Source organism: Methylocystis sp. (assembly GCF_051062815.1).
Classification (GTDB): domain Bacteria; phylum Pseudomonadota; class Alphaproteobacteria; order Rhizobiales; family Beijerinckiaceae; genus Methylocystis.
Genome location: NZ_JBPFDU010000029.1, coordinates 55,466 through 111,857, shown reverse-complemented (window position 1 = coordinate 111,857; position 56,392 = coordinate 55,466). Strand labels below are relative to the sequence as shown.

Below are 56,392 nucleotides of genomic sequence, written 5' to 3'. Positions count from 1 at the left end.
ATGAACGCCGCGCAGGATCAACTCGAAGCCCGCAAGGACGCCGCGCGCGCATGGTTTGAATCGTTGCAGCTGCGCATCATCGCCGCCTTCGAAGCGCTGGAGGACGAAGCGACGGGTCCGTTCGCCCCCGATGCCGAAGCGCCAGGGCGCTTCGTTCTCACGCCCTGGAGCCGGACGGACCACGGCGGCGCGACTTTAGGAAGCGACGCGCGAAACATCGGCGGCGCGACTTTAGGAAGCGCCGCTCCAAACATCGGCGGCGCGCCGGGGGGCGGCGGCCGCATGGGGATGATCAGGGGCCGCGTGTTCGAAAAGGCCGGCGTGCATTGCTCAACGGTCTTTGGAACCTTCGCGCCTGAATTCGCCAAGCAGATTCCCGGCGCGGCGGAAGACCCGCGGTTTTTCGCGACCGGCATCTCGCTGATCGCGCATCCCTGGAACCCAAATGTTCCCGCCGTGCATATGAACACGCGCTTCGTCGTGACGAGCAAAGCCTGGTTTGGCGGCGGCGCCGACCTCACGCCGGTGCTCGACGCGCGCCGCACGCAGGACGATCCCGACACGATCGCATTTCACGCCGCGATGCGCGGCGCCTGCGAGCGTCATAAAGTCGCCGACTATGCGCGTTTCAAGCAATGGTGCGACGACTATTTCTTTCTCGCCCATCGCAACGAGCCGCGCGGAATCGGCGGGATTTTTTACGACTATTTCAACAGCGCCGGAGACGCGCAGAATTCCGCCTGGGATGAGGATTTCGCCTTCACCCGCGACGTCGGCGAAAGCTTTGTCGAGATCTATCCCGAGCTGGTGCGGCGCAACTTCGCCAAGCCCTGGAGCGAGGCGCAGCGCGACGAACAGCTCGTGCGGCGCGGCCGCTATGTCGAATATAATCTGCTCTACGACCGCGGCACGATCTTCGGATTGAAGACTGGCGGCAATGTCGACTCGATCCTCTCGTCCATGCCGCCGCTGGTGAAGTGGCCGTAATTTCTTTCGTGCATTATTAGAGCAGCGTCATGCCCGCGCTTGTCGCGGGCATCCACGCGGCGCCGCTGCGGCCTCCTTGCAGCATTCATGGCATGTCACAACGTGGATGGCCGGGACAAGCCCGGCCATGACGGCCAGAAAGCGCTTCACCCAAATGTCCATCGCCGGTTGAGCGCGAAGGTGACGAACATCGCCAGCACGGTCGTGACCATCTGCGCCGGGAGATAAGGCGCGCCCCAGCGATCGACGAAGAGGCTCATCAACGCATAGGTGACGCAAAAGCCGACGAAGGCGACCAGCGCAAAGCGCCACGTCGCCTCGGCATGCGGCCGGTCGCTTGCAAAGGTGTGGCGCCGGTTCAAGAGATAGGCGATGAGCCCGCCGACCACATAGCCGCATAGCGTCGCCGGCACCGCGTGCCAGCCCGCGCCTTCGACCAAGGCGATGAGAATGGCGTAATGCGCAAGCGTCGCGCCGACGCCGACCGACGCGTAAGTCGCAAGCTGGCGCGCCGTCGACATGCTCAGCGCGGCATCGCGGCGTAATGGCGCGCGATGTCGCGCATCTCGGCTTCCGACATTTGGCGGCTCATGTAGCGCATCTCCTTATGCGCCCGCCTGCCGGTTTTGAACGCCTTGATCTGGTTGAGGAGATAGAGTTCGTGCTGGCCGGCAAGATGCGGAACGTCGGCGCTTTTGGCGATCCCGTCCGCGCCATGACACGCCGCGCATTGCGTCAGAACGTCGGAAAGCTCGCCGGCCTGGGCGCGCCCGGCGCCGGCGATGAAAAGCAATATCGGAAAAAGCAATGAGGTCGTAATCCGCATGGGCGCCATTTCGAAGGAACGAGGAACGGGAATGATAGCGCAATTCGCCGGCCTGCGGCGCGATCCCGCCGCTCCGTGGCCCCTATCCCGCCACCGCCGCCCCTTCACATAACCGTCAATCTCGTCTAGACAGTCGGCGACTTTCGAGCCGGGCGCGCCCCGCTCGCCGCCCGCATCGCCGGTTCGCCGACAGAATGACGGGCAAGTTCGGGACGCGTTCCGGTCCAGGGGCCGGAAACGCGGCCCTTTTTTATGCGCGCTCGCCTCCCGCGCGGCGTGCGCCGGGCAATAGACGAAAGGTTTCCTCATTCTGAGGAGGCGGCGCAGCCGCCGTCTCGAAGGACGAGGAAACCGCTGGACACATCTCGCCCTCCTGCTTCGAGACGCGCCTTACGGCGCTCCTCGGCATGAGGGCGAAAGAGCGCTGACGAGCGGATGACAACTGAGGCGGCATGCCGAAAAGAACCGACATTTCCACGATCATGATCATCGGCGCCGGCCCCATCGTCATCGGCCAGGCGTGCGAATTCGACTATTCAGGCACCCAGGCCTGCAAGGCGCTCAAGGCGGAAGGCTATCGGATCGTTCTCGTCAATTCCAATCCGGCGACGATCATGACCGACCCGGACATGGCGGACCGCACCTATATCGAGCCGATAACGCCCGAAATCGTCGCCAAGATCATTGAGAAGGAGCGCTACGCGGCGCCCGGCGGCTTCGCGCTGCTGCCGACGATGGGCGGACAGACGGCGCTCAATTGTGCGCTCAGCCTCGAAAAAATGGGCGTGCTGAAAACATTCGACGTCGAGATGATTGGCGCGACCGCCCATGCGATCGACAAGGCCGAGGATCGCGAACTGTTTCGCGAGGCGATGACGAAAATCGGCCTCGACACGCCGCGCTCGCATCACGTCAAGACATTGGCGGCCGCGCTCGAGGCGCTCGACGATATCAGCCTGCCGGCGATCATCCGGCCGTCCTTTACGCTCGGCGGCACCGGCGGCGGCATCGCCTACAATAAGGTGGAGTTCATCGAGATCGTCGAGCGCGGCATCGACGCCTCACCGACCAATGAAGTGCTGGTCGAAGAAAGCGTTCTCGGCTGGAAGGAATATGAGATGGAGGTCGTCCGCGACAAAGCGGACAATTGCATCATCATCTGCTCCATCGAGAACATCGATCCGATGGGCGTGCACACGGGCGACAGCATCACCGTCGCGCCGGCGTTGACGCTGACCGACAAAGAATACCAGATCATGCGGGACGCCTCGATCGCGGTGTTGCGCGAGATCGGCGTCGAAACCGGCGGCTCGAACGTGCAATTCGCGGTCGATCCCTCAAACGGCCGCATGATCGTCATCGAGATGAACCCGCGCGTGTCGCGTTCGTCGGCGCTGGCGTCGAAAGCCACTGGCTTTCCGATCGCCAAGGTCGCGGCGCGACTGGCGGTCGGCTACACGCTGGACGAGATCGCCAATGACATCACCGGCGGCGCGACGCCTGCGTCCTTCGAGCCGACGATCGATTATATCGTCACCAAAATTCCGCGCTTCGCCTTCGAGAAATTTCCAGGCTCCGAACCGATATTGACCACGGCCATGAAGTCGGTCGGCGAAGCGATGGCGATCGGACGCAATTTCGCCGAGTCGCTGCAAAAGGCGTTGCGCTCGCTGGAGACCGGCCTTTGCGGGCTCGATGACATCGAGATCGAAGGCTTCGGAAAAGGCGACGACATGAATGTGCTGCGCGGCGCGCTCGGCACGCCGACGCCGGACCGGCTGCTCGTCGTCGGCCAGGCGCTGCGGCTTGGCATGACCGCTGACGCCATTCACGAGGCGAGCAAGATCGACATCTGGTTCATCGAGCGCATCGCGGAAATCGTCGCGCTCGAAAACAAGATCAAGACATATGGCCTGCCAGAGGACGCCGAGAATCTTCGCAAGCTCAAATTCGCGGGCTTCTCCGATTCGCGCCTCGCGACGCTTACGGGCCTGGAAGAAGAAGACGTGCGCGACATGCGCCACCGTCTCGACGTGCGGCCCGTCTACAAGCGCATCGATACATGCGCGGCCGAATTCGCCTCGCCCACAGCCTATATGTATTCGACCTATGAGACGCCGTTCATAGGGAGTCCCGCGAATGAGGCGCATCCCTCGGAAAAGAACAAGATCGTCATTCTGGGCGGCGGCCCGAACCGTATCGGGCAAGGCATCGAATTCGACTATTGCTGCTGTCACGCCTGCTTCGCGCTCGCCGACGCCGGTTTCGAGACGATCATGATCAATTGCAATCCGGAGACGGTTTCGACGGATTACGACACGTCCGACCGGCTGTATTTCGAACCGCTGACGAATGAAGACGTCGCCGAAATTCTCGATGTCGAGAAGTCCAATGGCGTGCTTGTGGGCGTCATCGTGCAATATGGCGGGCAAACGCCACTGAAGCTTGCGCACGGCCTCGAGCAGGCGGGCGCGCCTATTCTGGGCACGCCGGTCGATTCGATCGACCTCGCCGAGGACCGCGATCGCTTCAAGCGGCTTCTCGACAAGCTGGGGCTGAAACAACCCAAAAACGGCATCGCCTATTCCGTGGAGCAGTCGCGGATCGTCGTGCAGGAGCTTGGGCTGCCGCTCGTCGTGCGCCCAAGCTATGTGCTGGGCGGCCGCGCCATGGCGATCATCCGCGATCAAAGCGATCTCGACGATTATCTTCTCGGCACGTTGCCAAGCCTTGTGCCGTCCGAGATCAAGGCGCGCTACCCGAATGACAAGACCGGGCAGATCAACACGGTGCTCGGCAAGAATCCGCTGCTCTTCGATCGCTATCTGACCGACGCCATCGAAATCGACGTGGATTGTCTCGCCGACGGCGACGAGGCCGTCATCGCCGGCGTGATGGAACATATCGAAGAGGCGGGCATTCATTCAGGCGATTCGGCCTGTTCGCTGCCGCCGCGCTCGCTCGCGCCCGAGACGATCGCCGCGCTCGAGGCGCAGACGGAAAGCCTCGCCATGGCGCTTGGAGTCGTCGGCTTGATGAATGTGCAGTTCGCGCTCAAGGACGGCGAGATCTACGTGCTCGAGGTGAACCCGCGCGCCTCGCGCACCGTGCCGTTTGTCGCCAAGGTGATCGGCAGCCCCATCGCCAAGATCGCGGCTCGGGTGATGGCCGGCGCGAAGCTCGTCGACTTCGATCCGCTCGACACGAAGCCGGCGCATGTCGGCGTGAAGGAGGCCGTTTTCCCCTTCGCGCGGTTTCCAGGCGTCGATACCGTCCTTGGCCCCGAAATGCGCTCAACGGGCGAAGTCATGGGTCTCGACACCTCGTTTGACGCCGCCTTCGTCAAAAGCCAGCTCGGCGGCGGCACCAAGGCCCCGCGCGAGGGCGTCGTTTTCGTCTCGGTCAGGGACGCGGACAAAGGCCGAATCATTCCGGCGGTCCGCCTGCTGAAGGAGGTCGGCTTCTCCATCGTCGCCACGGGCGGCACGGCGCGCTACCTCGTCGAGCGGGGAATTCCCGCCCAGAAATTGAACAAGGTGTCGGAGGGACGGCCGCATATCGTCGACGCCATCAAGAACGGCTCGATCGCGCTCGTCTTCAACACGACCGAAGGGGCGCAGGCGCTTGCGGACTCGCGCTCCTTGCGCCGCGCGGCGCTTCTGCATAAGGTTCCCTATTATACGACCCTGGCGGGGGCGGTCGCGGCGGCCCAGGGAATACGCGCCTATGTGTCTGGAGACCTGAGGGTCCGGGCGCTGCAGGACTATTTTCCGCCCAACGCGACCAAGTGAATTTGGGAGTTCTGCGACGCAAGCGGCGGTGCGGTAACATTTGACCACCACTTGGCGGCCTACGCTTTAGCGCATGGCCGCAGTTCGGCGGGCGCAACCTCCGCCGATGCGCCGCGTGATTGGCGAAACTCAAGAAAAGACTAGAAAGCGAAAGCAATGGTGGACAAGGTACCCATGACCGCCGGCGGCTACGCCGCGCTCACCGAAGAATTGCGCCGCCGACAGCAGGAGGACCGTCCGCGAATCATTCAGCAGATCTCTGAAGCGCGCGCGCACGGCGATCTTTCGGAAAACGCCGAATATCACGCGGCGAAAGAGGCGCAGTCGCTGAATGAAGGCCGCATCGCCGAACTCGAGGACAAGCTTTCGCGCGCCGAAGTCATCGACGTATCGAAGCTCAAGGGCTCGACCATCAAATTCGGCGCGACGGTCACGATCGTCGACGAGGACACCGAAGAGGAGAAAGCCTATCAGATCGTCGGCGAGACCGAGGCCGATGTGAAGAGCGGCCGGGTCTCGATCACGAGCCCCATCGCTCGCGCCCTGATCGGCAAGACCGTCGGCGACACCGTGGAAGTGACGACTCCGGGCGGCGGCAAGAGCTACGAGATCCTCAAGGTCGCGTTTGGGTGAGGCGCGGGGCGGCACCCCCTCCCTGTCCCTCCCCCGCTAAAGCGGGAGAGGGAACCCTAACCGCAAAGGTTGCGCGGCTTGTGCCACTGGCCCAGATCTGACCCCCTCTCCCGCGAAGCGGGGGAGGGTTGGGGAGGGGGCGCTTCGAGCATCCCGGGCCTCCCGCTGCATACGACAATCCGCATTCTCTCCGACGGCCGGGCCGGGCATGAGGCGCAGACGCTCGGCGTCGCCGAAGCGCTGGGCGTGGCGCCCGACATTCGCTGCGTCGCGCCGCGCGCTATTTACGCAGCGCTCGCGCCGTTTGCCCCAGCCGATCCGCGGGACGCCTTGGCACTCGCCCCGCCCTACCCGGATATCGCGATCGCCGCGGGACGGCGAACGATCCCAGCGCTCCAGCGGCTGAAGAACGGCTCCGACGGGCGAACATTCACGGTTTATCTGAACAAGCCCGCGAACGGGCCCAGCGCCGCCGATCTCATCGTCGCGCCGCGCCACGATTGCCTTCGCGCAGCCAATGTCTTCTCGCCGCTGACGCCCGCCAACCGCATCACCCCCGAGCGGCTCGCCGCCGCGCGCGCTGCGCCCGATCCGCGCATCGCCGTCCTGCGCCGCCCGCGCATTGCGCTCATCGTCGGCGGCGACAGCCGGCATGGCGCCTATCGCGCGGCGCACATCGCCGAACTGGAGCACATCGCCGTTTCGTTGCTCGCGAGCGGGCGCGGCGTGATGGCCACCGCGTCGCGACGCACGCCCACAGCCCTGCGCGAGAGGCTGCGGCGCGTTCTTGCCGCCCCGAGCGGCTTCTTCTGGCATGGAGAGGGAGAGAACCCCTATCTCTCGATGCTGGCGAACGCCGATGCGATCATCGTCACTGGCGACAGCGTCAATATGGTGGGAGAGGCGATCGCGACCGCCGCGCCGGTCTATGTCATCCCGCCGCCCGGCCGCCGAGGCAAGATCGACGCCTATCTCGGCGCTTTGCGCGACGCCGGCGCGATCCGTATCTGGAGCGGCGCGCTCGCGGATTGGCGCCGCACGCCAGTCAATGCGACGCCCGATATCGCAAGCGCCGTCGCACAGGCCTATTTAGCCTTTACCGCGCCGCGTCGTTAATTCTGAGCTCCCAGCCCGAATTGTTATCGGCCCTGCCCTGGCAAGGCGCGAGGCTGCTTGAAAAACCCGCCGCGCGCCGATAAGAGTGACCCGCCGCGCGCCTTAGGGCGTCCGCCAATCGCCGCTTTAGCTCAGCTGGTAGAGCACCTCATTCGTAATGAGGGGGTCGGGGGTTCGAATCCCTCAAGCGGCACCAATGAAATCAAATAGTTGTAAAAAATACCAGATTAAAGATACCGAACCCAAGCGGACTCCGTTCAATGAAATGCCCACACTGCTCGATCGCCTTCCATGACAATTGGATAGATGGGCTTATTACTTCGAAGAAGAAACCCACCAATGGATGGACCACCCATTGGTGGGTTTGGAAATTGTGCTGCGAAATCAGGACGAAATCCTGAGCTTCTTGGTGCTGATGTAGGGGTATGCGGGTGTTTCGACTTATTTTTCCAGTAGCTTTATTGTTGATGGCGGCGACAGCCTGCGGAAGCACAAGCGAAAACGCAACCGCCGCCGATGCCGCTTCCAGTCAGATGGCTGAGCAGGCAGCACAGGAAAATGCAACGACCGTGCAGCCCATCGATTACCTCAGCTTCGCGCAAGGGGCGGTTCCGGTGCGGATCGGCGGCGCGGCAGAAGCGCTTAATGTAGGAATGGAGCAGGCGCTTCAAATCATCGATGGAGACGAGGGGGGCTTTTCCGCAACACCAAAACCGGGAGCTGGCGACAGCGCGATTTGGTTCATCTACCGCCTTCCCGCAGCCACCACATTTACCCGCTTTGCCGTTCCCAACATCCTTGAAACGCCGAGCCCGTCGCAAACTTTTTTCCGTGAAATCCAGGTCTTTGGGGGCAATGATGGGCCTGATGGCGAATTCATGCCAATTGGCGCCGCAACGCTCGCAACCCATGATAGCCGGGGCAAACGCACGTTCTTTGCGGCTGATAAGGAGCGAGCCGTAACATGGGTCAAGGTGCAACTGGCCGGCGGCATCAACGTGGAACGGGATCGGACTTTCTTCGAGTTCAGCGAATTGATCGGCGAAGGCCGGCAGGAACCGGTTGCGCTCTCCACCGCATTCGATGGGAAATGGCGCGGGCGCGGCGTGGTGCTGGAGCTTGCGCAGGAAGGATCGCTCGTTTCCGGCTGCTATGACCGGGTAGGCGATCTGGAGGGCGCTGTTAACGGCAATATCTTGCGCGCCACCGGGACGAACCGGACCAGCGGCGTACGCAGCACCTTTGTCCTCTCCGTTGTCGATGGCAACATCACGGGCGTGCGGTCAACCAACGGGGGGCCGTTCCGGCTTTACGAGGGCGACGCCGACGCCGATCTCGTGACCGGATGCGGTTCCGCCAAGGTAGAACCGCCGGGCTGCGGCGATACGCTATACGGCATTCAGTTCGACTATGATTCGGCGGTTATTCGCCCGAAATCCTTTGATACGATCGATGCGCTCCGCAGCGGGCTGGAAGGGTCTACCGAATCAGCCGTAACCATCGTTGGCCACACGTCGAGCGAAGGCAGCGATGCCTATAATCTCGATCTCTCGCAGCGCCGGGCCGAGGCGGTCGTTGCGGCCTTACAGGAACGTGGGTTGAAGAATGCGAAGATCTCCGCCCGGGGCGCCGGCGAAGCGGAACCCATTGCCGACAACGGCAGCGAGACCGGCCGTTCCCTGAACCGCCGGGTGGAAATCAGGTGTCAATAAGGCGATAGGCGTTCAGCGACGGCCGGTCCTTCCGGCCTGGTTCGTCATGCGCTGGTGGAGGGGGAGGAAGTGATTTCTCACTCCCCGCCAAGCCAAGCATAAACCAACAAGCCCGCCAGGAAAATCGCCAGCAGCGAAAAGAAACCGCCGCTCAACCAAAGCGGAATGCGAGAGAGCCAATAGGTCAGTCCGGCATCCTTGCCGGCCGGGCGGAAGGCATCAGCCACGCCGGCAGCGAGCAGTGCCGCAAATTGCCAGCCGAGAAAGGCGGAAATCCGGTTGGAGCCGCGCGTGAAACCACTCCCTGAGGGTTCGAGCGTCGCATAAGCTGCGAACCCCCAGGCCACCAGAATCACCCAGATCGCTGCAATCAATGGAATTAGCCAGCGAGACACCCCACTCATCGCCTCAGTCCCCCTGCCATTCGGAGGAAAATTCCTCCCCGGTCCAGATAATATCGACCGAGGATGAATCGTCCTTGCCGATTGTTAAGCTCTGGCCAGGCAAAACCGGCGGTACGGCGTCCCCGTTCTCCAGGCTGACTGGAGGATTGACCCGCCACCAGTCAATGGATTCAAAATAGGCCGGGACAAGCTCCTCGCCGATCCGGTCAGTCAGCCAGAGCAAATGCAGCCATGCGCCGGCGCGGCAGATTGCTTTGCCGCGCTTGCCATCTCGCAACCGTGTGACCGGCGCCGCATTGTCCAGCGATCCGTCATTGTCGAAGCGCGCCGCCACTCGTTAAGCTTCTGTCCGGGCGAAGTCTTCTGCCATTGCCGCTCTTCGGATGACCTTCCACGGCAGCACTGGCTCCACCATTTTTTCCCCGCGTGGCCCTTTAGCTCAGCAGAAGCTTGTGAATAATTATTGTGCAGCATGACTATTCAGTAGGCTCACATTGATCACGGAAGTGGCAGGCTTCCATTGATGCAGGGGAATAAAATGGACAAAAGCGGTATCCTTCGGCCAGCAACCCTGGCCTTTGCAATTGTCGCCGTCCTGAGCGCCTCGATTGCGCCGGCTGCGGCCGCAAGCCGGGCGGCGCGAGCGCAAGCCCGCTATACTGATTATTACGCCCTGGCGCCCTCAGAGATGGACGCAGGCGCCGCCATCCACCACGTCGGCAACTGCTTCCACACCAATAGCGCAGTCGAAGCCGCGCGCGGCATCCGCCATTGGACAGGCGCTTGCGCTGGAGGCCATTGATCACTGCCGGACCTCGCGGCATGCTTGGATGGCCTTTCGATCAACTCAACCAAGTCTGCGACCCGTTGCGGCCAAAGCCGCTCACTGCCCCATCTCCTGCAGCGCCGTCAGCGACTCAGGCAACACCTGCCCGCCATCGATCACCAGCGTTTGGCCGGTGATATAGGCGGCTTCGTCGCTCGCAAAAAACAGCGCGGCGTAGGCGATATCCTCGACGCTCCCGAGCCGGCGTTGGGGGATCGAGGCCGTCATCTGCGCCAAATAGTCTTCACCGAGCGCGTCGAGTCCTTCGGTGCGCACATTGCCGGGCAGAACGGCGTTGATGGTGATTCCGTAAGGCGTCAGTTCCAGCGCCGCCGTGCGCATGAAGCCGAGTTGTCCCGCCTTGCTCGCCGCGTAATGCGTCCAGCCGGGATAGCCGGTGATCGGACCCGTGATCGACGAGGTGAGCACGATCCGCCCCCGACCGCTGCGCGCCAGCGCGGGCACGCAGGCCCGCACGCTCAGAAAGGCGCCGGCAAGATTGGTCGACAACACCTCGTTCCATTGCTCCAGCGTCATCTCCATCATACGGGCAGCCGGAAAGACGCCGGCGTTGGCGCAGAGAATGTCGACGCCGCCGTGCCGCTCGAGCGCCGCGGCCGCCATCCGCTCGACATCGCCCGGAGCGCCGACATCGGCGGCGAAACCGCTGGCGCGTCCCCCTTCCGCCCGAATCGCCGCCGCCGTCGCCTCGGCCTGCGCGAGGTCACGGCCAACCACCAGCACCTGCGCGCCCTTGGCTGCAAAAACACGCGCGACGCCACGGCCGATGCCCCGGCTGCCGCCGGTGACGATGACCGACCGACCGGCGATGGAGGTGAGCATATGATGGGACCTCTCTTCTGGCGTCCCCTTCGGGCGAATCAATATTTCGCGACGACGGGCGCGGCGCCCCAGTTGAAGTGGTAGTTCAGACCGACGCGGACGACATGACCGTCAAAGCGCGTGCGCGCCTGAGTAGCGTTGGCGAACAACAGGTTCGTGAGCTGCCAATCGGTGGTGATCGCGACGGGATAGGCGGCGGCGCCGAGATCGTAAAAGAGATATTCGATCTTGGCGCTCCATTGCGGCCAAAACATCCATTCCAGTCCGCCGCCGGCCGTCCAACCGACCCGCGTTTGCGAAAATCGTCCCTGACTGGCGCCGATCAACAAAAAGCCGGAGAAATCATTCGGCACGTGTTGGAAAAAACTCGTGGTGGACGTCGCCTGGCCGTAAGCCAGTCCGCCCGTCGCATAAGCAAGCAATGTCGGCGTTATGAGATAGCCGAGCCGACCACGCACCGTGCCGAGAAAATCAAGCGACTTGCCGCTCGCAACGCTCGTCAGCAGGTTGAGCCCCGGCGCCGGCGTGGGCGCGAGCGTCACGACGGCGGCGGCGCCGTTCGAGCCGGCGACGCCCTGAATGTCAGTTTCTATTCCAGCGAGAAACGCGCCGTTGAATTGCAAATCATAGCCGAGTTGGCCGCCGCCAATGAAACCGGCGCCATTCGTCGAGACGCCGCCCGTCCCTGTGATGGCTGCAGCCGCCGCCCACGGGACATTGTCGGCGCCATTGATGAGAAAGGGCGCCGAAGCGAAATTGGTCCCCGTGCTTGCGTTCCATGCGCCGCCCGCATTCAAACCGGCATGGAAGCCGGTCCACGCCGGCGGCGGGGGCGGAAGATAGGCCGGCGGCGCCTTGCGGGAGGGCAAATCCGCGGCGATCGCCGATCCCGTTGCGAACGCCAGCGCCATAACAGCGCCTGTCAAGAATTTATGGACCATCATTGTCCTCGCCGTGAAGAACTCCAGAAAGACGGCAAATGAGCAAGGCGAGAGGCGTTTCGCAATTCGAACCTTTCGCTTCGACCGCGCGTTTACGTCGTTTCGCGACGGATGTGCCTTTTCTGCAACAGCAATTTCTTTTGGAATTGGACAGGGCGATTCCATTTGCTCCTGCCGCAGCGACCGCCGCGCGCCGCGTCGCAATCACTTGGCCGCAGCATCACCTGGCCGCGGCCGTCAATCCTGCCGTTTCAATCGTGTGGCGCGCAATCATCGCTTCCTCGTCGGTCGGCGTCACGAACACGGGGATGCGCGATTGGGGCGCCGAAATCACCGGGTCGTTGCGCGAATTGGCCGCCGTGTCGAGCGTCAGCCCCAGCCAGCCGAGGCCCTCGACCACGCCGGCGCGCACGCGCGGCGAATTCTCTCCAATTCCGGCCGTAAATACCAGCGCGTCGAAACCGCCGATCGCCGCCGCGAGCGCCGCGATCTCCATTTTGATGCGATGAATGAAATAGGCGATCGCGGCTAGGGCGCGGGGTTCTTGGGACGCCTCGAGCGTGCGCATGTCATGCGAGACGCCGGAGAGGCCGAGTAGGCCCGAGCGTTCATAAAGGAGATGCGACAGCTCCTCGGACGTCATGCCCTCGCTCTGGAGCAGATAAAGCAGCAGTCCGGGATCGATCTGTCCGCAGCGGGTGCCCATGGGCAGGCCTTCCAGCGCCGAGAAGCCCATGCTGGTGGCGATCGAACGCCCGCCTTTCATCGCGCAAAGCGACGCGCCATTGCCAAGATGCGCGACGATGACGCCGCCTTCGGCGTGAACCGGATCGATCGTGCGGAGGCGCCGGGAGATATATTCATACGACAACCCGTGGAAGCCGAAGCGGCGCAAGCCATGCTCGTAATAGGAATAGGGAAGCGCATAGGCGTCGTCGACGAAGGCGTGTCCACGATGGAAAGCCGTATCGAAACACGCGACCTGCGGCACATGCGGAAAGGCTTCCCTGGCGCCTTCGATTCCGGCAAGGTTGTGCGGCTGATGCAGCGGCGCCAGCGGGATCAATTCGCGCAGTTCCGCGATGGCTTCCGCATCGACGATGATTGGCGCGGCGAAGCTCAGCCCGCCATGCACGACTCGGTGCCCGATCGCGCTTACCGCCGCCGCCGGGTAAGCGTCTTCGATCCATTCGAAGATCGTTGCAATCGCCTGCTTGTGAGTGAGCTTGGCGGCGAGCCGCCTGTCGCTTGCGTCTCCATCGACAATGGCCGCGCGAAAGCGCGGCTTCGCGCCGAGCCCTTCGACCGCGCCCGAAACGATCAGCCGCGGCCAGTCGGCGTCCGCCGCGAACAGGGCGAATTTCACCGAGGAAGACCCGGCGTTAAGCGTAACGACGCGATCGGCCATGTCCCCTCAGCCTCCAGGCCGCTACCAAACGCGGCGACGCTTCTCCGCTTCGAACGTCTTTCCAAGGTAGACGACGCGCTCCAGCCGCAGGTCGCCCTTGGGATGGAAGGCGTCCGGGCGCGGCTGCAACTCGCCGTTTTCGAATTCCAGGCCAAGCAGCGCATATGCGGCCGACAACATGCGGGCCGCCGCGCCGGTGTACCAGCTCCACCCGCCTCGCCCTTCGTAGCCCTCGCCATTATAGACGTCGGCCGGCTGCTGATGCGGCGGCAGCCCGTAGATGTCGGCGGCGGCGGGCGTCGCGAGCTTGGAGATCGGCGAGATCGCAATCCATGTCTCGAAGGCCCTGCGAAACAGTTCGTCGGCGGCGCGCGAGTCGCCGTCCTGTTGCGCCTGCGCGGCGAGCTTGGCCAGCGCGTCGACGAACCAGGAAACGCCATGCGAATACTGGCCGCCGTTCTCCCGCACGCCCGGCGGATATTCGGCGCTGCGCCCGGGATAAGGCTGCGAGTGTTCGTCGAATGGCGGATGGACGAGCAATACGCGATCGCCAAGACCGAGAACGGCCAAGGCGTTCTCGATCGCCTCGCGCCCACGCGCGGCGTCGACGGCGCGCGCCAGAGTCGGCCATGAGGACGTCATCGCGCTCATCGGCGCGACTTCCTCGCCATCATCGGCGTAGGCGCGGATGTAGCGGTCGCCGCGCCAACAATTCTCGAGCGCGGTCCGAAGCTTCGCGGCGCGTTCGCGATAGCGCTCGGCGCGGTCGGCGTCGCCCTTCGCCTCGAACAACGGCGCGATGTCGAGCAGGATCCCGTGCAGGAAGAAGCCAAGCCAAACGCTCTCGCCGCGGCCTTCCTCGCCGACGAGATTCATGCCGTCGTCCCAGTCGCCCGATCCCATCAGCGGCAGGCCATGCGCGCCGAAACGGTCGAGCGTCCAGTCGATGCCGCGCGCGCAGTGGCCGAGCAGCGTATCCTTGTCGCGCGACGTCAGCGGCACGGTGGCTTCGCCCTCCTGATCTTTCGGGACAGGACTTGCCTCGAGGAAGGTCTCGACTTCGTCGAGGATGGCGTAGTCTCCACTCCCGCGGACATAGCGAACCGTCACATACGGCAACCACAAGTGCGGATCCGACGAATGCGTGCGGTCCGCGAGGCCCGTGCCGCCGTTGGGCGCGCGATGCCACCATTTGCAGGCGTCGCCCTCGATATATTGATGCGCGGCGTGCAGCAGAATTTGAGCCCGGGCGCGCTCGGGCGCGAGATGGATGAGGGGTATGACGTCCTGCAGCTGGTCGCGATAGCCGGTGGCGCCGGAGCGCTGTGAAGGACCCGTGCGTCCCCACAGGCGCGCGGCGAGCAATTGGTAGGGCAGCCAGTCGTTGACGAGGCGGTCGAACTCGGGACGATTGGTCTTGATGCGCAATACGGACAATTGATCGTCCCATGCGCGCGCATTCGCCGCGAGCTCGGCATAGGCGTGCTGGGGATCGCGCGCATAATCGGCCAGCCGCTTGGCTTCTTCGATCGTCGTCGTCTGTCCGAGCGCCACGACGACGACCGCCTCTTCTCCCGCCGGCACGTCGATCGCGCCGCTGAACGCGGCGACTTTCCGTTCATGCGCGGGCGCGCCCGCGTCCGGATGGCCGTGCTCGACCATGTAAGGCAGGTAGGGGTCGCGGCTCTCATGCCCCAAGAAGCGGCGACGCGACGTCTCGGCGAATTCCGCCGGTATCGATGTCGTCACAAAGGCCCAGCCCTGCACGAAATTATTGCGCGGGTTGCGGAAGTAGATCGAATGCACATTTTCGTCGATGATCGATTCCAGCACGCCGAGACTTTCGTTCGGCGTTTCCGCCAGTACGATTTCCATTGACGGCGTGATCTGCAGCAGACGCTCATGGTCGGTCTTGTTGCGGATCTTTAGAATCTTGAATTCGATCGGCTGCGTGGGGCTGACGAATACCGTCATCTCGAGCTGAAGATGATCGCGCTCGGAACGATAGACGGCGACGCCCGGCGAAAACGTCACCTGATATTCCGCGTCGCGACGGCGCAGCGGAACGAAGGTCGGACTGTGCGCGTCGGTTCGGGCGAGATCATAGACGTAGATCCTTTGCCCGGCCGGCGCCATGCGCCCCTCGCCCATGCGAAACGGGGTGAAGCTGTTCAGTCGCGAATTGCCGTGAAAGGAAAAAATTTCGCCGTCATTCGTGAGCACCGCGCCCTGCCCGAAGGCATTGGCGATGACGTGACCGAAAGGACGCGGCGTTCCGGGCGCAAGCGCGACGCTCCGGCCGTCTTGAGAAAAGGCGTAGCGCGGCTTCTTGGGCGGGGGCGGCAAGATGAGCCCGCGGCGGCGCGACAACGCCCTGTTCAGCGTCTCCGGCGCAACGGGAGCGATCCCCAGATGCCGTGCAATGGAATCCGTCGCGCGTCCCATGTCGCGCGCCCAGCCGTCGACGATGATCAGTTCCGTCGCGCCGGCGGCCGCGAGTTCGACCTCGACGCGCAGACTGGCGCAGGGCTCGAACCCATAGAGCAGACCTTCGTCTTTCGGATCACGGGGCGCCGCCAGTCCAAGCAGGCTGTCCGGCGCATAGGTCGATCCCATTCCGTAGAAGCGCGACTTCACATCCTCATAGCCGACGACGGAGATCTTCGCGGCAGCGCCGGCGCCGATGGCGTGAAAGCCGATTTCCGGTGACAGCCGGCGATCGGACTGGCGCCGCGCCCCGCCCTTCAGCAAACGGTTCTGGGCGAAAATCGCGTTCAGCGATCGGACGTACCAGGTGCCGATGTGAATCGCGTTGTACGCGGCGTCGCGAAGCTCGACGCCGGTTTCGTTGAGCACCCATTCACGCAGCGACGCGAGCATCAATTTACGATGGCGCTGTTCGAGATTGACGATCTTCAGTCGGGTGATCTCGACCGCTTCGTCGGCGGCGAGCGAGACTCGCGCTTCGATCGCGAATCCGTTGCGCTCCGCCATGAAGAACAGGTAGTTCTCGCCGGCGTCGGTGAGCGACGCCTGAGTGGCTCTGCAGCGCGTCGGCTCCTCGCCGATCGACCATAGCTCGCCGCCGTCTTCACGCAGAAAAAGGAAGCGTCCGCGCGGGTGGGCGTGATCGTCGGGGCGCCGCGTCAAGTCGATCGGAGGGCCGCCGCGCGCCACGCCTTCGATGCGCATGGCGCCCTGCCCGTCCTGAAACCACTCGCTGATCATCAACCCGTTGGTCAGTTTCAGCGGCCGCGAGCCCGGCACGCCCCCAGCGCCGGTAATGCCTTCAATCGTCACTTTCTGCGCGCGCGCAAGCCGTCCCAGAAGGAAGAGGACAAGGCCGAAGGCGACAATGCCGGCATAGATGAGATATCCGCTGACCAGATAGGCGTAGGACGGCGGCCGCGTCTGCGACATCTGCTCGGCGGCGCTCCACGCCTTGTCCCATTCGACGCCGCGCGGGATATAGAAGGGCAACAGCAGCGGCGCCCATGTGCCAAAGCGGCGGATGCCTTCTGGGATCGCGCGGCTCGTTTGCGCCTTTCCAAGGAAGCGCGCGGCTTTCTCATCGGCGACGTCGCCGCCGACGAAGGACAGATTGACGAGCGTCGCGACGCGCAGGCCCATGTGGTCGAACCAGATCAGCACCCGCAGCGCGTCATAGGCGAGAAGCGCGGTGAAGATATCGAGGCTCCAGGCGCGAAAATCCGAGTCCGGCAGGATGTAGCTCATCCAGCTCGCGACGCCGGTGCGGATGAGTCCGTCCTGATTGTACCAGGCGGGGTCGGGCGAAGCTTTCAGGAAGGAATAGATCACCGGCGCCATCCACAGGCCCCAGCGCAAAACGCGCACGGCGTTTTCAATGAGCATGTCGAGGCCTTGCCAGCTCGCGAGTTGGCGAAGCGGCTGCAGGCTGCGCTGAACGAGCGCTGTAAGGAAGAAAAGATTGATCGAAAAGAGCGGCGCGGCGAACACCCATTGGATGACGCCCGAGAGCGACTCATCGAACAGCAGCCTCACGCCGCCGTCGACCCTGCCGAGATCCGTCGCGCCCCACTTCGAGAAGAGCGGACGAATGACATATTCGGTGATCGGGCGTCCGTCCGCGCCATAATCGAGCGACGTATAGGCGAAGAATTTCGCCGTGATGTTCTCGACCTGACCCACGTCGAGATACCAGGCGACGGCGCCGGCGACGAGCGCGCCGAGAAGCGCGCCCAGCGAATAGACGCGCCAACTGCGCAGATGCTGCCGGCGCCCTTGCGTCAGCGCCGCGAAATCAAACGCCGCATCGACGCCGGCATAGGCGAGCGCTCCCGCGACCGCGCCGAAGAGAAACCGCCCGCTCCCACTCGCCTCGGGAAGCCCGATCATCAGGGCCAATCCGATGGCCGCGCCGGCGACCGCGCCGCGAAAATAGTTGGAGGGATGCAGATAAAGTTCTTCGACGCGCGCAAAGAAGGGCGGAGTCGAATCGGTGCTCTCCACGATCGCGCGCGCGAGCGGAAAAAGCGCTGCGCCGATCAGCGCGCCGCCGATCGGGCCGGAGGCCGAAATGACGGCGACGGCCGGCGCAAAAGACACGACCAGTCCAGCCGCGAGCAGCAGCGCCATGAACACAAAGCCATAGACGGCGCCCTTTTCGGCGCCGGTCCGCCAATCGTGGAACACCACGACCTGCAGCGACGGCGTCGCCCGCAAAAGGCCAGCCATCGCCTGGGTCACGAGATAGGTTTGGCCCCATAATCCTGCTTGCGCGAGCGCCGCCGCCACCGTCGCGACCAGCGCCGTCACCGGATAGGGCAAATAAGGCGCGACGAAATACGAGACCGAGGTCGCGATATAGGGCGTCAGCGAAGCGACGAAGGCCGAGGCGAGCAGAATGCTATGCGGACGCCATTGTCGGGGCAGAAAACGACCGAGCGCGAGGGGGATGCCGACGACGATCGATTCGTTGAGCAGAAACAGGATCAGCGTATGCCCGACGATTTTTCTGAAGGCCTCCGGAACGTCGAGGCCAAGGAGCAGCGCGCCGCCGATCTGGGCGACGGGCGGCGAGCCGAGGGCGATTAACAGGCTGAACTGCAATGGCAAAACGAAAAGCGCCGCACGTACCGCCATGCGCGAACGCGCTCTCAGCGTGACGACCCCGGCGAGATAGAGAATGGTGGCGGTCGCCGCGCCGACTGGCGAGAGCCGGAACAGTTCGGCGAAGGTTTCCGGCGATCGCCACAACAGGCCTGCGCGGTCGCACAGCAGCGTAAAAGTCGCGACAGCGAGGAAATCCACGGCGAAATCGGCCGCCTGGCGCGCGCTTTCCGAGGAGCGGCGGAGCACGAAAATCGTCGCCCCGGCGAAAAAACCGGCCACGATCGCATGCTCGCCGCCGCCAGCCGCCTCCAGCGCAGCGAAGACCGCAAAGCCCATGCCGATCAAAATGCGCTCGAACAATGCGCTGTTGACGTCCGATTCGCCGCGATTGACGGCCATGGATTCCCTCCGCGCCTTTTGTTGAATCCGGCGTTTTTTAACGTTAATGGCCGGAATCAGCGGCGATCGTATGGAATCCCTTGCCGGAGCCGGGAGAAAAAGTCGACTCCCGCCTCCCTTCGTCGCGCTTGCGCTTCGCAGCGCCGCCGAGAGCCGCTATAGTCCACAATGCTTTAATGCCCCGGCCGCGCAGCGAGGGCCACAGCGAGTGGACGACATGGAAGAGCCCCTGCCCGCGCCGCCAGCCGACACTCGCGACGCCGACCACCCACACGCGTCCACAACGCCCGCGGAGCGTCTATCGCTTCTTGTGGAGCGCGAGCGAGTCGCCCGCAAGGGACCGGCGGGTTCGCTTGACGAGCGTATGGCCAGTCTATCCGGCGCGCTGCGGCGCGCGCGCCTCGAGAACGCGGAGCGCTCCGCCGCCATTTCCGATTTGCGCGCCGCGGAAATCGCCCGGCTGGAGATGCTCGGCGAGGCTCTGTCGCCGGTTTTGGCGCAGGTGCCGCGCGATTGCGACATTTTCGACGTTGGCGTTGCGCCGGCGGAGCGACCGCGCCTGTTCATCGACCAGATCGGCTTCGTCGAGATGGATCGCGACAGGCGGACCTATCGCTTTCTCCAGGACACGCGCCACGGCCGGGTGACGCTTCGCGAAAGCGACAGCATCGACGACCTCGTCGAAGCAATCACCAGCTACATCGCGCATCGCCTGATCGAGCGCGAAAAGGCGCTCGCGGTCGATTATGCGAGCGGCGGCGCGGCGCGGGCGCTTGGCGTGAAGGTCGCCGCAGCGCGCGAGAGAGCGATCGCACGCGAAAACGACAAATCCCTCTCCGGAAAAACGACTCGCGTCGCCGCGTTCATCGCCGAGTTTTTTGGCGCAGCCGCCTTTTTCGCATTCTTGGCGGTCTTGGCGGCATGGATCTATCGCGCCTATTTCGCAGGCTAGAATATCCACTATGCGCAAGGGGCGTTTTGGGCCCAGGGACGGTTGTTTCGCAAGAGGGCGTTGGCGAGGACGACGAGCTTGCGCATGACGGATACTCGAGCGTTCAAAATACGCGAGCCAAAACATTTTCATTTTAGCAATGCGCAAGAAGCGGACGTCCTGCGAGCGTCGTCAGCCCCCTTAAGCGACCATGGCGATGAGCGTTGCGCCGAATGCGCCGAGGATGACGACTAGCCACGGCGGCGTCCGCCATAGGACGAGCAAGAGGAAAGCCAGGAGGCCCAGCCCGAAATCCGCTGGGCCAAGGATCGCGCTCGTCCAAACAGGGGTATAGAGCGCCCCGAGCAGAATGCCGACGACCGTCGCGTTGATCCCCTTGAGCGCCGACTGCGCCGCCGTACGATGACGCAAAGCGTCCCAAAAAGGCAGTGCGCCGACGACCAGAAGGAAAGACGGCAAGAAAATCGCGGTGAGACAGATCAGCCCGCCCGCCCAGCCGTTTGGCTCAGAATTCATCGCTGCGCCGAGATAGGCCGCGAAAGTAAATAGTGGGCCTGGAACCGCTTGCGCAGCGCCATAGCCGGCAAGGAATGCATCACGGTCGATCCAGCCTGGAGATACGAAGGCTTGCTGCAGCAGCGGCAGCACGACGTGCCCGCCGCCGAATACGAGCGACCCCGAGCGATAAAAGCCGCTGATAAGCTCGATCGTGGGATTGGGGTTTGCGTTCGCCAGAATTGGCAACCCGACCAGCAAACCGGCAAACAGCGCGAGCGAGGCGATGGCCGTGCGCCGGGTGATGGGGATCGACAGAGGCGCCGTGGCTCCGTTGTTTTCCCCCGAGAGGAACAGCCAGCCAATGACGCCCCCCGCCGCAATCGCGCCAATCTGACCGCTGGCGGTGGGGACCGCCAAAGTCAGCAGCGTCGCCGCCACGGCGATGGTCGCCCGGTCCCGATCCGGACAAAGGTTTCGCGCCATCCCCCACACCGCTTGCGCGACGACCGCGACAGCGACGACTTTGAGGCCGTGCAGCCAGGCGACCTGCGAGAGATCGCCGAGGCGACCGACTCCATAGGCGAAGCCGATCATCGCAAGCGCTGATGGCATGGTGAACCCGATCCATGCCGCCAATCCGCCGGCAACGCCGGCCCGCAACATGCCGATGATGATGCCGACCTGACTGCTCGCGGGGCCGGGAAGGAACTGGCAGAGCGCGACGATATCCGAGTAGGCGGCCTCATCGAGCCATTTGCGGCGCCCGACGAACTCAGCGTGGAAATAGCCAAGATGGGCGACCGGCCCGCCGAAACTCGTGACGCCGAGGCGCAGAAAGACCCCAAGCACTTCCAGGAGGGAGCCACGCCCCTTCTTGAGCGTTGTCCCGCAATCCGCGCTCATGGCGAGCTCTGAGCGGCATAAATGGGGGCGCTGTTTTCTTGCTGGCTTTTGGCATTTACATGATGGTTGTTGGGGACCATTCGCGCCTCGCGTATCGTGCTCCTACACCACCGCGCGGACAGTTCAATGTTTGCGTGAGGATGAAGCAAGAAGCAAAGCGTGAGCATATCTCATCCATGTCCGACCTCACCGAAATCGGCGGAGACACGCCTCAGACCAATACGCCTGAGATCAGCGTCTCTGAACTCGCGAACGCGCTGAAGCAGACGATCGAGGATCGCTTCGGACGCGTGCGCGTGCGCGGCGAGATCTCCAACTATCGCGGCCCGCACGCCTCCGGACACGCCTATTTCTGTCTCAAGGATCAGAATGCGCGTCTCGACGCGGTGATCTGGCGATCGACTTTTCTGCGCCTGCGCACGCGGCCGCAGGAGGGACTGGAAGTCGTCGCGACCGGCCGCGTCACAACCTTCGCCGGCAAGTCCTCCTATCAGATCATCATCGAGTCGCTGGAGCCGGCCGGCGTCGGCGCGCTGATGGCGCTGCTCGACGCGCGCCGCAAGGCGCTCGCGGCCGAGGGCCTCTTCGATGAAGCGCGCAAGCGCCCCCTGCCCTTTTTGCCGCGCGTCGTCGGCGTCGTGACCTCGCCGACCGGCGCCGTCATCCGCGACATCCTGCATCGTCTCAGCGACCGCTTCCCGCGCCGCGTGCTGGTCTGGCCCGTGCGCGTGCAGGGCGAGAGTTGCGCTGAGGAGGTCGCCGCGGGCATTCGCGGCTTCAACGCGCTGCCTGCCGGGGGCGCGATTCCCCGCCCCGACGTGCTGATCGTCGCGCGCGGCGGCGGCTCGCTCGAGGATTTGTGGGGCTTCAATGAGGAGGTCGTCGTTCGCGCGGCGGCGGAGAGCGCCATTCCGCTCATTTCGGCGATCGGCCATGAGACCGATACGACGCTCATCGATTTCGTCGCCGACCTTCGCGCGCCGACGCCGACGGGCGCGGCGGAGAAAGCCGTTCCGGTGCGCGTCGAGCTGTTCGAACATCTCGCCATCCGCACAAGCCGGCTGGAGGGCGCGCGCCGCCGCGCCATGGAGCAGCGTCGCGTCCAGCTTTCAACCTACGCGCGCCTGCTGCCGGCTGGCGACGGCCTGCTCGCCAATCCGCGCCAGCGTTTTGACCGGGCGGCGGAGCGGCTGCGCGGCGGCGCCCGCGCCGCCCGAGACGGACGGCGTCTTCGGCTGTCGCGCGCCGCAACGCTGCTCGCCCGCCACTCGCCGCAAGCGGAGCTGGCGCGCGTGCGTGAGCAGCTGCGCGGTCTTGGCGCGCGGCTGCGGCAGGGTTATCGCGCCCGGCGCGTTCTCGCGCGTCAGGAGAACGCCGCCGCCAGGCTGCGCCTCGCCGGCGCGGCGCAGCGTCTCGACCGCGCCGTCGCCGGCTTGATCGGCGGCCATCAGGATAGGATCGACAGACTGGCCCGGCTGCAGGAATCGCTCAGCCATCGCTCGGCTTTGGCGCGCGGCTTTGCGCTGGTGCACGATGACAGCGGCGCCCTGGTGCGTAGCGTCGCGCAGGCTCCTCCTGGAACGGGTCTCGATATCGAGATCGCCGACGGCAGAATCCAGGCGCGCGCAGGCATTGCGATTCCAGATCCGCCGGCGCGCCCGCGCCCGCGGCGCCGCCTGAAAAGAGCCGACAGCGACGATCAGGGATCGCTGTTCTGAGCTATTCGAATCGCATCTGCCACGCGACGATGCTGCGCTGCATGGCCGCCCGCGGGAGATAGCAGAAGACATTGGTGGAGATCGGCGCCTCGACGCAATGATAGTGCTCCTTGCTCCAGTCGTAGCCGAGCGTGTCCATACAAGCGACGATCTTGTCGTGAATGAGCTTCGGGTTGGATCGCCGCTCCGCCGGAAAATCCCGCTCCGCCTGGTATTCGCAGTCGGTGACGTCCATCTTCTGGCCTTCGAAATAGCGGCCGCTGGCGCCGCTCGTGACGAACATCGCCTCGGTGGCGAAAATGAAGACCAAGCCGACCGCCAGCGCCAGCTTGCCCTGCCACTTGGTCTTGAAGAAGTGCAGATCGAGTAGCGACAGCAGTCCGACCGCCAAGAGTCCGCCGCCGAGAAGCAGCGTCAACGGCGATAAAAAAGGCGCGATGCCTTCATTCATGTCACGCTCCTGACCGCGCGCGCCGCCGCTTCGCGCGTCATTGATCAATATTAAGAGCGAGACTCTCTGCAAAGCAACCGCGCGCACATCGCTTGACAGCGGACGCACGTTCTTTTCTCGGACGCGAAAGCGCCGAACCGCCCGGCGCGTCAATCTACGCAATGTAGACGTGCTATACGCTGGATGCGCGCGGACGCGCGCCGCTCCGAATGCCGCCAAATTCGCGCCGAAACAGGTCGTTAAGCTTCTGTTAACCAGTTAACCTTCTATTAACGAAGCGGACGAATTTGCTCAAATGCAACAGGCCCAAGATACCTGCGATCAAGGTTGACGGAACCTTCGCTTAACCCTGGAAGCCTAGGACTATCGCCCAGTCGGTCGTCGTAACAGGAGTTCTTCATGCTGCTTTCGCAACGCGCCTTCGGCGCCAAATTCGTCGTCGCGCTGACGGCGTTCATGGCGATCCTGGCGCTCTCGGCCTGCGCCAAGAACACCGCGGATGAAGCCGCGAATGATCTGGCGGGCGGAGGCTATGGACGCGGCGGCGTCGCCCGTCCCGGAAGCCATCAGGATTTTGTGGTCAATGTCGGAGATCGCATCTTCTTCGAGACCGACTCCACCGATCTGACGTCCACCGCGCAGGCCACGCTCGATAAGCAGGCCGAATGGCTCAACCGGTACTCGCGCTACAGCTTCACGATGGAAGGCCACGCCGACGAACGCGGCACCCGCGAATATAATTTCGCACTCGGCGCGCGACGCGCCGAAGTGGCCAAGAATTACCTCATCGCGCGCGGGGTCCCGGGGTCGCGCATCCGCACGGTGAGCTACGGCAAGGAGCGTCCTGTCGCCGTCTGCGACGACATCTCCTGCTGGTCGCAGAACCGTCGCGCCGTCACGGTGCTTTCCGGCGGCAATTCCTGATGAGGAAGCCCGCCGCACCCCTTGCGTCCGGAGCGTCGTTGCGGCAATGAAGGCGCGCGCCTTTTGGGCGCCCGCAGGAGTGTAGCTCAACTGGTAGAGCACCGGTCTCCAAAACCGGGGGTTGTCGGTTCGATCCCGGCCACTCCTGCCATTAAAATCAAATAGTTATAGCGAAAGAAGTGGGCGCTTATTGGAACGGTAAGCGTTGAGTGAGCGGCCACCCTCGCACCTTTGCTCCCTTGCCGGTCCAAAAAGAGACGCTGAAAGAAAAATCGTTGACTATCTGACATGTAACGCGACGGCAGCATGAACGCGGCACGCGCAGCGCCCGCCATATCTGGCGGGCGTCTCTTCGTGCGAGCGGCTAGGCCTCACCGGCAATTCCATACCCAATGGCCTTGATCCCACACCCAACAAGGACCGTGAACGTGTCCGCCTCCGCCGTAACCATAGCGATCGCTCCAATCCCTGTGCTGATGGCGGCCGTGCCCTCCATAGTCTGGCAAATACCGGCCGTGGTGAAATGTGCCGGCGTGCGCGAACGACACCCACAACATTGCAGCTGCTAGAGTTGCGCCAAGCTTTAAAGTTTTGCGCATAGCGTCCTCCCTATTCTTCTGATGGAGAACTATGGCGCTCGGGCTTAATTTGAAGGGCGCAGATGGTGGGTGGCGAGAATGCGCTCGGAATGGGTTGTGTCGCCGCGCGCAAATAAGTTCGAGATCGGCGATGACGACGCGAGCTTGATTGAGAAGATCGCAGCGCCGTAACGCATCAAGCGAGCCACCCGTCGCGCTTTTACGCGTCGCTAGACTTTAGAGCCGTCAACGGCAAACGGCGAACGTAACCGACGTAGGCCGCCAAGGTCGTCAAGTCCCCGAGAGCAGCAGCGTTGAAACGTTTAAGCCTTGGGTTGATTGCCGACGCCTCCAAGCGAAAGGCGGCCCTGCTCTCGGTCAAAAGCAAGGCCGCCAGCGAGGCCGGAAGAAGAGTGACGTAGGAAGGTCGTCTAACAATAAATTTGGACGGCTTCACCCTTCGTCAAGCTCCGATTTCCTGCGATCGAACGCGCTGCTCAATTCGTTGCAAAAGCTTGTCCATTGCAGCAGGCAGAGGCTCAGCGGCTACGCCTGATAACATGGCTCGCAAACAGTCAGCGATGGTCGTGACCATCGCATTATCGAGCATAGATTGCTTGGGGTTCTTGTTGGTCGGCGACACGATTCAGGTCCTCCCCTTTCAGGACCTATAATTCCTGAAGCCCGCTCACGGTTCCGCCTTAAAGACGGAACGGCCCGCGCCTTTTCGACGCGGCCGCCCCCTGCCTCACGGTAGGATCGATCCCCGCCGCGCGGTTCAGTTAGCGCCGGACCTCTTGATATCGAGCTAAGGCGTCGACAAGCCAACGAAGCGCTCAAAAAAACGGCCCCGCCATTGCTGACAGGGCCGAAGGCTTGATAGAGGCTCGCCACCCAGTCGAGACAGCGAGCGTTAAGAGTGTTGCGCGGCGATGGCGGGGACGTCAATCCTCTTTCGCCGCTCGGGGTGGCCTAACGCTGTCTTCGTCATCGCCGATCGCAGCCTTGATTTCCAGCACTGCGACTACTTCTGCGCGATCGATCGGCGCATCGCGATTCCGTGTCCGCTCTATGGATCGGCCGATTTCTGCGACGCCATGACGCCCGAGATCGCCGAAGCGGAAGACCGGATCCGCAAAAAGCTGTCGGACGTCTAGCGCCGGATAACGCCTGCTTCTCTCGCGCCGCGGCGCAATCCTCAGCCGGGCTGCCACATTGCGCGGCAGAACCAACGATCGCCGCTTAACAGGCTGCGCCGCCGCATCGGATCCAACGCTTTGGCCATGCTAAGGCTTTAATTTTAAAACACTTTGTAGGGGAACAATGCAAACATGACGCAGTTTCTCTCCCTTAAGGAGGATGCGTCATGCCGGACAGAGCGCCGGGCGATTGGCGGAACGCGGCCGCCGGCAAGATGGGTGCGCGGCGCGACGCCGCAATGGAATCGATTAGCGAGCATCTGAGATCCAACTTCGACAAAGTCCTCACAGAGCCGCTGCCCAAGAAGATCATGGATGTGATGGCCGAGTTGGATTGGGAGCGCGCCGGTAGGAGCCCGACGCGCAGCAACGGTCGAAATCCCGCCGGCGCCAAATCTCGGCGCCCCTAGCGAGTTCGCTCTTTGCGGCGCTTTCGGCTCATCCATCGCCTGGTTTGGAAACCGCTGAGCCCGCCTCTGGCGCTCGCGCTGGGCCGCACCCGCAGCTAGGATCATCCCACGGAACGCGCCCTGCTCACGCATTCGATCAGGACAGCGCGAGCGCGCCGTCTCTAGCGGAGCAGACCCATGGCCAGCGAAGCGATGCGGCTGACGTCCGGCGATGCGCTCATCGTCCTGGACGTGCAGCGCGATTTCTGCGCCGGCGGCGCCTTAGAGGTTTCCGGGGCCGACAAGATCGTCTCCGTGGTCAATGAACTGATCGAGGAAGCCGTGGCCGCCGGCGTTCCCATCGTCGCGTCGCGAGACTGGCATCCGACCGGCCATGCGAGCTTTCGTGACTGTGGCGGACCATGGCCGGCGCATTGCGTTCAGGACAGCGCCGGCGCGCAGTTCCATCCCGATCTGCGCCTGCCCGAGCGCGCCATCATCGTCAGCAAGGGAGAATCGCTCGAGCGCGACCAGCTTTCCGCGCTCAACGGCACGGGGCTCGCCGAGCGGCTGCGGCGTCTTGGCGTGCGTCGCGTCTTGATCGTCGGACTGGCGCTGGACGTCTGCGTGCTCGAAACGGCGCTGGACGCCGTCTCGGAAGGATTTGAAACGCATGTGCGGCTTTCCGGCGCGCGCGCCATCACGCCGGAAGGCGGAAGAGACGCTGTCGAAACGATGTTGAAGGCGGGCGTCTTCGTCGAAGACAGCTGAGCGGCGCTCTCACAAGACGCGTGACGCAGCGTGCGCCCTAACATTGCCCGGCCCGGAAGCCATGGCTATGGTCCCGACGGGCGCGAGCGCTTCCACCATAGCCAATCGCGACATGAAAAGGAGCGGTCGTGTCCAGCAGCGCGCTCTTCGCGGATCTCTATGAATTCACGATGCTGCGCGCCTATTTCGAATTGGGCATGAACGCGAAAGCGACATTCAGCCTTTTCGTGCGCAATATGCCACCCCAACGCAATTTTCTGATCGCCGCCGGCTTGAACGATCTTCTTCATGAGATCGAGCATCTGCGTTTCGAGCCGCGGCACATCGACTATCTGGCCTCGCTCAAAATTTCTTCGCCGCCGTTCCTCGACTGGCTCGCGGATTTCCGCTTCTCCGGCGACATCTATGCGATGCGCGAAGGCACGCCGTTCTTTGAAAACGAACCGATCCTGGAAGTGATCGCGCCCATCGCCGAAGCGCAGCTCATCGAAACGCTCGTTCTCAATCAGATCGGACTGCAAACGATACTGGCGTCGAAAGCGGCGCGTGTCGTCGCCGCGGCGCGCGGCGCCAGCGTCGTCGATTTTGGCGCAAGACGAGCGCAAGGCTTGGATGCGGCGACAAAGGGCGCGCGCGCGTTCTACATCGGCGGAGTCGAGTCGACCTCCAATGTCGCGGCTGGGCAAGCCTATGGGTTGCCCGTCGCCGGAACGATGGCGCACAGCTTTGTCGAAGCCTGCGCCTCCGAGATGGACGCCTTTCAGTCTTTCAGCAAGGTCTTCCCCGACACGACGCTTCTCGTCGATACCTATGACACGCTCGAAGGCGTCAAGAAGGTCGTCGCGCTCGCGAGGGCGCTCGGGACGAGATTCAAAGTCCGCGCGGTGCGCCTCGACTCCGGCGATCTCGACATGCTGTCGCGCCAGACGCGCCGCATCCTCGATGACGCTGGCTTGACCGACGTGCAGATCGTCGCCAGCGGCGGCCTCGATGAAATCAAGATCGACGCTCTGACGTCGCGCGGCGCGCCCATCGATGTCTTTGGCGTCGGGACGGATATGGCGGTGTCGAGCGACGCGCCAAACCTCGACATCGCCTATAAGCTGACCGAATACGCCGGCAAGGGACGCATGAAACTGTCGGCGGGCAAGCGCTCGCTGCCGGGCCGCAAACAGGTTTTTCGAGAGTTTAGAGACGGCGTCGCGGTCAGGGACGTCATCGCCCGAGAGGGCGAAACTCTGCCGGGCGCCCCATTGCTGCAGCCATTCATGCTGTCAGGTCGCCGGGTCGCGGAGCAAACATGCGACCTTCCGCAAATTCGCGATTACGCGAAAGAGCAGCTCGCCGCGCTGCCGTCGCAGCTGAAAGCTCTCGGATCGCATGCGCGCTATGACGTGGCGATCAGCGACGAGCTCGCCAGCTATGAGCGCGAGACTCGCGCGCAGTTGATCGACTGACGGTTTGGCAAATTGGCGCGGCCGAGCGCGAGGCTGCGAGACGGGACGAGTTCCCTCTCCCGCCGACGGAACTTCTCCGCCGACGGAACTTCGGCGCAAGCGGAGCCTAGCGCCGATCCTTCCGGTCGATGAATTCGGACGTGAACCGCTTCAGCGCGACGCGCAAATCGTCGGCATATCCTGTCGCGCCCAGCGACTGGAACCTTTCGATATCGGCGAGCATCAGTTCTCTCACCGGCGCCGCGCCACGATGCAGATTGACCAAATAGCCGGATAAAAGCCGGCCGTCGCGGCCCCCCGCAGCCGCCTTGTTCTGGCTCCCAGACGAGCCGATTTTCTTGGCAATTCCTATCATGATTAGCTCCGAAGGGCGGACACCGCGCCAGATGTCCGCGATCTATCTAAGCAAGAATTGCGCTCACCTAAGCTCGGCGAACGCCGCCGCTTGGCCAAATCTGAAAAAACCGTCAACCATCGCAAAAAGACCGCTGTCATGCGGCGCCGTTTCCCGCGTGGCGGCCGTGTATTCCGGCGCGCCGCACACGAGCTTCATGCCCCAATCGGGGAAACTGCGCATCGAAATGCGTTCGTGAACGAGCTTGACGACGCCGGAGTGACGGGAATCCGTCCGTATCTGCAAATAGAGCGGCGTCAGCGCTTGCCTCGGACCCTCCAGTATTTGCAAAAAATTCAGCCCGTTGTAGAGGAGCGCCCCGCTAATGTGACGCGGACGATTTCGCTCTGCGGACGTCTCGACCATTCCCTCGATGGCGGAGAGGTTCAGATCAAGATTTGCGTTACTGAAATAGACAAGTCGATGCATCAATGGCCTCCTGCCGCCAGGGCGATCGGGTGAAGGGCTTCCTCATCCTGAGGAGCGTGCGCAGCACGCGTCTCGAAGGACGAGGAAGCCCGTTTTCGCGTATTTTTCCTCACCCTCGTCCTGAGGAGCCGCCGCAGGCGGCGTCTCAGGACGAGGGTGAGGAAAACAATCCTTCACCCGATCGCCCTGCCTCCGAACGCAGCCGCAATCCACCCCGAGAATTCCGACTCGCGAGTCGCCCGTCAAATGCCACAAGCTGAGACAGGGATATAGCCAAAACAAAAATTATGCAATAGTTTCATATGCTTGACCTAACTCAAACCCCGCGCCAGAATCCGTCGCTCCAGTCATAGGTTCGTATCAAGCGGACGCTATTTAGAGGGAATATTGGATCACTTTTCAGTGGCGAGGGAGACGCTGGCGCGGCCGCGTCTCCCTCCATATTTTGGCGATGGGCGCTCACAGGCCGGCAACTTCTGAGGATAAGATAATGTCGCCAGACCCTTCCCCACTCCTCACTTCGCTCAAGACCTGTCAGGACTGCGCATCGAGAGTCATGGACTTCGGCCTGATCAACACGCGGTCGGCGCTGCAATTCGGGCAAGATGTATGGGCGGCGAGATCGCCGCACGACGTCGCCGAAGCCATGGTCGACTACGGCCGCCGGCAATTCGAATACTGGACCGAGGAACTGGAGGAGTTCTCGATTGTGGCCGGCGGCAAGAAGCCCCCAGACGCCGAGGTCGTCGGACTCGGAGACTAGTTTTCCATCGTCCGATCTTCCAATTGAGAAGATATGATGATGAGCGCAACGACGGCGTTTGACGTCACGGCGGCGGCGATCGCCGCGCTCGCCATTCAGGCCGGCGCGCTATGGGCGCTGGGGCAGCCGTTTCTCTGTTCTCATGGCGAATTCAAGCTCTGGGAAGGCGACGCCTCCTCTCCCTGCCTCTCCCAGCATCTCATGGACTGGTACAGCTTCACGCATATCATCCACGGCGTGCTGTTCTATTTCCTGGTTTGGCTCGCGGCGCCGGGACTGTCGGTCGCGCAGCGCTTCCTGATCGTGCTGGCGGTTGAAGTGGGATGGGAGATCCTTGAAAACACGCCCTTCGCCATCCGCCACTATCGGAAGCAGCCGCCGGCGCAGGACTACGCAGGCGACAGCATCGTCAATTCGCTTGCCGATACGCTGGCGATGGCGTTGGGCTTCGTTCTGGCGTGGCGACTCCCGGTTTTAGCCGTCATAGCGATATCCGTGCTTCTTGAAGTCGGGGTCGCGCTGAACATTAGAGACAATTTCACGCTCAATGTGCTGAGTTTCATCCATCCGTTCGAGTTCATCCGCCGCTGGCAGAACGGCGCGCCATAGGCGCCGATTTGCGGTCGTTGGCGGGCTGGGCTAACTCAAGCGTTCCCTAAGCCGCGCTCGCAAACGCCCTATCCCTCGGACATTTCGCCCCGCCCGCATGACCAAGCGCGCTCCCGTCCTCGCCGACTTCAAACGCATCGTCGTGAAGGTCGGCTCATCGCTCATCGTCGACCCCAATAAGGCGTCGGCGAAACGCGCCTGGCTGAAGCGCCTCGCCGACGACGTCGCCGATCTGCATCGCGCCGGCGCCGACGTGCTGGTCGTGTCGTCCGGCGCCGTGGCGCTGGGACGGAGCGTGCTGGGCTTTCCGCGCGGCGCGCTGAAGCTCGAAGACAGCCAGGCGGCCGCCGCCGTCGGCCAGATCGCCCTGGCGCGTCTCTGGGCCGAGACGTTGCACGATCGCGGCCTGGTCGCCGGGCAGGTGCTCGTAACGCTCGGCGACACGGAGGAGCGCCGCCGCTACCTCTACGCGCGCGAATGCCTGACGCGGCTTTTGTCGCTGCGCGCCGTGCCGGTGATCAACGAGAACGACACGGTCGCGACGGCCGAAATCCGCTATGGCGACAATGACCGCCTAGCCGCCCGCGTCGCCACCATGGCGAGCGCCGATCTGTTGATCCTGCTGTCCGACGTCGACGGGCTCTACAGCGCCCCGCCCGATTCCAATCCGGACGCCAGGCACATCGCGATCGTGCCGCGCGTGACGGCGGAGATCGAAGCCATGGCGGGAGGCGCCGCCTCGCAATATTCGCGCGGCGGCATGCGCACCAAGATCGAGGCGGCGAAGATCGCCACCACCGGCGGCGCGCATATGGTGATCGCCGACGGTCGCGAAGAGGCGCCGATTTCGCGCATCGCGGCGGGCGGGCGCTGCTCCTGGTTTCTGACGCCGTCCAATCCGGTGACGGCGCGCAAGAAATGGATCGCCGGCTCGCTGGAGCCGAAGGGCGCGGTGCATATCGACGACGGCGCGGCGAAGGCGCTGCGATCAGGCCGGAGCCTGCTGCCGGCGGGCGTGACGCGGATCGAAGGCGGCTTCGCGCGCGGCGACTGTATCGTGATCCGCAACGCCAAGGGCGGCGAGATCGGCCGCGGCCTCGTGACCTATGACGCGTCCGACGCGGCGAAGATCGTCGGGCGCTCGACCAAGGACATTGAGGCGCTGCTGGGCTTTAAAGGCCCCGATGAGATTATTCATCGCGATGACATGGCGCTCGGCGGGGCGTGATCCTTTAAAGCTATATGATAGGCGTAAATTAGAATGCGCATGGTTGCATCCAGGATACAGAAGCGCAGAAATTTTGCGTCCTTTTCGTAGGAAGCGATCAGGTCAGTCTCGTCATAAGTAGCGATATTGCAAATGCCCTTGATAATTTGCGATTTGTCCGACCGCTGCTTTATTAACTCGATCAGAGCGAGGTCTGCGAGTTTGATATTATGGGCGTAGGCGTTCCGTACACGTCTAATAGACTCAACGAAACGAGAATCCTCCGGTGGGCAACCCGACGCTTTTAGTAAGTGGAGAAGCGAGGTCTTACCGTTCATCGGTAAGCTGTCCACGAACTCGCCCAGAGCCTCTACGCCGACAAAACGATTAAGGATTTTCAATTTTAGCCCGCTCTTGACGATTTCCTTGGTCGCGGTCTCGAGCAGAGCATCAATTTTCAGAATGAACGTCCAGTCGTTTTCCGCTTCGAAAATCTGGTGCATCAAGTCTCTGTGAAGACCGACCGCCACACAAAAACTTTGAGCTTCCTCGAATAGGATTTTAGCCCGGAATGAAAGCTCGTCCTCTGGTGTGAGTTTTTTCCTTTTGACTTTGACGTTTGCTGGGGGGCTACGCTTTTTCGTCACTCGGCTCCTGCCTCCAATAAACCTCAAGAGACATGTTTAGAACGAAACCCTGTTTGGGGGAAACGAGCTTCACGCACTACTTCTCGCCAAGCCCTCCTCACGACCCTGCCCGCCTCGCCAACTGCGGCGCGGCACCATAGTCACCTCATCCTGAGGAGCGCGCGCAGCGCGCGTCTCGAAGGACGAGGGGACGGCGCTGATATATTCCGGCAAAAATTAAAGCTGTGATTTTGTGCTTATATCTGGTTTTCGCATGCGGTGGACCATCCGGCAGCGGTAGGTTGCTGGCATGTACAGAATCGCCGATCGCAAAAAACAAGATCCCGGGCTGCGATGGAATTTACCTGACCGAGTGTTTTTCGCATGCGGGGGTTGTCACATCTTGGCTTACGCGTTTTTCGAAAAATATGGCGATGCCGACGCAGAGGCGCTTTGGATCAAGCCCGCGACTGGTTTTACGGGCAACCACATTATTGTCTCTGGCGGTTCATGGGCCTTTGATTACCATGGCTACTCAAGCGCCGACCGTCTTCTTGCGCATATCGAACAGAAGGCCTATCGCTGGTGGCCGGGATGGCGCGCGACTTTAGTTCCGCTGCCGCGCGATGTGCTGATCTCGGAAGCGAAATCGCGTTCGTATGACGGCCTCTGGCTTCGTGAGCCTACCCAATTCCTGCACAATGCGCTGCCGCGTGCTCACGCTTATCTGTCACGCTTCCCTGCCCCTCCGCAGGTTGGTTAGTTGGCAAGTGTCGTCTTCTTAGCGGAACGACTCCACAGCCGTCATGGCCGGGCTTGACCCGGCCATCCACGCAGCGAATTTGTGCAAATGCTGCAAGGCGCATGCAGCGGCGCCGCGTGGACGCCCACAACAAGCGCGGGCATGACGGCCGCAGTATTTCAGAATTTCTAATACCGTGTTAAATTCGCGCCATGCGGCTCACGACCTTCACCGACTTTGGCCTGCGCGCCCTCATTCTCCTCGCCGACCGCAATCCTCAAGTGATGAGCGCGGCGGCGATCGCCGATCATTTCGACGTTTCGCGCCACCATATGGCGAAAGTGCTGCAGGAGCTCGCCGCCGCCGGATATGTCGAAGGCATCCGCGGCGCGCAGGGCGGCGTGCGACTGGCGCGCGATCCGCGCGACATCCGAATCGGCGAGGTGGTCCGCAGGCTTGACGATCAACCTCTGGTCGAATGTTTCAGCCCGCAAGGCAGCAATTGCGCGCTTTTGCCGCGCTGTCGATTGAAGGGCATGTTAGCGCGCGCCGAACAGGGATTTATGCGCGAACTCGATCGCTACACCCTGCACGACTGCCTCGAAAAAACCGCCGCTTTTCCCCTCGCCGATCTCTCCGCCTGAACATGCGCCGCGAACATCGCGCGTCACGGCTTGACTTCCAACCTTTTTAATACGCATTCTAAATACCTAATAAGGGAGCCAGGAGGGAGCTGACATGTTCTGTTACCAATGCGAGCAGACCTACCGATCTGATGAAGGCGCCGGTTGCGCGGGCGCGAAGGGCATGTGCGGCAAGGATGCGACGACCGCCGATCTGCAGGACATTCTGCTCTATGTCTGCGAGGGCGTCGGCCAATATCTGCATCGCGCGCGCCAGCTTGGCGCGACGGATATCGAAGCCGACCGCTTCATCCTCTTCGCCTTCTTCACCACCCTCACCAACGTCAATTTCAATGCGGCGAAATTCGTCGAGCTGATCCAGCAGGCCTCGCAGATCCGCGACCGCGCCAAGGCGCTTTACGAAGACGCCGCGCGCGCCGCCGGCAAGTCGCACGAGACTCTCTCCGGTCCCGCTTCTTTCGCGCCTGCCAGCGACATGGCCGGACTTTCCGCACAAGCCTCGGAAGCGGCAGTGCGCAAAGACGCCGCGATCCTTGGCGAGGACGCGGTCGGCGCCCGCGCGCTCATCCTCTATGGCCTCAAGGGCGTTTGCGCCTACGCGCATCACGCGCGCGTCTTGGGCGAAGAGCGCGACGCGATCTATGCGACGGTCGAACATGCGCTCGACATATTGGCGCGCGAAGAGCGCGACGTCGCGACGCTGCTCGATGAAGCGCTGGCGCTCGGCCGCGCCAATTTCCTCGCCATGGAGGCGCTCGACGCGGCGAACACCGGCGCATTCGGCGCGCCGTCGCCGACGAATGTGCGCGTAACGCCGATCAAGGGAAAAGCGATCCTCGTCTCTGGCCATGATCTGAAGGATCTGCACGCCATCCTCGAAGCGACGAAGGACAAGGGCATCAACGTCTATACGCATGGCGAAATGCTGCCGGCGCATTCCTATCCCAAGCTCAAGGCCTATCCGCATCTTGCCGGCAATTACGGCGGCGCCTGGCAGGATCAGCAGAAGGAATTCGCCGAATTCCCCGGCCCGATCGTCATGACCTCAAACTGCCTCATCGAGCCGCAGCCGCGTTATCGCGGACGCATTTTTACGGCGGGTCCGGTCGGTTGGGCAGGCATTCGCCACATCGCCGACGAGAATTTCGCGGTCGTCGCGCAGGCGGCGCAGGCCCTGCCCGGCTTTACTGAAGACGCGCCGGAGAAGACCATCACTATCGGCTTTGGGCGCGAGGCCGTGCTTGGCGTCGCCGACAAGGTGATCGACGCAGTAAAGAGCGGCGCCATCCGCCACTTTTTCCTCGTCGGCGGCTGCGACGGCGCCGCGCCGGGCCGCAACTACTACAGCGATTTCGCCGACGAAGCGCCGAAGGATACAGTGATCCTGACGCTCGGCTGCGGCAAATATCGCTTCAACAAGCATGATTTCGGGACGATCGGCGGGCTGCCGCGGCTTCTCGACATGGGCCAGTGCAACGACGCCTATTCGGCGCTCGTCGTCGCGACGAAACTGGCGGAAGCCTTCGGCGTCGGCGTCAACGAACTGCCGCTGTCGCTCATCGTCTCCTGGTTCGAGCAGAAGGCGGCGGCCGTTCTTCTGACGCTGCTCGCGCTCGGCGTGCGCAATGTGCGCATCGGTCCGACGCTGCCGGCCTTTCTCACGCCCGCGCTCGTTGACGTGCTGGTGGAGAAGTTCGGCGTCCAGCCGATCGGCGACGCCAAATCCGACATCGCAGCTTCGCTCGCCCGCGCCGCCTAGCCACCATGCAGCGGACGCCCGACCTCGGGCGTCCGCCCCTTCGCCGGAATCCGCCATGTACAAGGTCAGCCTGCTCACGCGCGACGGCGCGACGATCGCCTTCGACGCCGAACCATCCGACACGCTACTGGACGCCGCCGAACGCGCGAGCATTTATCTCCCCTCCTCCTGCCGGGAGGGCGGCTGCGGCGCATGCCGCGTCGCTCGCGCAAGCGGAGAGGTCGAACTCATGTCCTACAGCAGCGCGGCGCTAAGCCAAGATGAGCGTATGGCGGGCGACATATTGCTGTGCCGTGCGCAGGCGCGCAGCGATCTCGCATTGCGCGCGCCCTTCGACGAGGCGGCGGTCGGCTTTGCGCCTGTTCCCGAGCGGCGCGCGACGCTTGTGGCGATTGAACCAGCAGGCTCGGGGGCGGTGCGCCTGCAGCTTCAATATGAAGACGATCCGACATTCGGGCGCGCGGCGCAGTTCACCGCCGGGCAATTCATCGAACTCACGCTTCCGGACGGCTCCGCGAAGCGTTCCTATTCGCTCGCCAATGCGCCGAACTGGGACGGAACGCTCGAGCTGTTCATCCGCCTTCAGCCGCACGGCGCCTTTTCGAGTTATCTTCGTGATCGCGCCGCCAGCGGCGACAGGCTGCTTGTCCGCGGTCCGCAGGGGCAATTCACCCTCGACGAGTCGAGCGCGGCGCCGCGCTGGTTCGTCGTCGGCGGCACCGGCCTCGCGCCGGCGCTCTCGATGCTGCGGCAAATGGCGGAATTCGCCGATCAGCGTTCCTGCCGGCTGTTCTTCGGGGTCAACAAAGTCGACGAGCTTTTCGCGCTCGACGTGATCGAGGAGCTCAAGGCGGCGTTGCCGCAACTGGTCGTGACGCTCTGCGTCTGGAAGCCGGAACAGGAATGGCGCGGATTTGTCGGCACGCCGGTCGAAGCGCTTGCGCAGGCGCTGTCAAGCGCGACCGAGCGGCCGGACATTTACGCCTGCGGCCCGCCGGCGCTCATCGCCGCGACCGAGGCGGCTGGCCAGTCCGCCGGCGTCCCGCATGATCGCATCTTCAGCGAGAAGTTCACGGCGGCGTGAGCGGCCTAGGCTGACAGCCAAAGGTGTCGCGTCATGGCCGGGCTTGTCCCCGGCCATCCATGTATGGATGCCCCCGTTCGCGCAAGGTGTTTTCGAGCGGCTTGGTCGCGTGATCGGGTGCGGTCATGTATCAGGCCTTTTTATGCGGCCTGTCGCGACCGCTGGCCGGTATGGAGATTGAGCGCGATCGCCACGAGTTTGCGCGGCTTGCGCGCCAGCAAGCGATGCAGCCACGTTCCTTCCGGCGCGGTTTTTCGGCAGGCGCGGCGGATGAGGGACATCGCGCCGATAATCAAAAGCCGCCTGATATCGCGCTGGCCCATTTTCGATATTTTTCCAAGCAGCGGCTTGCCGCCGGTTGAATGCTGACGGGGAACGAGCCCGAGCCAGGCGGAAAAGTCGCGCCCGCGCTCAAAAACAGTCATTGGCGGCGCGAAAGTTTCGATCGCCATGGCGGTGATCGGCCCCACGCCCGGCAGGGTTCGCAGGCAGCGCGTTGTCTCGCCGCGCACGCTTTCATGCGTCATCGCCCTTTCCAGTTCGGCGATCTTCTTTGACAGCTGGTCAATCTGCTCGAGGAAAACGCGCGACAACTCCACGACGAGCAGCGGCGGCGACGTCGTTTCGTCCTCGAGAGCCTCTGCAAGCTTTTTCAAATTCGCAGACCCTTGTGGCGCCACGACGCCATGCTCGGCCAAATGGCCCCGCAGCGCATTGATGAGCTGCGTGCGCTGGCGCACGAGAAGATCGCGGGTGCGAAACAGCATGGCCCGCGCCTGCTGCTCGCTGGTTTTCACCGCGACGAAGCGCATGGTCGGCCGCATCGCCGCTTCGCAGATCGCCTCGGCGTCGGCCGCGTCGTTCTTTTGGCGCTTGACGAAGGGTTTGACATAGGCGGGCGGGATCAACCGAACCGCGTGCCCGAGGGCGCCGATGGCGCGCCCCCAGTGATGCGCGCCGCCGCACGCTTCCATCGCGACAATGCAGCGCGGCTGATCGGCAAGGAAGGCGAGAACCTTCTGGCGCGAAAGCTTCTTGCGGAACGCCACGCCGCCATCGGCGCCGGCGCCATGCGCCTGAAAGGACCGCTCTGCAAGGTCAAGCCCGATAATGCTAACTTTTTCCATGGATGCCCTCTCCGTTCGTGGGATGCGCAAACATCGCCACACTGGCACATCGCGATGCCGTCAGGAGGGGGCATCCACTCCATCACGCCGGAGCATTACGAGTTCAGCCCGTCTCCATCGGGCCGGCGACGATCGCTTCGAGCTTCCTGCGATCTTCCGGCTCGTTGATCTGCGCAATCGTCCAGCGAATCGCCTGCAGCTGAGCGAGCAGAGCCTCGCGTTGCTCGGGCAGTTCCGCGCCGTGCAGCAGGTCCTGGATACGTTCTGTGAGCACCATGAGAACTGCCGGCATGCCCTCGGCCGCGGCGCGAATCTGGGTGAAGGCGGTCTCGACGACAGGTCCATAGCCGCCGTTCGCCGCGACGACCCGCAAACGACCGGCTCTGTCGCGGTGGTATTTTGTTGATAGCTCGCGAGCGCCGGCTTTCTCGAGCGAGGCGGAGAGCCGGTTGATGACGGCCGTTGCGGTGTAAGGATCGTTGACGCTCGGCGACAGGGCGCGCAATGCGATTTCAACCAGTTGGCGCACGGAATATTGCAGATCCTGCGTGGGAGTGCGCGCGGGGCCGATCACAAAGCAATCTCGAATTTGGCGCTCCACTCGCTCCCCGACAAGCGCTTTCGAACGAACCTCGACCGTGTCTCCCTTCTGCAAAAGGAACGCGCCCGGTTCGGTGTGAACGATCAACACGGTGTCGTGACGCCCGGCGGTTTTGACCAGCGCGTCATAATCGACGAACTGCACATAGCCGCTCTGTTCGAGTCCGATGCAGCGCCGCGTCGGGTGCTCTCGGCTTTCCTCGTCGACGTCGATCTTTTCGTCGGCGTGATCGGAGCGGCGGGGACATTCGTCGATGGCGGCGTCGAGATTGTCGCCAACTTCGCGGACGACGGTGTCGGAAACGATCGAATGTGCGAGCTTGCTGATATATGCAAGCAGCGCAAACAAACAGGCGATGGTGAGAAGGCTCGCGAGAGTCACCGCGTAGCGCGGCACGCCTTGCGGCCCGAGCTGCTCATTGATGCTCCGCAAGATGAAGAGGCAATAAAGGATCGTCGCCACGAAAAGACCGAGAGCGGCCTGGATGGAGCGGTCGCCAATGAAATTATAGATAAGCCGAGGGCCAAGCTGGCGCGCCGCCTGCGCCAGCACAAGGATCGTTAAGGACACGACGAGAGACGTCATCGTAATCATGCCGGAAACGATCGTAGAGAGAAGGCCGCGCGCGGTGGCGGGGTCGCCGCTGAACAGCCACAGCGAACCGCTGGCGTCGATCGGTATCTTGAAGCTGTAACGCACGAGCGCATAGCCGGCGCCGAGCGCAAGCACGCTCATGCCAGCCGGAATCAGCCAAAGCCGGGATTTGAACCAGCTCATCGCGTTTGAGAGGCGACCCGCTTTTGCTCTGCGCGCCATCTGTTCCTTCGACCTAACTGAGGCGCTAGCGCAAGCGACCTCCTCGGGACTGCCGGACATATAGCGCGGGAAACCATGCCTCAGCTGCCGGGCCGAAAGGCCCTGCGACGCCATCGTTGCGCCGAGCCTGTCGACGGAGCCGTAGCTCCTCTGCGCCGACCGGACGAGCGCGACGTCGTGAGCGTGGCGGGCGGACGTCGCCATTTTGACCCATTTCTTTCAAACAATGGGCCGTGCGCAATGGGTCGCTGTGCGAAATTCGCGCCTCAAGTCCCCAGCCGGATTGCCGCCAACTCCGTATCCTGCGAACCGGCCTCTGACGAAGAAAACCATCGAGGGCGGTCCAAGAGAGGGTCACAAATGTTTCCAGCGCGCCGATTCGCTGCATTCTTGCCTGTCGCAAGCGCCTTTTTTGCCTTTCTTTTTCCCTTCTCAAACGCCCAGGCTCAAGATTCGCCCTGCGAGGAATCGGCTGAGGTCGCGGTTGTAACGTCGCCGGCGTCGCCTTGGGCAGGCGCGCCCTTGCGTATCCTCGTCGCCGCCGAAAAGCCGCTCGACGGCGAGCTTTCGCTGATTGCGCCTGACGGAAGGGTCGCGGCCAGATCGCGCGGACAGCGTGGCGGACCGCCGTATGTCTGGTTCGCCGAGGTTGCGTCGCCGGCCGCCGGCGCGTGGCGCGCCACGCTCGACACGTCTTCGTTCACTTGCGGCACGATTACGAAGGACATCGTCGTGAGCGCGCGCAAATCGTCCGCCTCGCATGCGGCGGAAGGCAGCGTCTGGCGGGTGCACAATTCATGGAACCGCGCGACTGAAAATTTGTATTCGGCATGGATCGCCAAACTTTTTGACGCGCCGCTCGAAGCGGAGCAGTCCTGGAAGACGTGGCACCAGGTGCTGCGCGATCCGTCGCGCAACGTCTTGTTCAATCATCTCGGAAAAGGCGAAGACAGCTTCACCCTATCGCTGAAACCCGACTGCGCCGATTTCGTCTACTTTCTACGCGCCTATTTCGCCTACAAGATGGGGCTGCCTTTCGCCTATTCGAATTGCTCGCGCGGCGCCGCCGGCGCGCCGCCGCGATGCAATGAGCGCTTCGATATTCTGCATCCCCAGCTGACCCGACCCGCGCCGCCGCCCGAACAAGCCGTGGCGTCGGCCGCCGCTCCGCCGGCCCCTACCCGCATAGCGGCTCCTCCCACGAACTTTTTACAGCAGCTGTTTGCGCAGCCTCAGCAGGTCCAGCCGGCGGCGCCGACGACTGGGCCGGTCGCCCCTGCGAAACCGCCTGCGCCGAAACGGCCGGCCGGCGTCGCCGGATATTTACGGGCCGTGGGCGACGTCGTTCATTCCGGTTCGGTGCGAGCGTCGGCAAACAGCGACAAGTCGGACTTTTATACGATTCCACTGACGCAGGAGACGCTGCGTCCCGGAACCGCCTACGCTGATCCGTACGGGCACGTCATGATGCTCGTGCAACGCGTCCCACAGACGGCGGACGCCGCGGGCGTGTTTCTCGCCGTCGACGCCGAGCCGGATGGCACCGTCACGCGCAAGCGGTTCTGGCGCGGCAATTTCCTTTTCGCGAACGGAGCTTCCCTCGGCAGCCCGGGCTTCAAGCGCTTCCGGCCGATCGTGCGAGAGAACGGCGGATTGCGGGCGCTCACCAATGCCGAGATCGCCAAGAACACGGATTACGGCGATTTCTCGCTGGAGCAGTCGCAGTTCGGCGCCGAGGATTTCTACGATCGCATGGATGAGGTGATGTCGCCTGAGCCGCTCGATCCGACGCGCGCGATGATGGCGGCCATCACGGCGCTTGAGGAGCAGGTGAAGACGCGCGCGACGGCGGTCGAAAACGGTCGAAAGTTCCAGAACGGCGGGCGCGGCGAGGCATCAATGCCGGACGGTCCCGCCATCTTCGCGACCAGCGGCCCATGGGAGGATTTCTCGACGCCGGCGCGCGATCTCCGGCTGCTGATCGCGATCGACGTGGTGCGCGGATTTCCAGATCGTGTCGCTCGGCGCAGCGAGCGCTACGCCATGCCGTTTGGCAGAGGTCCGGCGGGCGTTCAGGCTCAACTGCAAAGCGCGCTCGCGAGCGAACTCGCGGCCCGCACCTTTTCCTATACCCGCAGCGACGGCTCCGCCTGGACGCTCTCACTCAAAGACGTCATGGACCGCGCGGCGGACCTTGAGATGGGCTACAATCCCAACGACTGCGTCGAACTGCGGTGGGGCGCTTCGGACGGGAGCGCCGAGGCGGCGACGTGCTCGCGGCGCGCGCCGGCCGCCCAGCGCGCGAAGATGACGGACTATCGTAACTGGTTCCGCGAACGCCACTGGCCGCACGCGTAGCGCGGAGATCTAGCGCGACCCGGCCTTACGCTAGATTTCGAAAGTTTAATCGGCCGCGTTTGCGCTTGGGGCTTGGCGGCGTTTTGCAGCGGGGCCATATCTTGCTGCGCCGCGCCTTCGAGGGCGGCGACTATGGAGAAACCCTATGTCACCGGAAGAACGCCAACTCATCGCTGGTCTGTTCGAGCGCACCAAGAGCGCCGCCTCGACGCCGCGCGACCAGGAGGCGGAGGCTTTCATCAGCGAACAGATCAAGGCTCAGCCTGCGGCGCCCTATCTCCTGGCGCAGACCGTGATCGTGCAGGATCAGGCGCTGCAAGGCGCCAATGCGCGCATCGAGGAGCTCGAGGCGCGTGTGCAGGAACTTGAGTCGAAGCCCGCCGGCGGTTTCCTTGGCGGCCTGTTCGGCGGTGGTCCCCGTCCGGCGCCGCCACGTCCTCCCCAGCAGGCTCGTCCGAGCGGACCTTGGGGCGGCGCCCAGCAGGGCGGCATGAATCCCGTGGCCGGCGGCTACGCGCCGCAGGGCTGGGGCCAGCAGCAGCCGCCTGCGCCTGAAAGCGGCGGATTTCTGAAGGGCGCGCTGGGCACCGCCGCGGGCGTCGCGGGCGGCGTGCTGCTCGCCGACGGCATCCGCAGCCTGTTCTCGCATGGCGGCGGCTATGGCGGGATGGGGAATCTCGGCATCGGCTCCGGCTTTACGCCGACCGGCGGCGATACGGTGATCAACAACTATTATGGCGATGAGTCGGGCTCGGGCGCCACCGACGCCGGTTACGACTCCGGCTACGACAACGCCGGCGGGGTGGAGGACGCCGACTATGGCGCCGACCCCGGCTTCGATGACGGCGGCGGCTTCGACAGCGGCGGCGACGGCGGCTTCGACGTCTGATGCAGCTTGGCTCCCGGCCCCACAAGGGCCGGGAGTTCTCGCATCTGGCGCCCTGTGCGCCAGCGCACCGCGACTCCCCGAGCGGCGCTCTAGGGTCCAATCATCCGCTGATCGAGCGGACGGACCACGGGGAACTCGCCATGAACCGTTCAATGAACAACACGACGAACCGCACGACCAAGACCAGCTTCGCTTCGCGACCGATTCGCATCGCGCTGGCCATGAAGATCGCCTTCGCGATCCTCGCCGCCAATGTCAGCTTCGCGGCCGCCAAGGCGCTCCTCGTCAAGGCGCCGGACTCGCAGCCTGCGCGCGTCGCCGCCGACGCTTCGTCGGTGAAGCCCTTCATCCTCCCCATCGACTGGCAGGAGTCGACCGCCGTCGCGCAGTCAGATCCGACGCAGAATTGCCATGGCGTCACCGTCGAGACCGACGAGGGCTATGGCGTGCGCGGACAAACGATCCGTTTCGTTTGCCGCAAGGCCTTGTAAGCAAGGCCTTGTAAGAGGCTCACAGGAGTTCGAGCATGTTTCGCGTTTCGCTCCTCCCGCAGGCTGCTCCTTTCGTCATCGCAGGCGCCCTGCTCGCCGCCCCGGCCATGGCGCAAATGTCGAGCACGCCAAACGACGCGCCCAATTCGCCCGCCGCCGCCGAGCGCGGGGCGAGGCCGGCGCTAGAGGGCGAGACCTCCGACCGGCCGGCGGCCGACGCGCCGCGGGAAGCCGATGAGCAGCAGCAGACCGATGAGCGCCAAGAACTCGACCAAGCGCTCGAAAAGCGGCAGGAAGCCGACGCGCCGCAAGGCGTCGATGAACAGCAGAGGGCCGATGAGCGGCAAGCGACCGATGCGCGCGAAAGCCTCGCGCGGGCGCTGCGCGACTGGTCGAATGAGGAGCCCGACGTCGGCCGAAGCGTCCAGCGTTCGGAAATCGCCGCTTATTACAAGAACCGCGATTATGCGCCGATCTGGCGCGATGCGGACGGCTTCACCAAATCGGCGAAAAGCGCGCTGGACACTCTGCGCGACGCCGGCCACGACGGCCTGCGTGTAAACGCGCCTGCGCAAGAGTCGTCCTGGAGCGCCGCGGGCGAACTGGCCCTCTCCGAGGCCGTCGCCGATTATGCGGCGCAAGCGAGCGGCGCCCGGGTCAATCCCGCAACGATTTCGCCTGACATCGAGGAGCGACCGTCCGTCGTGAAGTCGCCCCAAGCGCTCGACGCCGTCGCCGAGGCTGGAGAAGAGGCCGGCGCGCGGCTTGCCGCCTTCAATCCGCCGCACCCGGCGTACGCCGCCCTTCGCGAAAAACTCGCCGAACTGCGCGCCGCGCGCGGCCATCCGCGCCGCGAGGCCGCGACGGCTCACGAGTCGGATGCGCGGCCCATCACCAATTTTGCGTCGCTGCCCGAAGCCACGGCGAAGCGCGTCGAGGCGGAGATCATCGCCAATATGGAGCGGTGGCGTTGGGAGCCGCGTGAAATGGGCGCGACGCGCCTCGAAGTCAATATTCCGCAATTCGAGACGACATTCACGCGCGACAATCACATTGTGTTGCGCGCGCGCGTCGTCGTCGGGAAGAAGACGTCGCCAACGCCGGTGTTTTCCGACGTGATGCCATATATCATCATCAATCCGACCTGGACCGTTCCGGAGTCGATTATCGAGAAGGAGCTGGAGCCCAAAACCGGCGGCAAGCTCTCCAAGCTTCGCAAGCGCGGATATAAGGTAACCTTTCGTAATGGCCGTGCGATCGTTCAGCAGGAGCCAGGCGAGAAGAATGCGCTCGGCCGGCTGAAATTCGTGTTTCCGAACGATCTCTTGATCTACATGCACGACACGCCGCAGAAGAAACTCTTCGCCCGCTCCAAGCGCGCATTCAGTCACGGATGCGTACGAGTGCAAGATCCGTTCAAGCTCGCGGAAGAGGTCATCGCGCGTCCTGGCTACGACGAAAAGCGTCTGAAAGCTCTAATCGGCAAGAAGGAGCACCGCATCAATCTCGCGACGCCCGTTCCGGTGCACATCGAATATTTCACGGCCGTGGTCAACGACGAGGGCGCGCTGAAGCTTTACGACGACATCTACGGCTATTCGGCGAAGGTGCGCTCGGCGCTCGCACTGTAACTACGCCGATGAAGCGAGGCGCGCCACCTGTCGGCGCAATTGCTCCTGCGCGCGCGCGAGATTTTGATGCGCCCGTGCGGACCAGAGCTTGCGCGATTCGTCGCGACGGTAGAGCCCGTCTCCGTGCGCGGCGAATGTGTCGATCATCTGGAGCCGCCCGAGACAAAAGAGCGGCTCGGGCACCCAGGCGTATTCGAAACGAAGCCGCGCCAGATTTTGCTCGAACTCGGACCAGGACGCGCCGAGCGAGGAAAGATCGAGGTCGAGGAAGAGGTCCAGATCGCGCGAAAAGCCGGGATAATGCTCAATCGGAGCGCGCGCGTTGAGGTGATTCGATGTCGCCATGATTAGATCATGGATGGCCTGCGCATCTGTTTCATCGAATTTCGAGTGACGTTCGAAGAGCGCCGCGCTGGCGCGAACATTTTCGGCGTCGGGACGAAGCAGACCGTCGGGCTCGCGTGTCACATACACAGCGTCATGCCAGAAGATCGCGGCGGCGATCAGATCGGGCCGGACGGCGAGCGCCTTCAAGGAGTCGAGCTTCGTCAGCAAATCGACGATATGACCCCAATCATGATACCCGCGTTGCGGTTCGCGATAGGCGGCGTCGATGACCGAAAAAGCATCCGCGTCGTGACGCCCTGCAATCATGGCCCAATAATTCTGTACCGGATTTGAGATCATGCGCGAGTAGCGATCATAAGAGAAACCCATAAGGCGTGCGGCTACACGGCAGGACAGGAGTCGCGCTCGGACGAAGACGTCACTTGCTCGAAAGATTCCATACCGAAGACCAGTTATCCTGCGACCCTTCCCTGGCGAGACCGCGATACCGCTGCTCCAAGACGACATAGAGCGCAGGCCAGGGCTCGGGAACCGATCGCGCCAACGCCGAGGCGCCCTCGGCGGCGGCCTCGAATCGGCCCGACTCATATTCCTGGCGCATGAGGTCATGCGACTTGCGCCAGCGCACATACGAGTCCGAGACCGCCATCCTGCGGTCGCCGGCGAGGGCGAAAACCCTTGTCGGTTCGCTCTTTCCGACGACGCGGACACGGCCAAGATCAATCCAGGCGAAGTCGGGCGCCGCGTCGCGCACCGCGCCAGAGGCCACAATGTCCGTCTGAAACGCCTTGCTCGCCCCTTCGAGCCGCGACGCGAGATTCACCGTGTCGCCGAGAATCGAATAATCGAAGCGGCGGATGGATCCCATGTTGCCGACGCTGCAAGGGCCGAGATTGAGGCCAAGCCCCATCGCCGCGGGCTGCGCATCATTGCCCGACGACGCAGCGGCCTCGGCGCGCCTTTTGTTGAGGCTGACGAGAGCCTCGCGCATCGTCAGGGCGGCCCGAACGGCCTTGCGCGGATGGTCGTCGATGTCGAGCGGCGCGTTCCAGAAGGCAAGCACCGCGTCGCCCATATATTTGTCGATCGTGCCTTCCTTTTCGAGGATGGCGTCGGTCATCGGAGTCAAATATTCATTCATGAACTGCGTGAGTTCGCGTGCGCTCATGCCTTCCGAAATCCCCGAGAAATTGCGCAGATCGGAAAACAGCACGGTCAATTCGCGCGTCTCGCCGCCGAGCACCAGCCGCTCCGGGTGTTCGGCGAGGCGATCGACGACGGCGGGGGCGACGAATTTGCCGAAGGCCTGGCGCACGTGGCGGCGCGCGGAAGTTTCGGCCCGCCAGAGCGTCACTGCGCCGAAGAGATAGCCGCCAATGATCGCGAGACTCGGATAAGAGGGATCGAGCAGCACGCCGCGGCGATCGAACAGATAAAAGGCGCCGGCGAATAGCCCTGCGACGGCGAGCGGCGCCGCCGCCGCCGAGACGAGCGGCGGCGCGACGAAGAGCAGGCTCATGATCAGAAAAAACGAGAAGGCGGCGACGACGAACTCCAGTCCGGGCGCCCAGTCCGGGCGCGCGAGCAGCGAGCCCGATGCGATCGATTCGACGATCTGCGCATGCACGTCGACGCCGGGAACGACCGGCTCCAGGGGCGTCGCGCGGACGTCGCCAAGACCCGTCGCCAATGCGCCGACGAAGATGATGCGCCCCTCGATTTCGTCGCGCGCAACACGGCCCTCGAGCACGTCCTTGGCTGAAATGTCTCGCACTGCGTCGCTATGCGAATAGCGTGGCCGGACCTCTGCGTTGGGGCCGGTCGCAATTTCGAAGGCGCCGACCTTGATCGCGTTGACTCCCGTCTGCTTGCCGAAAGCCGTTTGTCCGCTGGCGTTTGAAGACCGAATGATGATGGCCGACTCGCCCTGGGCGATGCGCAGGGCTTCGAGCGCCAGGGAGGGCATGAGAACGTCGCCGGCGCGCGTCACCAGCGGCACCCGACGAACGATCTGGTCGTGATCGGTCAGCCAGTTTGTCGCGCCCAGCCCTCGCGCCGCTTCCGCAAGCTTTCGTTCCGGGCCCACCGCGCCGGCGAACGCGGCGAGGAAGGGTGCGGGATCGTCGCCGGCGGTGACCAGCCCCGACTTCGCCGGCAGCGGCGCGGAAACGGCGTCGGTCAGCGTGACTCCAAGCGTGGCGGGCGCCTTCGAGAGCGCCTGAGCCAAGATTTGATCGCCGCTCGGCGCTTTTGCGACGAGCTTCGCCACCTCGGCGCGGGCGCGGGGGTCGGAGATCGCGTCGAGGAGCTGAGAGGCTCCGGCGCGATCCGCCTCCGCGAAAATGAAGTCGAATGCAATGGACGCCGCGCCGAGTTCGCGCAGGCGGTCAAGAAGTTCGGCGAGCCGGACGCGCGGCCAAGGCCATTGCCCATAGGCGCTGAGACTTTTCTCGTCGACGCCGACGACCCGCGTCGGCGCCTCTGGATCATAGGCGCGAGGAGCCAGACGCTGAAACGTGTCGAAGACAAAGTTGCGAAGGTCGTCGAGCGCCCGGGGCTGAATGACGCCCCAGGGAAAAATGAGAGCCGCGGCGGCGATAAGCGCGAGAAGGTAGGCGCGGCGCCGCTTCAACATCTCCACCTCGCATGACGGTCACGCCGCCACCGCGGCGATCGGCGAGGCTGGCGATGCCGGAGAACTAGTCGCCCGGACCGTCAATCGCAACCGGCCCGCCTCCGTGACCGCTGCTCCCATGACCGCTGCTTCCATGACCGTCGCTTCCATGACTCCCTTGGCCGCCGCCGTTACCATGGCCGCCCCCCGAGTCGCCGCTCTCGAAGAGGCCTCCACCGCCGCCTTCGCCGCCCTGGCCACCTTCGCCGCCGCCGTACTGGCCGCCCTCGCCGCCTTCATAGCCGCCGCCGTGGCCGCCTTCGCCATGACCGCCCTCGCCGTGGCCGCCTCCATAACCACCGCCGTGGCCACCTTCGCCATGACCGCCTTCGCCGTGGCCGCCATGACCGCCGTGACCACCTTCGCCGTGACCGCCATGACCGCCGTGGCCGCCCTCATGACCACCGTGATCGTGTCCGCCGTGGCCGCCGTGATCGTGATCGTCGTGGTGGCCGTCGTTTCCGCCTTGGCGCGCTGGCGTCAGCAGCGGAGCAGGCTGATTGTCGACATTGGCGCGGCTCTGCACGAGCGCATTGCCGAACCAAACCGGCCCCAGCGCGTCTAGCCCCGGCGGACTGACGACGTCCGGCGGACGATCATTGCCGAGCGCGAGGTTCGCCTCTTCGTTTGTCGGCGCGCGCTTGGCGCCGCCACGCTGCGTTTTGCCGCTCTCCAACGCGGCGACGATTTCCGCGATCGTCTCGGGCGGCACGAGAAAAGGCTCCGACACCGGCCCGCCGCTCGGCGCGCAAACGCCATAGCCCGGGCGCGTGAGCGCCTGGCCGCCAACGTCGATGAAGCCATATTGGTGCACGATGAGCGTGCCGCAGGAGCCGCCAATACGAACCAGCGCCGTCCCGCCGCGCACGCCGATCGACGCCGTCGGGGTCCGCAGCCTTGTGCCGCCTTCGTGGCTGACGCCGCCGCCGACGAAGCGCATGACGCCCTTCGCCATCGACACGCCCTGCTGACCGCCTCCGCCTCGTGAATAGACGAAGTCGTCAACGGTGACGGCGCTGTTGCGTCCGACGGTCATCGTCGATGTGTCGTTAAAGACGATCTGGGCGCTGCCGTACGGGCTCGTCTCGATGCGTTCGCGCCGCTGCACGCCAAGACCGACCGATAGCGAGCGCTTCGCGGCGCCCGGCGGCGTGCCGTGCGCACTCTGATTGACCGCGCCGACGTTCCCGACGTTATCCGCGAGCGCGGGGCCGGCGACGAGCGCGAGAGCGGTTGTGGCTGCCGCGGAGAACTTTTTCATTTATCGTCTCCGTCAGAACTTTGCCGTTGGCCCGAAACTGACGGACACGTTGTCCGTCTTGAAATTCGGCAGATTTGAATCATTACGCGCATATTCGACGTTGCCGGCGAAACCGAAATACGGGGTGACCGGCAAGTCCACCATCAGGCCGCCGATCCAGACGGTGTCTCGACGCGCGACGAAGGGATTGATCACCGGATTGGCGGCGTCGAAGGCAAGATGCGTAAAGCGGCCATAAGGCGCGAGGGTCCATCGGCGCGGAATGATCGGAAATGGCGGATCAACCTCGAGCCGCAGCATCGCCTGAACGTCCACCTGATCGGAAGATTGCTGCGGATTGCCCGCCCAGGCGCGCGTATAGGCGACGCGACCTTCAAGCCTCAGATCGTTGGTCAGTCTGTAGGAGCTGCTCAAGTAGCCCGTGACGACGTCGCCGGTCGCCAACGTCGATACTGTCGAATAGGGCGAGAAACCGGCATAGCCGAGGAAGCCCGGCGAGGGGTCAACCCAGATCGCCCGCCATTCGGCGCCCGGCTCGAACCACAGGTCGCGACTGAGTTCCGCGCCGAAACTCATGCCGGCGCCGCCGGCGTTCAGATAATTGCTGCCGCCGAGCAGCGCCACCGCGCCGGTCAGGTATGGCTTGATGGAGAGGCCCGGATAAAGATCGGGCGCGATATGGATGCGCGGTCCTACGGAGCCGGCGAATAGCGCGACGCTGTACTGAGGCAGGCGAAACTGTTCGGTGGCGTAGCCCGTCACGCGCGTCTCGAGCTGGTCGCCGCGCGCATTCTGAAAATCCAGGTCATGCGCGGCCTGCACCAATTGGAAGCTGTTGATGTCGCCCTTGCGCGAGGCGGCCGACGCGACGCCGACGCCGCCGACCTGGAAGAGATTATTGGTCGGGAAGAAATTGGCGTTCGATTGCGCCCGCAGGCCGACGTGCATCCGCAGATAAAGCCGGTTGGCCTGCGTGCGCTTCTCGATATCGGGCAGCTGCGCTTCAACCTGAGCCACCTGAACCGCATCGAGGCCGCCTTCGGCGAGCGCGTTGCGCAAATGCTGCGCCGAGAGCTCATAGGCCCCAAGCCGCGCATAAAGGAAACCAAGCTCTTTTCGGGCGCGGGACAAGTTCGGGTTGAACATCAGCAGGCGCTCAAGCGCGCCGATTCCCGCTTCATAGTCGCGCAGCTCCGTCGACAGCAGGACGTAACGATAGGTCGCGTCATAGTCGGTTGGATTATGCTGAATATAGGCCGCGAGGCGCTCCTGTTCGGCGCGCGGATCCTCCTGCGCCAGAGCCGGACTGAAAAGTGCGAATGCGGCAAACAATGCGCCCAAAAGCCTCGGCGCCGCTCTATATGCGAACATAAATGGCAAGCCCCCGTAAAAAATCGGAAAACGGCGATCGAAGCCGTGACCGTCAGCTGAACCGGAAGCTGACTCATGTCGCCTGGAGTAGCAAGCTAGCGCCCGAGGATGCGCCGAAGAGAACGACGCGACGGCGCAATGCGTCTGCTACGAATTAACGCTTTGCAGCAACGGCTTATGGGTATTTCTGTCCATCCTCCGCGCGCAAACGGCGGACACAACAAATTCTCGGGTGTTGCCTTGAAACCACAGGCGCGACGCGCGGCTAGCGCCGGAGTCCGCCATCGAAGAGAGAGACGACTTCGCCGCTTTCAGTCGACGACTGCTCGGCGACCAGCGACGGAACGACGCCCCTGCGCCAGCGCGCCGAGAACGTGCGGCGGCGTGGACGCGCGATGACGCGTGAATCGTCGCAAGACGCGCCTGGCGCGAGCAGCCAGCGCAGCACGATCAGCAGGTCGGCGGCGCGGCGCGACGCGCCGATCTCCACCGCGTTGCGGATGTCGGCGACGACTCGCCCGCGCGCGGCGTCGAGCGACACGGCCCGGCGGTATCGCGCCAGCATGCGATGGTGCTTGTCGCTGGGGCTCACGCCCAGGATGAGTTCATGGCCGCGCAGACCCGCCACTTCGGCGCAACGCTCGATCGGCGTCAATTCGGGAATCATTTGGGTTCTCCCAGTCGCTTGCTCTGCCGGGTCCTTTGCCTCTTGTCGGCAGCATAGTGACGGTAGCGCCTCGTCCCTCATCTGTTTGTGCGGGAACGCACAGGGTCATTCGGCTTCGTTGAGCGCCTCTTGAACCCGCTTCTCCAGGACCGACGGGCGCAACAACACGAGACCGCCGCGAATTTTTTCGGCGAGGCCTTCGTCGATCATGGCCGAGAGTTCGCGGCTAACCTGTTCGCGCCGACAACCGATTCGGGCGGCGAGATCATGCTGAAACGGCGGTGGCGATACGATCGACTGCCCCGTCGACCCTTTGCGCGGCGCCGACATGCGCAACAATTCGGAATAGAGCCGATGCTTGAGGTCGAGCACCGAGCGCTCGAACAGACGCGTATTCAGCTCCCGCACCCGCGCCGTCAGCAAACGCAGCAGCCGCTCGCAAATCTCCGGCTCGCCGAACAGGATCTCCTTGAAGACCGCTGGCGGCACCAGCAAAAGTTCCGCGTTGGTGAGCGCCGTCACATTGGCGGAACGCTTCGCCCCGTCGACCGCCGCCATCTCGCCGAAGAATTTGCCCGGTCCGAAATCCCCGAAGATCATCTCCTTGCCGGCGGCGGTTCGTATCAGCACCCGCACGTCGCCGCTGACGATGAAATACACATCGGTCGAAGGGTCGTCGAAATCGAGGACCAGCTCATGCTCGGCGTAGCGCCTGCGCACGCATTGGCGCGCCAGCTGTTCGCCGCGCGTGGGGTCTAGGCCAACAAAGAAAGGAATCCCGTCAAATAGGGACACATCGCGCTCCTGGATTGGAAATAGCGCCGATATTGCCGCTAAATGTCGACCCCGTCGAGGCGCAATCTGCTGGCGGATGCAGACTCTTCGGGCGAGGATTGACGATGCAAGCGTTCCGACTCGCGACCTTCAATCTCGAAAATCTCGATTGGTCGGGGACCAAACCAGAGGCGTTTGCGCGCCGAAGCGACGCGCTACGCCCGCTGCTGGAGGCGCTTGACGCCGATATATTGTGCCTGCAGGAAATCCATGCGCAGAGGCTTCATAAGCACGGCGCGCGGCAATATATCGCGCTCGATCAGTTGTTGGCGACCACCAGATACGCGAACTTTCATCGGGCGACGACCGTCAGGCCAGGCGGCGACGCCCCCGCCGACGTGCATAATCTCGCAATCCTTTCACGATGGCCGATGCGCGCGCATCGGCAGATCCACCACGACATTGTGGCGCGATGGGTCTGGCCGCCGCCGCGCGACGCCGACGGCTCCCAGCCGGAGCCGGTCGAGATCGCTTGGGACAGGCCCCTGCTCTACGCTGCTGTCGCGCTTCCCAACGGAGGCGCGCTCCACGTCGTCAATCTGCATCTACGCGCGCCGCGCGCCATTCCTATCGCGACGGCGCGCGGCTTCGGATCGAGCCGCGCGCAAATCGAGGGCCAGTTCGTGGCCGCGCTCAAGCGCGAAGGGCAAGCGTTGGAGGCCCGGCTGTTCGCCGAGACTCTCTTTGACGCGGAGCCGGAGGCGCAGATCGCGATTGCCGGCGACTTCAACGCCGACGAGCATGACGCGCCGACGAGACTCCTGCGGGGCGGCGGAGACGAAGCGGCGGAAGGGGACCGGGCCCTCGTCGCCTTGGAAGAGCGCGTCGAGCCGTCGCGGCGCTTCACCGTGGTGCATGCGGGACGTCCAACGCTGATCGACCACCTCCTTGCCTCACGCGCATTGGCCGCCAACTGGCGCGAGACCACGATCTTGAACGAAGGGCTGCAGGACGAAGTCTACGCGAAAGAGCCTGTCGAGGGATCGCTTCACGCGCCCGTGGTCGCGCGGTTTGAACTTGTCGCAAAATGAGCCGCGGCGCTGCTTGTGACCCCGAACGCGCCGCTCAAGCGTAAACCGTTCCCCGCTAGCCGGATGCGAACGATCTCAACTCTTCGGCCAGGGCGCGCGCTTCGCTCCAGTCCAGTTTGACGTCTCCGTGACCTTCAGAGGAGAGGACAACGCCGCTCTGTTCGACTCTCGCGTCGAAGTCATGATCGCTGGCGATGGGGCTCATATAGATCTGCTGTTCGCCGCGGTCGCCCGTCGCGACGGAGTCGAGGGCCCGCGAAAGGATCGCCGCCTCTTCTTTGGTAAAGCGCCGCAGGGGGTGACCGGGAAGGCGGAGCGTCGCCAATGCGACAAACGACCGATGCGTTGAGGCGACAAGTTCGAAGCGCTGAGACATTTTCAAGACCCACGGCAGTTCTACACAGCAAGCGACAAGCTTTTGCACGCCTCGCGCAGGCGCCCTTCTGACAGGAACTGTCAGGCGCCCGCCTTTCACACGTGACGCGCATCAAATTTCATGCCTACCGGCGAGCCAAGGGCTTCGCTTTGAGTGGATGACTGTAGGTAAATCGCTCCGTTTCGACGTAGCTTAAGCCCACGTCATGAGTGTGCAATTTGAACACCGTAGAGCTTCTTTAGCGTTGCTCCTGCAATTGAGAGAAAAATATGAATGACGAGCGGCTCTTCGCGCAGCATCCGCCCGGGCTGACATTCTGTCCGTCGGAACCGAGCGGTGAAGCGCGCGAGAGCATTTCCGCCTGGACTAGCTCCATGGAACTTGCCAATTTGGATGCGCCGCTTGCGCTGAAGGTAGAGCAAAATCCCTGGCCGATCCGTGCGGCGGACGCCATCATCTGCATAAAGGCGGACGCCATCATCTGCATAAACATGACGCACATTTCCCCCTGGAGCGCGACAGAGACTTTGTTCGAGAGCGGAGTCAGGACCTTGTCCGCGGAAGCGCCGCTCTATTTATAGGGTCCATACAGGCGCGGCGGCGAGCCGCGCCGAATTTGATGCGCGCCTTCGCGCTCGCAACGCCGTGTGGGGCGTCCGCGATCTGGAAGATGTCGCGGCCCGCGCGCGGGAGAAAGGTTTGGAGAGCCTCAAATCGTGGACATGCCCGTCGTGGACATGCCCGCCAGTAATCTCAACGTCACCTTTCATCGCACATGACGAGACGTCGATACACAACCGCCTTCGACCCGAGCATCACGGTCACAAATGAATCCCTCGAAGATGACATGAGCGCAGCCATCCCGATGGAACCCGCGAGCGGGTCCCCTCGGTAAGTATAGTGAAGCCCACCTGGAGAAAGACCATGGAACGTCGCGAATTCATTGCAGTCGGAACCGCCGCCGCCGTCGTGTCCGCCACACAAGCGTTTGCTCAGGCGACCGGCCAACAGGACAGCGGCGCCAAAATGGAGGATATGCATCCGCCGCTCTACAAAAACCTGGAAAGCGCGAGCATCGAATGTGTCTCCACGGGCAATGACTGCCTTCGGCACTGTCTTGGCATGTTTGCGATGAAAGACACGAGCATGGCCGAATGTGCGGACGCCTCGCTGCAGCTTGTCGCCGCATGTAATGCGCTCGCATCGCTGGCGGCGCTCAACTCGTCGCATACCGTCGCGCTGGCGAAAACGGTCGCTTTGATTTGCGAGGACTGCAAGAAGCAATGCGACAAGTTTCCGAAGATCGCCGAATGCGTGGCCTGCGGCAAAGCGTGCCAGAAATGCGCCGACGAATGCCGTAAAGTCTAGCCGACCTCAGCAGCAAGATCGGGAACTTCGATGAAGACGCGATTTGCGCGCCTCGCGGTGTGCGCCGCCATCTCTATCGGGATTGGCGGCGCGGCGGTCCAAGGCGCGCCGCGCTACACTGTCGCCGAGGCGACGGAACAGACCGAGAAGACGACGGGGCAAGGCGAGGGCGTCGTCCGGGCGGTCGACGCGGACGAGCGACGGATCATGATCACGCATGGTCCGGTCTCGGGTCCCTTGGAAATGTCGCCCATGACAATGGCGTTTCGCGTCGCGCCGAACGTCGACCTCTCCAGCCTGTCGAAAGGCATGAAGATCAAATTCACGATCAGTCGCGACGCGAAAGGCCTCTATGTCATTGAGGACGTGCGGCCGGAGAAACCCTAATGCGCGCTCGCGTCCGTGCGGCTATATCCCAGTCCGTCCATGCCGATGCGGTGCATCAGATAGCATAGACAATCCTGCTGCACGGCGCGGGGGTCAACTGTCAGCATGGCCGGAATGGCGGGGCGCGCGAGCCTGATTTGGCCACCCGCATAATCGAAATAGTTGATCGGCTGCGTGTCGAACCCCTCGCCGGAGAGGACTTCGAGGCGCGCGTCATCATGACCCAACGCGCCGAAAGAGGCGCCAGCGCCCAGCTCACTGAAATTGAGATGGTCGATATCGGGGCGGAAGACAAAATCCGCCGGCGTTCCGTCGAAGGAAAAGCTTGCGCCGGCAGGCGGCTTCACGATGGCGCATGTGCGCAGCAATTCGATGTCCTGCGGGGCCGGCGCGTGGTCGGGAAGCTCTGCGATCGAGAGGCAGGCGTCGAGCAATTCGACGGCATGCGCCACGCCTGCATCGGCGCCCGACTTGCCGCATTCGACCGTGATCGCCGGACATAGTTCGGCGAAGGCCGCTGCGCTAGTGCCGCGCGGGCGCTGAAAATGCACGACAATGCGGGAGAAAAGCTGCGCAAGCGCGACATATTTCGGCTCAAGCTTGGTGATGCAGCTGTAGTGAGGATTGAAACCGGTGTTGTTGTGGATGTCGACGGCGGCGAAAGCTCTGCGCTTCTCGACGTATTCGTAAATCCAGCGCGCCATATGCGCGAGCGGATCATCGGGAAAAGCCGTCCCGCGCCACACCCGGTTGAAGTCGCGCTGGTTGGGTAGCGTGCGCATATTCGCCGCCGCGGCGTCGACATTGCCGATGAACAGAATGAGCGACCGATTGAGACCGCGCGCGGCGTGACGGCGCAGAATCTCCTGCACGGCGGCGAGCCCGCTCGTCTCATTTCCGTGCAGCAGCGTAGACACGAACAGCGGTTGCGGGTCGCGGCCCGGAAGGTCGAACAGGGTCGGTCGGGGAAGGACGTCCTTCAGGCGATTGGCGGGACAGTCGAGAAATCCGTCGGGCAGCCGGTCGAGCAGGGCGCAGGGCGCGTCGGTCACTGTTCTCCTCACGTTTCCCACTGATGGACGGGC

General features: G+C 63.5%; 52 protein-coding genes, 2 tRNA genes and 1 pseudogene (1 of these 55 only partly in view). 31 read left to right on the top strand and 24 right to left on the bottom strand.

What is annotated here, in order from left to right; all coding sequences use genetic code 11:
• The gene (hemF, locus tag ACR65W_RS04435; protein ID WP_434498049.1) at positions 1 to 987 is read left to right on the top strand and encodes an oxygen-dependent coproporphyrinogen oxidase; all 987 of its coding nucleotides are present in this window, start codon (positions 1 to 3) and stop codon (positions 985 to 987) included.
• Positions 988 to 1,133: 146 nt separating this feature from the next.
• Here hemF and ACR65W_RS04430 read toward each other — a convergent pair whose 3' ends face one another.
• Together ACR65W_RS04430 and ACR65W_RS04425 are read right to left on the bottom strand one after the other, a co-directional pair.
• The gene (locus ACR65W_RS04430) at positions 1,134 to 1,508 is read right to left on the bottom strand and encodes a GtrA family protein (protein WP_434498050.1); all 375 of its coding nucleotides are present in this window, start codon (positions 1,506 to 1,508) and stop codon (positions 1,134 to 1,136) included.
• A 2-nt stretch (positions 1,509 to 1,510) separates the two neighbouring features.
• Positions 1,511 to 1,813: a c-type cytochrome gene (locus tag ACR65W_RS04425; protein ID WP_434498051.1), complete on the bottom strand. Its 303-nt coding sequence runs from the start codon at positions 1,811 to 1,813 to the stop codon at positions 1,511 to 1,513.
• A 452-nt stretch (positions 1,814 to 2,265) separates the two neighbouring features.
• On the opposite strand from ACR65W_RS04425, the gene carB reads away from it, so the two are divergent.
• From carB to ACR65W_RS04400, 5 genes are all read left to right on the top strand, one after another.
• Positions 2,266 to 5,604, top strand: a complete 3,339-nt coding sequence (gene carB, locus ACR65W_RS04420; protein ID WP_434498052.1) for a carbamoyl-phosphate synthase large subunit — start codon at positions 2,266 to 2,268, stop codon at positions 5,602 to 5,604.
• 156 nt (positions 5,605 to 5,760) lie between these two features.
• The gene (gene greA, locus ACR65W_RS04415) at positions 5,761 to 6,237 is read left to right on the top strand and encodes a transcription elongation factor GreA (RefSeq protein ID WP_196399164.1); all 477 of its coding nucleotides are present in this window, start codon (positions 5,761 to 5,763) and stop codon (positions 6,235 to 6,237) included.
• 78 nt (positions 6,238 to 6,315) lie between these two features.
• Entirely contained in the window at positions 6,316 to 7,353 is a 1,038-nt protein-coding gene (locus ACR65W_RS04410) for a mitochondrial fission ELM1 family protein (RefSeq protein ID WP_434498053.1), read from the top strand.
• A gap of 120 nt (positions 7,354 to 7,473) precedes the next feature.
• Positions 7,474 to 7,549, top strand: a tRNA-Thr gene (locus ACR65W_RS04405).
• 235 nt (positions 7,550 to 7,784) lie between these two features.
• Positions 7,785 to 9,065, top strand: coding sequence for an OmpA family protein (locus ACR65W_RS04400; RefSeq protein WP_434498054.1), 1,281 nt, complete (start codon positions 7,785 to 7,787; stop codon positions 9,063 to 9,065).
• Between the two features lie 77 nt (positions 9,066 to 9,142).
• Here the strand turns inward: ACR65W_RS04400 and ACR65W_RS04395 are convergent, their stop codons facing one another.
• Both ACR65W_RS04395 and ACR65W_RS04390 read right to left on the bottom strand, forming a co-directional pair.
• Positions 9,143 to 9,439 (bottom strand): hypothetical protein, encoded by a 297-nt coding sequence (locus tag ACR65W_RS04395; RefSeq protein WP_434498055.1) that lies wholly within the window; start codon positions 9,437 to 9,439, stop codon positions 9,143 to 9,145.
• A 34-nt stretch (positions 9,440 to 9,473) separates the two neighbouring features.
• Positions 9,474 to 9,803: a hypothetical protein gene (locus ACR65W_RS04390; RefSeq protein WP_434498057.1), complete on the bottom strand. Its 330-nt coding sequence runs from the start codon at positions 9,801 to 9,803 to the stop codon at positions 9,474 to 9,476.
• A 204-nt stretch (positions 9,804 to 10,007) separates the two neighbouring features.
• On the opposite strand from ACR65W_RS04390, the gene ACR65W_RS04385 reads away from it, so the two are divergent.
• On the top strand, positions 10,008 to 10,271 hold the full coding sequence (locus ACR65W_RS04385; RefSeq protein ID WP_434498058.1) for a hypothetical protein: 264 nt from the start codon (positions 10,008 to 10,010) through the stop codon (positions 10,269 to 10,271).
• A gap of 81 nt (positions 10,272 to 10,352) precedes the next feature.
• Here the strand turns inward: ACR65W_RS04385 and fabG are convergent, their stop codons facing one another.
• From fabG to ACR65W_RS04365, 4 genes are all read right to left on the bottom strand, one after another.
• A complete protein-coding gene (gene fabG, locus ACR65W_RS04380; RefSeq protein WP_434498059.1) occupies positions 10,353 to 11,138 on the bottom strand; it encodes a 3-oxoacyl-ACP reductase FabG in 786 nt (261 codons plus the stop codon).
• A gap of 38 nt (positions 11,139 to 11,176) precedes the next feature.
• On the bottom strand, positions 11,177 to 12,082 hold the full coding sequence (locus tag ACR65W_RS04375) for an outer membrane protein (protein ID WP_434498060.1): 906 nt from the start codon (positions 12,080 to 12,082) through the stop codon (positions 11,177 to 11,179).
• Between the two features lie 217 nt (positions 12,083 to 12,299).
• Complete coding sequence (locus ACR65W_RS04370; RefSeq protein ID WP_434498061.1) at positions 12,300 to 13,487, bottom strand: acetate/propionate family kinase; 1,188 nt, start codon at positions 13,485 to 13,487, stop codon at positions 12,300 to 12,302.
• Between the two features lie 21 nt (positions 13,488 to 13,508).
• Positions 13,509 to 18,980, bottom strand: coding sequence for a GH36-type glycosyl hydrolase domain-containing protein (locus tag ACR65W_RS04365; RefSeq protein ID WP_434498062.1), 5,472 nt, complete (start codon positions 18,978 to 18,980; stop codon positions 13,509 to 13,511).
• A 217-nt stretch (positions 18,981 to 19,197) separates the two neighbouring features.
• Here ACR65W_RS04365 and ACR65W_RS04360 point away from each other — a divergent pair, with 217 nt between their 5' ends.
• A complete protein-coding gene (locus ACR65W_RS04360) occupies positions 19,198 to 19,932 on the top strand; it encodes a hypothetical protein (protein ID WP_434498063.1) in 735 nt (244 codons plus the stop codon).
• Between the two features lie 180 nt (positions 19,933 to 20,112).
• Here ACR65W_RS04360 and chrA read toward each other — a convergent pair whose 3' ends face one another.
• Positions 20,113 to 21,333 carry a chromate efflux transporter gene (chrA, locus tag ACR65W_RS04355; RefSeq protein ID WP_434498064.1) on the bottom strand — a complete coding sequence of 407 codons (1,221 nt, stop codon included), beginning with the start codon at positions 21,331 to 21,333 and terminating at the stop codon, positions 20,113 to 20,115.
• Positions 21,334 to 21,509: 176 nt separating this feature from the next.
• Between chrA and xseA the strand changes: the two genes are divergently transcribed.
• A complete protein-coding gene (gene xseA, locus ACR65W_RS04350; protein ID WP_434498065.1) occupies positions 21,510 to 23,051 on the top strand; it encodes an exodeoxyribonuclease VII large subunit in 1,542 nt (513 codons plus the stop codon).
• 1 nt (position 23,052) lies between these two features.
• Here xseA and ACR65W_RS04345 read toward each other — a convergent pair whose 3' ends face one another.
• Positions 23,053 to 23,502 carry a hypothetical protein gene (locus ACR65W_RS04345; RefSeq protein WP_434496690.1) on the bottom strand — a complete coding sequence of 150 codons (450 nt, stop codon included), beginning with the start codon at positions 23,500 to 23,502 and terminating at the stop codon, positions 23,053 to 23,055.
• A gap of 399 nt (positions 23,503 to 23,901) precedes the next feature.
• On the opposite strand from ACR65W_RS04345, the gene pal reads away from it, so the two are divergent.
• The 6 genes from pal (at position 23,902) to ACR65W_RS04315 (ending at position 28,820) form a co-directional block, all read left to right on the top strand.
• Positions 23,902 to 24,426: a peptidoglycan-associated lipoprotein Pal gene (gene pal, locus ACR65W_RS04340; RefSeq protein ID WP_434498066.1), complete on the top strand. Its 525-nt coding sequence runs from the start codon at positions 23,902 to 23,904 to the stop codon at positions 24,424 to 24,426.
• Between the two features lie 75 nt (positions 24,427 to 24,501).
• Positions 24,502 to 24,577, top strand: a tRNA-Trp gene (locus ACR65W_RS04335).
• A 1,359-nt stretch (positions 24,578 to 25,936) separates the two neighbouring features.
• Positions 25,937 to 26,161: a hypothetical protein gene (locus ACR65W_RS04330; protein ID WP_434498067.1), complete on the top strand. Its 225-nt coding sequence runs from the start codon at positions 25,937 to 25,939 to the stop codon at positions 26,159 to 26,161.
• A 209-nt stretch (positions 26,162 to 26,370) separates the two neighbouring features.
• Positions 26,371 to 26,613, top strand: a complete 243-nt coding sequence (locus tag ACR65W_RS04325; RefSeq protein ID WP_434498068.1) for a hypothetical protein — start codon at positions 26,371 to 26,373, stop codon at positions 26,611 to 26,613.
• 177 nt (positions 26,614 to 26,790) lie between these two features.
• Entirely contained in the window at positions 26,791 to 27,363 is a 573-nt protein-coding gene (locus ACR65W_RS04320) for an isochorismatase family protein (protein ID WP_434498069.1), read from the top strand.
• A gap of 128 nt (positions 27,364 to 27,491) precedes the next feature.
• Entirely contained in the window at positions 27,492 to 28,820 is a 1,329-nt protein-coding gene (locus ACR65W_RS04315; protein ID WP_434498070.1) for a nicotinate phosphoribosyltransferase, read from the top strand.
• Positions 28,821 to 28,926: 106 nt separating this feature from the next.
• Here ACR65W_RS04315 and ACR65W_RS04310 read toward each other — a convergent pair whose 3' ends face one another.
• Together ACR65W_RS04310 and ACR65W_RS04305 are read right to left on the bottom strand one after the other, a co-directional pair.
• Positions 28,927 to 29,175 (bottom strand): hypothetical protein, encoded by a 249-nt coding sequence (locus tag ACR65W_RS04310; protein ID WP_434498071.1) that lies wholly within the window; start codon positions 29,173 to 29,175, stop codon positions 28,927 to 28,929.
• A 63-nt stretch (positions 29,176 to 29,238) separates the two neighbouring features.
• Positions 29,239 to 29,643, bottom strand: a complete 405-nt coding sequence (locus ACR65W_RS04305) for a BLUF domain-containing protein (protein ID WP_434498072.1) — start codon at positions 29,641 to 29,643, stop codon at positions 29,239 to 29,241.
• 490 nt (positions 29,644 to 30,133) lie between these two features.
• Between ACR65W_RS04305 and ACR65W_RS04300 the strand changes: the two genes are divergently transcribed.
• The 3 genes from ACR65W_RS04300 (at position 30,134) to proB (ending at position 32,243) form a co-directional block, all read left to right on the top strand.
• Positions 30,134 to 30,406, top strand: coding sequence for a hypothetical protein (locus ACR65W_RS04300; RefSeq protein WP_434498048.1), 273 nt, complete (start codon positions 30,134 to 30,136; stop codon positions 30,404 to 30,406).
• Between the two features lie 33 nt (positions 30,407 to 30,439).
• On the top strand, positions 30,440 to 31,015 hold the full coding sequence (locus ACR65W_RS04295; protein WP_434502351.1) for a DUF2585 domain-containing protein: 576 nt from the start codon (positions 30,440 to 30,442) through the stop codon (positions 31,013 to 31,015).
• 97 nt (positions 31,016 to 31,112) lie between these two features.
• Positions 31,113 to 32,243: a glutamate 5-kinase gene (gene proB, locus ACR65W_RS04290; RefSeq protein ID WP_434498046.1), complete on the top strand. Its 1,131-nt coding sequence runs from the start codon at positions 31,113 to 31,115 to the stop codon at positions 32,241 to 32,243.
• Here proB and ACR65W_RS04285 read toward each other — a convergent pair.
• The gene (locus ACR65W_RS04285) at positions 32,210 to 32,869 is read right to left on the bottom strand and encodes a hypothetical protein (protein WP_434498045.1); all 660 of its coding nucleotides are present in this window, start codon (positions 32,867 to 32,869) and stop codon (positions 32,210 to 32,212) included. The two genes, proB and ACR65W_RS04285, sit on opposite strands and share 34 nt — an antisense overlap.
• Before the next feature lie 289 nt (positions 32,870 to 33,158).
• Here ACR65W_RS04285 and ACR65W_RS04280 point away from each other — a divergent pair, with 289 nt between their 5' ends.
• The 4 genes from ACR65W_RS04280 (at position 33,159) to ACR65W_RS04265 (ending at position 37,077) form a co-directional block, all read left to right on the top strand.
• The gene (locus tag ACR65W_RS04280) at positions 33,159 to 33,611 is read left to right on the top strand and encodes a hypothetical protein (RefSeq protein ID WP_434498043.1); all 453 of its coding nucleotides are present in this window, start codon (positions 33,159 to 33,161) and stop codon (positions 33,609 to 33,611) included.
• 191 nt (positions 33,612 to 33,802) lie between these two features.
• A complete protein-coding gene (locus tag ACR65W_RS04275) occupies positions 33,803 to 34,234 on the top strand; it encodes an Rrf2 family transcriptional regulator (RefSeq protein WP_014889915.1) in 432 nt (143 codons plus the stop codon).
• A gap of 94 nt (positions 34,235 to 34,328) precedes the next feature.
• Positions 34,329 to 35,993: a hydroxylamine reductase gene (gene hcp / locus ACR65W_RS04270; protein WP_434498042.1), complete on the top strand. Its 1,665-nt coding sequence runs from the start codon at positions 34,329 to 34,331 to the stop codon at positions 35,991 to 35,993.
• A 55-nt stretch (positions 35,994 to 36,048) separates the two neighbouring features.
• Positions 36,049 to 37,077 (top strand): 2Fe-2S iron-sulfur cluster-binding protein, encoded by a 1,029-nt coding sequence (locus tag ACR65W_RS04265; RefSeq protein WP_434498041.1) that lies wholly within the window; start codon positions 36,049 to 36,051, stop codon positions 37,075 to 37,077.
• A 179-nt stretch (positions 37,078 to 37,256) separates the two neighbouring features.
• Here ACR65W_RS04265 and ACR65W_RS04260 read toward each other — a convergent pair.
• Together ACR65W_RS04260 and ACR65W_RS04255 are read right to left on the bottom strand one after the other, a co-directional pair.
• Positions 37,257 to 38,204 (bottom strand): annotated as a pseudogene (locus ACR65W_RS04260) (IS110 family transposase); the annotation flags it as partial.
• Positions 38,205 to 38,307: 103 nt separating this feature from the next.
• A complete protein-coding gene (locus tag ACR65W_RS04255; RefSeq protein WP_434498040.1) occupies positions 38,308 to 39,825 on the bottom strand; it encodes a DUF2254 domain-containing protein in 1,518 nt (505 codons plus the stop codon).
• 156 nt (positions 39,826 to 39,981) lie between these two features.
• On the opposite strand from ACR65W_RS04255, the gene ACR65W_RS04250 reads away from it, so the two are divergent.
• The 4 genes from ACR65W_RS04250 (at position 39,982) to ACR65W_RS04235 (ending at position 44,990) form a co-directional block, all read left to right on the top strand.
• Positions 39,982 to 41,979, top strand: a complete 1,998-nt coding sequence (locus tag ACR65W_RS04250; protein ID WP_434498039.1) for a hypothetical protein — start codon at positions 39,982 to 39,984, stop codon at positions 41,977 to 41,979.
• A gap of 145 nt (positions 41,980 to 42,124) precedes the next feature.
• Positions 42,125 to 42,868, top strand: a complete 744-nt coding sequence (locus ACR65W_RS04245) for a DUF2076 domain-containing protein (protein WP_196392483.1) — start codon at positions 42,125 to 42,127, stop codon at positions 42,866 to 42,868.
• Between the two features lie 140 nt (positions 42,869 to 43,008).
• A complete protein-coding gene (locus tag ACR65W_RS04240; protein WP_434498038.1) occupies positions 43,009 to 43,359 on the top strand; it encodes a hypothetical protein in 351 nt (116 codons plus the stop codon).
• Between the two features lie 35 nt (positions 43,360 to 43,394).
• The gene (locus ACR65W_RS04235) at positions 43,395 to 44,990 is read left to right on the top strand and encodes a L,D-transpeptidase family protein (RefSeq protein WP_434498037.1); all 1,596 of its coding nucleotides are present in this window, start codon (positions 43,395 to 43,397) and stop codon (positions 44,988 to 44,990) included.
• Here the strand turns inward: ACR65W_RS04235 and ACR65W_RS04230 are convergent, their stop codons facing one another.
• The 6 genes from ACR65W_RS04230 to ACR65W_RS04205 all read right to left on the bottom strand — a co-directional run bounded on the left by ACR65W_RS04230 (position 44,991) and on the right by ACR65W_RS04205 (position 52,106).
• Positions 44,991 to 45,677 (bottom strand): HD domain-containing protein, encoded by a 687-nt coding sequence (locus ACR65W_RS04230; RefSeq protein ID WP_434498036.1) that lies wholly within the window; start codon positions 45,675 to 45,677, stop codon positions 44,991 to 44,993. It lies immediately after the preceding gene.
• A 79-nt stretch (positions 45,678 to 45,756) separates the two neighbouring features.
• Positions 45,757 to 47,973, bottom strand: a complete 2,217-nt coding sequence (locus tag ACR65W_RS04225) for a CHASE2 domain-containing protein (protein WP_434498035.1) — start codon at positions 47,971 to 47,973, stop codon at positions 45,757 to 45,759.
• A 64-nt stretch (positions 47,974 to 48,037) separates the two neighbouring features.
• A complete protein-coding gene (locus ACR65W_RS04220; protein ID WP_434498033.1) occupies positions 48,038 to 49,273 on the bottom strand; it encodes a FecR family protein in 1,236 nt (411 codons plus the stop codon).
• A gap of 12 nt (positions 49,274 to 49,285) precedes the next feature.
• On the bottom strand, positions 49,286 to 50,605 hold the full coding sequence (locus ACR65W_RS04215) for a tetratricopeptide repeat protein (RefSeq protein ID WP_434498032.1): 1,320 nt from the start codon (positions 50,603 to 50,605) through the stop codon (positions 49,286 to 49,288).
• 304 nt (positions 50,606 to 50,909) lie between these two features.
• Positions 50,910 to 51,311: a polysaccharide deacetylase gene (locus tag ACR65W_RS04210; RefSeq protein WP_434498031.1), complete on the bottom strand. Its 402-nt coding sequence runs from the start codon at positions 51,309 to 51,311 to the stop codon at positions 50,910 to 50,912.
• Between the two features lie 105 nt (positions 51,312 to 51,416).
• Entirely contained in the window at positions 51,417 to 52,106 is a 690-nt protein-coding gene (locus tag ACR65W_RS04205; RefSeq protein ID WP_014889934.1) for a Crp/Fnr family transcriptional regulator, read from the bottom strand.
• Between the two features lie 104 nt (positions 52,107 to 52,210).
• On the opposite strand from ACR65W_RS04205, the gene ACR65W_RS04200 reads away from it, so the two are divergent.
• On the top strand, positions 52,211 to 53,176 hold the full coding sequence (locus ACR65W_RS04200; protein ID WP_434498030.1) for an endonuclease/exonuclease/phosphatase family protein: 966 nt from the start codon (positions 52,211 to 52,213) through the stop codon (positions 53,174 to 53,176).
• A 55-nt stretch (positions 53,177 to 53,231) separates the two neighbouring features.
• Here the strand turns inward: ACR65W_RS04200 and ACR65W_RS04195 are convergent, their stop codons facing one another.
• Positions 53,232 to 53,552, bottom strand: a complete 321-nt coding sequence (locus ACR65W_RS04195) for a hypothetical protein (protein ID WP_256035598.1) — start codon at positions 53,550 to 53,552, stop codon at positions 53,232 to 53,234.
• A 269-nt stretch (positions 53,553 to 53,821) separates the two neighbouring features.
• On the opposite strand from ACR65W_RS04195, the gene ACR65W_RS04190 reads away from it, so the two are divergent.
• The 4 genes from ACR65W_RS04190 to ACR65W_RS04175 all read left to right on the top strand — a co-directional run bounded on the left by ACR65W_RS04190 (position 53,822) and on the right by ACR65W_RS04175 (position 55,307).
• The gene (locus tag ACR65W_RS04190) at positions 53,822 to 54,133 is read left to right on the top strand and encodes a DUF938 domain-containing protein (protein WP_434498029.1); all 312 of its coding nucleotides are present in this window, start codon (positions 53,822 to 53,824) and stop codon (positions 54,131 to 54,133) included.
• Positions 54,134 to 54,197: 64 nt separating this feature from the next.
• The gene (locus ACR65W_RS04185; RefSeq protein WP_434498028.1) at positions 54,198 to 54,383 is read left to right on the top strand and encodes a hypothetical protein; all 186 of its coding nucleotides are present in this window, start codon (positions 54,198 to 54,200) and stop codon (positions 54,381 to 54,383) included.
• Positions 54,384 to 54,476: 93 nt separating this feature from the next.
• Positions 54,477 to 54,920 carry a four-helix bundle copper-binding protein gene (locus ACR65W_RS04180; RefSeq protein WP_434498027.1) on the top strand — a complete coding sequence of 148 codons (444 nt, stop codon included), beginning with the start codon at positions 54,477 to 54,479 and terminating at the stop codon, positions 54,918 to 54,920.
• 30 nt (positions 54,921 to 54,950) lie between these two features.
• Entirely contained in the window at positions 54,951 to 55,307 is a 357-nt protein-coding gene (locus tag ACR65W_RS04175; protein WP_434498026.1) for a copper-binding protein, read from the top strand.
• On the opposite strand, the gene ACR65W_RS04170 is transcribed toward ACR65W_RS04175, so the two are convergent.
• Both ACR65W_RS04170 and ACR65W_RS04165 read right to left on the bottom strand, forming a co-directional pair.
• Complete coding sequence (locus ACR65W_RS04170) at positions 55,304 to 56,371, bottom strand: M14 family metallopeptidase (protein ID WP_434498025.1); 1,068 nt, start codon at positions 56,369 to 56,371, stop codon at positions 55,304 to 55,306. The genes ACR65W_RS04175 and ACR65W_RS04170 overlap by 4 nt on opposite strands.
• Positions 56,368 to 56,392: the 3' portion of a hypothetical protein gene (locus ACR65W_RS04165; protein ID WP_434498024.1), read on the bottom strand. 1,376 nt of this gene lie beyond the right edge of the window; only the last 25 of its 1,401 coding nucleotides appear in the window; the start codon falls outside the window, past its right edge — the gene reads right to left on this strand; its stop codon occupies positions 56,368 to 56,370. Before ACR65W_RS04165 ends, ACR65W_RS04170 begins: the two co-directional genes overlap by 4 nt.

Bases quoted from the DNA above. Each gene is read 5' to 3' on its own strand.
- ACR65W_RS04240 (WP_434498038.1), top strand. From the start codon at position 43,009: ATGAACCGTTCAATGAACAACACGACGAACCGCACGACCAAGACCAGC.
- ACR65W_RS04210 (WP_434498031.1), bottom strand. From the start codon at position 51,311: ATGATTCCCGAATTGACGCCGATCGAGCGTTGCGCCGAAGTGGCGGGT.
- fabG (WP_434498059.1), bottom strand. From the start codon at position 11,138: ATGCTCACCTCCATCGCCGGTCGGTCGGTCATCGTCACCGGCGGCAGC.
- ACR65W_RS04255 (WP_434498040.1), bottom strand. From the start codon at position 39,825: ATGGCGACGTCCGCCCGCCACGCTCACGACGTCGCGCTCGTCCGGTCG.
- ACR65W_RS04330 (WP_434498067.1), top strand. From the start codon at position 25,937: ATGGCGGGGACGTCAATCCTCTTTCGCCGCTCGGGGTGGCCTAACGCT.
- hemF (WP_434498049.1), top strand. From the start codon at position 1: ATGAACGCCGCGCAGGATCAACTCGAAGCCCGCAAGGACGCCGCGCGC.
- ACR65W_RS04385 (WP_434498058.1), top strand. From the start codon at position 10,008: ATGGACAAAAGCGGTATCCTTCGGCCAGCAACCCTGGCCTTTGCAATT.
- ACR65W_RS04305 (WP_434498072.1), bottom strand. From the start codon at position 29,643: ATGCATCGACTTGTCTATTTCAGTAACGCAAATCTTGATCTGAACCTC.
- ACR65W_RS04190 (WP_434498029.1), top strand. From the start codon at position 53,822: ATGAATGACGAGCGGCTCTTCGCGCAGCATCCGCCCGGGCTGACATTC.
- ACR65W_RS04300 (WP_434498048.1), top strand. From the start codon at position 30,134: ATGTCGCCAGACCCTTCCCCACTCCTCACTTCGCTCAAGACCTGTCAG.
- hcp (WP_434498042.1), top strand. From the start codon at position 34,329: ATGTTCTGTTACCAATGCGAGCAGACCTACCGATCTGATGAAGGCGCC.
- greA (WP_196399164.1), top strand. From the start codon at position 5,761: ATGGTGGACAAGGTACCCATGACCGCCGGCGGCTACGCCGCGCTCACC.
- ACR65W_RS04320 (WP_434498069.1), top strand. From the start codon at position 26,791: ATGGCCAGCGAAGCGATGCGGCTGACGTCCGGCGATGCGCTCATCGTC.
- ACR65W_RS04180 (WP_434498027.1), top strand. From the start codon at position 54,477: ATGGAACGTCGCGAATTCATTGCAGTCGGAACCGCCGCCGCCGTCGTG.
- ACR65W_RS04275 (WP_014889915.1), top strand. From the start codon at position 33,803: ATGCGGCTCACGACCTTCACCGACTTTGGCCTGCGCGCCCTCATTCTC.
- ACR65W_RS04225 (WP_434498035.1), bottom strand. From the start codon at position 47,973: ATGTTGAAGCGGCGCCGCGCCTACCTTCTCGCGCTTATCGCCGCCGCG.
- ACR65W_RS04365 (WP_434498062.1), bottom strand. From the start codon at position 18,980: ATGGCCGTCAATCGCGGCGAATCGGACGTCAACAGCGCATTGTTCGAG.
- xseA (WP_434498065.1), top strand. From the start codon at position 21,510: ATGTCCGACCTCACCGAAATCGGCGGAGACACGCCTCAGACCAATACG.
- ACR65W_RS04325 (WP_434498068.1), top strand. From the start codon at position 26,371: ATGCCGGACAGAGCGCCGGGCGATTGGCGGAACGCGGCCGCCGGCAAG.
- proB (WP_434498046.1), top strand. From the start codon at position 31,113: ATGACCAAGCGCGCTCCCGTCCTCGCCGACTTCAAACGCATCGTCGTG.
- ACR65W_RS04235 (WP_434498037.1), top strand. From the start codon at position 43,395: ATGTTTCGCGTTTCGCTCCTCCCGCAGGCTGCTCCTTTCGTCATCGCA.
- ACR65W_RS04295 (WP_434502351.1), top strand. From the start codon at position 30,440: ATGATGATGAGCGCAACGACGGCGTTTGACGTCACGGCGGCGGCGATC.
- ACR65W_RS04175 (WP_434498026.1), top strand. From the start codon at position 54,951: ATGAAGACGCGATTTGCGCGCCTCGCGGTGTGCGCCGCCATCTCTATC.
- ACR65W_RS04250 (WP_434498039.1), top strand. From the start codon at position 39,982: ATGTTTCCAGCGCGCCGATTCGCTGCATTCTTGCCTGTCGCAAGCGCC.
- ACR65W_RS04245 (WP_196392483.1), top strand. From the start codon at position 42,125: ATGTCACCGGAAGAACGCCAACTCATCGCTGGTCTGTTCGAGCGCACC.
- chrA (WP_434498064.1), bottom strand. From the start codon at position 21,333: ATGAGCGCGGATTGCGGGACAACGCTCAAGAAGGGGCGTGGCTCCCTC.
- ACR65W_RS04430 (WP_434498050.1), bottom strand. From the start codon at position 1,508: ATGTCGACGGCGCGCCAGCTTGCGACTTACGCGTCGGTCGGCGTCGGC.
- ACR65W_RS04195 (WP_256035598.1), bottom strand. From the start codon at position 53,552: ATGTCTCAGCGCTTCGAACTTGTCGCCTCAACGCATCGGTCGTTTGTC.
- ACR65W_RS04220 (WP_434498033.1), bottom strand. From the start codon at position 49,273: ATGAAAAAGTTCTCCGCGGCAGCCACAACCGCTCTCGCGCTCGTCGCC.
- pal (WP_434498066.1), top strand. From the start codon at position 23,902: ATGCTGCTTTCGCAACGCGCCTTCGGCGCCAAATTCGTCGTCGCGCTG.
- ACR65W_RS04425 (WP_434498051.1), bottom strand. From the start codon at position 1,813: ATGCGGATTACGACCTCATTGCTTTTTCCGATATTGCTTTTCATCGCC.
- ACR65W_RS04280 (WP_434498043.1), top strand. From the start codon at position 33,159: ATGTACAGAATCGCCGATCGCAAAAAACAAGATCCCGGGCTGCGATGG.
- carB (WP_434498052.1), top strand. From the start codon at position 2,266: ATGCCGAAAAGAACCGACATTTCCACGATCATGATCATCGGCGCCGGC.
- ACR65W_RS04200 (WP_434498030.1), top strand. From the start codon at position 52,211: ATGCAAGCGTTCCGACTCGCGACCTTCAATCTCGAAAATCTCGATTGG.
- ACR65W_RS04265 (WP_434498041.1), top strand. From the start codon at position 36,049: ATGTACAAGGTCAGCCTGCTCACGCGCGACGGCGCGACGATCGCCTTC.
- ACR65W_RS04370 (WP_434498061.1), bottom strand. From the start codon at position 13,487: ATGGCCGATCGCGTCGTTACGCTTAACGCCGGGTCTTCCTCGGTGAAA.
- ACR65W_RS04360 (WP_434498063.1), top strand. From the start codon at position 19,198: ATGGAAGAGCCCCTGCCCGCGCCGCCAGCCGACACTCGCGACGCCGAC.
- ACR65W_RS04345 (WP_434496690.1), bottom strand. From the start codon at position 23,502: ATGAATGAAGGCATCGCGCCTTTTTTATCGCCGTTGACGCTGCTTCTC.
- ACR65W_RS04310 (WP_434498071.1), bottom strand. From the start codon at position 29,175: ATGATAGGAATTGCCAAGAAAATCGGCTCGTCTGGGAGCCAGAACAAG.
- ACR65W_RS04230 (WP_434498036.1), bottom strand. From the start codon at position 45,677: ATGATCTCAAATCCGGTACAGAATTATTGGGCCATGATTGCAGGGCGT.
- ACR65W_RS04375 (WP_434498060.1), bottom strand. From the start codon at position 12,082: ATGATGGTCCATAAATTCTTGACAGGCGCTGTTATGGCGCTGGCGTTC.